General features: G+C 37.1%; 52 protein-coding genes, 1 tRNA gene, 1 other RNA gene and 2 pseudogenes (2 of these 56 only partly in view). 27 read left to right on the plus strand and 29 right to left on the minus strand.

Annotated elements, in window-relative coordinates; translation table 11 throughout:
• From ileS to A5482_RS07975, 11 genes and pseudogenes are all read left to right on the plus strand, one after another.
• A protein-coding gene (ileS, locus tag A5482_RS07925) for an isoleucine--tRNA ligase (protein ID WP_069791861.1) crosses the window boundary here: on the plus strand, positions 1-1150 show its 3' end. It extends 1784 nt beyond the left edge of the window; 1150 of the gene's 2934 nt are visible here — the last part of the coding sequence; its start codon lies beyond the left edge, outside the window; it ends in the stop codon at positions 1148-1150.
• A 340-nt stretch (positions 1151-1490) separates the two neighbouring features.
• Complete coding sequence (gene rfbA, locus A5482_RS07930) at positions 1491-2375, plus strand: glucose-1-phosphate thymidylyltransferase RfbA (protein ID WP_069791860.1); 885 nt, start codon at positions 1491-1493, stop codon at positions 2373-2375.
• Between the two features lie 16 nt (positions 2376-2391).
• Positions 2392-3786, plus strand: a complete 1395-nt coding sequence (gene rfbD, locus A5482_RS07935) for a dTDP-4-dehydrorhamnose reductase (protein ID WP_071891763.1) — start codon at positions 2392-2394, stop codon at positions 3784-3786.
• A 3-nt stretch (positions 3787-3789) separates the two neighbouring features.
• Positions 3790-4839: a dTDP-glucose 4,6-dehydratase gene (gene rfbB, locus A5482_RS07940; RefSeq protein ID WP_069791859.1), complete on the plus strand. Its 1050-nt coding sequence runs from the start codon at positions 3790-3792 to the stop codon at positions 4837-4839.
• 196 nt (positions 4840-5035) lie between these two features.
• Positions 5036-5497, plus strand: a complete 462-nt coding sequence (locus tag A5482_RS07945) for a DUF29 domain-containing protein (protein WP_069791858.1) — start codon at positions 5036-5038, stop codon at positions 5495-5497.
• 211 nt (positions 5498-5708) lie between these two features.
• Positions 5709-5993, plus strand: a complete 285-nt coding sequence (locus tag A5482_RS07950; RefSeq protein ID WP_069791857.1) for a type II toxin-antitoxin system Phd/YefM family antitoxin — start codon at positions 5709-5711, stop codon at positions 5991-5993.
• Positions 5986-6156 (plus strand): hypothetical protein, encoded by a 171-nt coding sequence (locus A5482_RS07955; protein ID WP_201150105.1) that lies wholly within the window; start codon positions 5986-5988, stop codon positions 6154-6156. The genes A5482_RS07950 and A5482_RS07955 overlap by 8 nt, the downstream gene beginning before the upstream one ends.
• Before the next feature lie 535 nt (positions 6157-6691).
• Positions 6692-8488, plus strand: coding sequence for a group II intron reverse transcriptase/maturase (gene ltrA / locus A5482_RS07960; RefSeq protein WP_069791837.1), 1797 nt, complete (start codon positions 6692-6694; stop codon positions 8486-8488).
• A gap of 9 nt (positions 8489-8497) precedes the next feature.
• Positions 8498-8668 carry a type II toxin-antitoxin system YoeB family toxin gene (locus A5482_RS07965; RefSeq protein WP_083260486.1) on the plus strand — a complete coding sequence of 57 codons (171 nt, stop codon included), beginning with the start codon at positions 8498-8500 and terminating at the stop codon, positions 8666-8668.
• A gap of 98 nt (positions 8669-8766) precedes the next feature.
• Positions 8767-8865 (plus strand): annotated as a pseudogene (locus tag A5482_RS07970) (DUF29 domain-containing protein); the annotation flags it as partial.
• A gap of 33 nt (positions 8866-8898) precedes the next feature.
• Positions 8899-9081, plus strand: coding sequence for a transposase family protein (locus tag A5482_RS07975; RefSeq protein WP_242412016.1), 183 nt, complete (start codon positions 8899-8901; stop codon positions 9079-9081).
• Between the two features lie 220 nt (positions 9082-9301).
• Here the strand turns inward: A5482_RS07975 and A5482_RS07980 are convergent, their stop codons facing one another.
• Both A5482_RS07980 and A5482_RS07985 read right to left on the minus strand, forming a co-directional pair.
• Complete coding sequence (locus A5482_RS07980) at positions 9302-9859, minus strand: Uma2 family endonuclease (protein ID WP_069791675.1); 558 nt, start codon at positions 9857-9859, stop codon at positions 9302-9304.
• Between the two features lie 66 nt (positions 9860-9925).
• A pseudogene (locus A5482_RS07985) lies at positions 9926-11095 on the minus strand (O-linked N-acetylglucosamine transferase, SPINDLY family protein); the annotation flags it as partial.
• Between the two features lie 138 nt (positions 11096-11233).
• Between A5482_RS07985 and A5482_RS07990 the strand changes: the two are divergent.
• Positions 11234-12580, plus strand: coding sequence for a class I SAM-dependent methyltransferase (locus A5482_RS07990; RefSeq protein WP_069791677.1), 1347 nt, complete (start codon positions 11234-11236; stop codon positions 12578-12580).
• A gap of 77 nt (positions 12581-12657) precedes the next feature.
• On the opposite strand, the gene A5482_RS07995 is transcribed toward A5482_RS07990, so the two are convergent.
• The 9 genes from A5482_RS07995 to nagA all read right to left on the minus strand — a co-directional run bounded on the left by A5482_RS07995 (position 12658) and on the right by nagA (position 19823).
• Positions 12658-13428 (minus strand): hypothetical protein, encoded by a 771-nt coding sequence (locus tag A5482_RS07995; protein WP_069791678.1) that lies wholly within the window; start codon positions 13426-13428, stop codon positions 12658-12660.
• Between the two features lie 35 nt (positions 13429-13463).
• Positions 13464-13982 (minus strand): type IV pilin protein, encoded by a 519-nt coding sequence (locus A5482_RS08000; RefSeq protein WP_069791679.1) that lies wholly within the window; start codon positions 13980-13982, stop codon positions 13464-13466.
• Positions 13983-14133: 151 nt separating this feature from the next.
• The gene (locus tag A5482_RS08005; RefSeq protein WP_069791680.1) at positions 14134-14688 is read right to left on the minus strand and encodes a type IV pilin-like G/H family protein; all 555 of its coding nucleotides are present in this window, start codon (positions 14686-14688) and stop codon (positions 14134-14136) included.
• A 192-nt stretch (positions 14689-14880) separates the two neighbouring features.
• Positions 14881-15468, minus strand: a complete 588-nt coding sequence (locus A5482_RS08010; RefSeq protein ID WP_069791681.1) for a type IV pilin protein — start codon at positions 15466-15468, stop codon at positions 14881-14883.
• Positions 15469-15710: 242 nt separating this feature from the next.
• The gene (locus A5482_RS08015) at positions 15711-16805 is read right to left on the minus strand and encodes an ISAs1 family transposase (RefSeq protein ID WP_069791932.1); all 1095 of its coding nucleotides are present in this window, start codon (positions 16803-16805) and stop codon (positions 15711-15713) included.
• Positions 16806-17072: 267 nt separating this feature from the next.
• Positions 17073-17504: a type II toxin-antitoxin system VapC family toxin gene (locus A5482_RS08020; RefSeq protein ID WP_069789813.1), complete on the minus strand. Its 432-nt coding sequence runs from the start codon at positions 17502-17504 to the stop codon at positions 17073-17075.
• On the minus strand, positions 17501-17731 hold the full coding sequence (locus tag A5482_RS08025; protein ID WP_069789812.1) for a hypothetical protein: 231 nt from the start codon (positions 17729-17731) through the stop codon (positions 17501-17503). Before A5482_RS08025 ends, A5482_RS08020 begins: the two co-directional genes overlap by 4 nt.
• 320 nt (positions 17732-18051) lie before the next feature.
• Entirely contained in the window at positions 18052-18603 is a 552-nt protein-coding gene (locus tag A5482_RS08030) for a hypothetical protein (RefSeq protein ID WP_069789811.1), read from the minus strand.
• Between the two features lie 53 nt (positions 18604-18656).
• Entirely contained in the window at positions 18657-19823 is a 1167-nt protein-coding gene (gene nagA, locus A5482_RS08035) for an N-acetylglucosamine-6-phosphate deacetylase (protein ID WP_069789810.1), read from the minus strand.
• Between the two features lie 174 nt (positions 19824-19997).
• Between nagA and A5482_RS08040 the strand changes: the two genes are divergently transcribed.
• Positions 19998-20498 (plus strand): bifunctional nuclease family protein, encoded by a 501-nt coding sequence (locus A5482_RS08040; protein WP_069789809.1) that lies wholly within the window; start codon positions 19998-20000, stop codon positions 20496-20498.
• Positions 20499-20604: 106 nt separating this feature from the next.
• Here A5482_RS08040 and dapF read toward each other — a convergent pair whose 3' ends face one another.
• A complete protein-coding gene (gene dapF / locus A5482_RS08045; RefSeq protein WP_083260378.1) occupies positions 20605-21438 on the minus strand; it encodes a diaminopimelate epimerase in 834 nt (277 codons plus the stop codon).
• A 32-nt stretch (positions 21439-21470) separates the two neighbouring features.
• Between dapF and A5482_RS08050 the strand changes: the two genes are divergently transcribed.
• A complete protein-coding gene (locus A5482_RS08050; RefSeq protein ID WP_069789808.1) occupies positions 21471-21680 on the plus strand; it encodes an Hfq-related RNA-binding protein in 210 nt (69 codons plus the stop codon).
• A gap of 190 nt (positions 21681-21870) precedes the next feature.
• Positions 21871-22947: a magnesium-protoporphyrin IX monomethyl ester (oxidative) cyclase gene (gene acsF, locus A5482_RS08055; RefSeq protein WP_069789807.1), complete on the plus strand. Its 1077-nt coding sequence runs from the start codon at positions 21871-21873 to the stop codon at positions 22945-22947.
• Positions 22948-23008: 61 nt separating this feature from the next.
• Here acsF and A5482_RS08060 read toward each other — a convergent pair whose 3' ends face one another.
• The 6 genes from A5482_RS08060 to recQ form a co-directional block, all read right to left on the minus strand.
• Entirely contained in the window at positions 23009-23650 is a 642-nt protein-coding gene (locus tag A5482_RS08060) for a response regulator transcription factor (protein ID WP_069789806.1), read from the minus strand.
• 117 nt (positions 23651-23767) lie between these two features.
• Complete coding sequence (locus A5482_RS08065; protein WP_069789805.1) at positions 23768-25246, minus strand: DNA phosphorothioation system restriction enzyme; 1479 nt, start codon at positions 25244-25246, stop codon at positions 23768-23770.
• 158 nt (positions 25247-25404) lie between these two features.
• The gene (locus A5482_RS08070; protein ID WP_069789804.1) at positions 25405-26184 is read right to left on the minus strand and encodes a pentapeptide repeat-containing protein; all 780 of its coding nucleotides are present in this window, start codon (positions 26182-26184) and stop codon (positions 25405-25407) included.
• A gap of 121 nt (positions 26185-26305) precedes the next feature.
• Positions 26306-30220 carry a tetratricopeptide repeat protein gene (locus A5482_RS08075; RefSeq protein WP_069789819.1) on the minus strand — a complete coding sequence of 1305 codons (3915 nt, stop codon included), beginning with the start codon at positions 30218-30220 and terminating at the stop codon, positions 26306-26308.
• A gap of 154 nt (positions 30221-30374) precedes the next feature.
• Positions 30375-31991, minus strand: a complete 1617-nt coding sequence (locus A5482_RS08080) for a serine/threonine-protein kinase (protein ID WP_069789803.1) — start codon at positions 31989-31991, stop codon at positions 30375-30377.
• A 211-nt stretch (positions 31992-32202) separates the two neighbouring features.
• Positions 32203-34323: a DNA helicase RecQ gene (recQ, locus tag A5482_RS08085; protein WP_069789802.1), complete on the minus strand. Its 2121-nt coding sequence runs from the start codon at positions 34321-34323 to the stop codon at positions 32203-32205.
• A 215-nt stretch (positions 34324-34538) separates the two neighbouring features.
• On the opposite strand from recQ, the gene A5482_RS08090 reads away from it, so the two are divergent.
• The 4 genes from A5482_RS08090 to A5482_RS08105 all read left to right on the plus strand — a co-directional run bounded on the left by A5482_RS08090 (position 34539) and on the right by A5482_RS08105 (position 38957).
• Positions 34539-35477, plus strand: a complete 939-nt coding sequence (locus tag A5482_RS08090) for a DNA polymerase III subunit delta' (RefSeq protein WP_069789801.1) — start codon at positions 34539-34541, stop codon at positions 35475-35477.
• A gap of 314 nt (positions 35478-35791) precedes the next feature.
• A complete protein-coding gene (locus A5482_RS08095) occupies positions 35792-36553 on the plus strand; it encodes a PEP-CTERM/exosortase system-associated acyltransferase (RefSeq protein WP_069789800.1) in 762 nt (253 codons plus the stop codon).
• A gap of 21 nt (positions 36554-36574) precedes the next feature.
• Entirely contained in the window at positions 36575-37369 is a 795-nt protein-coding gene (locus A5482_RS08100; RefSeq protein WP_069789799.1) for a PEP-CTERM/exosortase system-associated acyltransferase, read from the plus strand.
• The gene (locus tag A5482_RS08105) at positions 37362-38957 is read left to right on the plus strand and encodes an FAD-binding oxidoreductase (protein ID WP_069789818.1); all 1596 of its coding nucleotides are present in this window, start codon (positions 37362-37364) and stop codon (positions 38955-38957) included. Before A5482_RS08100 ends, A5482_RS08105 begins: the two co-directional genes overlap by 8 nt.
• Before the next feature lie 44 nt (positions 38958-39001).
• Here the strand turns inward: A5482_RS08105 and A5482_RS08110 are convergent, their stop codons facing one another.
• The gene (locus tag A5482_RS08110; RefSeq protein WP_141712646.1) at positions 39002-39859 is read right to left on the minus strand and encodes a hypothetical protein; all 858 of its coding nucleotides are present in this window, start codon (positions 39857-39859) and stop codon (positions 39002-39004) included.
• Between the two features lie 983 nt (positions 39860-40842).
• Here A5482_RS08110 and devC point away from each other — a divergent pair.
• On the plus strand, positions 40843-41991 hold the full coding sequence (devC, locus tag A5482_RS08115; RefSeq protein WP_071891677.1) for an ABC transporter permease DevC: 1149 nt from the start codon (positions 40843-40845) through the stop codon (positions 41989-41991).
• Between the two features lie 39 nt (positions 41992-42030).
• Here devC and A5482_RS08120 read toward each other — a convergent pair whose 3' ends face one another.
• The 4 genes from A5482_RS08120 to uvrC form a co-directional block, all read right to left on the minus strand.
• Positions 42031-42363 carry a DUF5615 family PIN-like protein gene (locus tag A5482_RS08120; protein ID WP_069789797.1) on the minus strand — a complete coding sequence of 111 codons (333 nt, stop codon included), beginning with the start codon at positions 42361-42363 and terminating at the stop codon, positions 42031-42033.
• The gene (locus A5482_RS08125) at positions 42363-42584 is read right to left on the minus strand and encodes a DUF433 domain-containing protein (RefSeq protein WP_069789816.1); all 222 of its coding nucleotides are present in this window, start codon (positions 42582-42584) and stop codon (positions 42363-42365) included. The genes A5482_RS08120 and A5482_RS08125 overlap by 1 nt, the downstream gene beginning before the upstream one ends.
• 143 nt (positions 42585-42727) lie before the next feature.
• A tRNA-Glu gene (locus A5482_RS08130) sits at positions 42728-42800 on the minus strand.
• Positions 42801-42959: 159 nt separating this feature from the next.
• Positions 42960-44777: an excinuclease ABC subunit UvrC gene (gene uvrC / locus A5482_RS08135; protein ID WP_069789796.1), complete on the minus strand. Its 1818-nt coding sequence runs from the start codon at positions 44775-44777 to the stop codon at positions 42960-42962.
• A 63-nt stretch (positions 44778-44840) separates the two neighbouring features.
• Between uvrC and A5482_RS08140 the strand changes: the two genes are divergently transcribed.
• From A5482_RS08140 to A5482_RS08160, 5 genes are all read left to right on the plus strand, one after another.
• Positions 44841-45065 (plus strand): hypothetical protein, encoded by a 225-nt coding sequence (locus A5482_RS08140; protein ID WP_069789795.1) that lies wholly within the window; start codon positions 44841-44843, stop codon positions 45063-45065.
• Between the two features lie 4 nt (positions 45066-45069).
• A complete protein-coding gene (locus A5482_RS08145) occupies positions 45070-45456 on the plus strand; it encodes a type II toxin-antitoxin system HicB family antitoxin (RefSeq protein ID WP_069789794.1) in 387 nt (128 codons plus the stop codon).
• A gap of 98 nt (positions 45457-45554) precedes the next feature.
• Positions 45555-46094 (plus strand): bifunctional adenosylcobinamide kinase/adenosylcobinamide-phosphate guanylyltransferase, encoded by a 540-nt coding sequence (cobU, locus tag A5482_RS08150; RefSeq protein WP_069789793.1) that lies wholly within the window; start codon positions 45555-45557, stop codon positions 46092-46094.
• An 83-nt stretch (positions 46095-46177) separates the two neighbouring features.
• Positions 46178-46360, plus strand: a non-coding RNA gene (ssrS, locus tag A5482_RS08155) — 6S RNA.
• Between the two features lie 237 nt (positions 46361-46597).
• A complete protein-coding gene (locus A5482_RS08160; RefSeq protein WP_069789792.1) occupies positions 46598-46963 on the plus strand; it encodes a DUF1823 family protein in 366 nt (121 codons plus the stop codon).
• Between the two features lie 74 nt (positions 46964-47037).
• Here the strand turns inward: A5482_RS08160 and aspS are convergent, their stop codons facing one another.
• The 5 genes from aspS to A5482_RS08185 all read right to left on the minus strand — a co-directional run bounded on the left by aspS (position 47038) and on the right by A5482_RS08185 (position 52182).
• A complete protein-coding gene (gene aspS / locus A5482_RS08165; protein ID WP_069789791.1) occupies positions 47038-48834 on the minus strand; it encodes an aspartate--tRNA ligase in 1797 nt (598 codons plus the stop codon).
• 258 nt (positions 48835-49092) lie between these two features.
• A complete protein-coding gene (locus A5482_RS08170; protein WP_069789790.1) occupies positions 49093-49488 on the minus strand; it encodes a pre-16S rRNA-processing nuclease YqgF in 396 nt (131 codons plus the stop codon).
• Between the two features lie 88 nt (positions 49489-49576).
• Positions 49577-49801: an indolepyruvate ferredoxin oxidoreductase subunit alpha gene (locus A5482_RS08175; RefSeq protein ID WP_069789789.1), complete on the minus strand. Its 225-nt coding sequence runs from the start codon at positions 49799-49801 to the stop codon at positions 49577-49579.
• A 176-nt stretch (positions 49802-49977) separates the two neighbouring features.
• Complete coding sequence (locus A5482_RS08180) at positions 49978-50499, minus strand: adenine phosphoribosyltransferase (protein ID WP_069789788.1); 522 nt, start codon at positions 50497-50499, stop codon at positions 49978-49980.
• A 171-nt stretch (positions 50500-50670) separates the two neighbouring features.
• Entirely contained in the window at positions 50671-52182 is a 1512-nt protein-coding gene (locus tag A5482_RS08185) for a phosphomannomutase/phosphoglucomutase (protein ID WP_069789787.1), read from the minus strand.
• Positions 52183-52282: 100 nt separating this feature from the next.
• On the opposite strand from A5482_RS08185, the gene A5482_RS08190 reads away from it, so the two are divergent.
• Positions 52283-53071 (plus strand): E3 ubiquitin ligase family protein, encoded by a 789-nt coding sequence (locus A5482_RS08190; RefSeq protein ID WP_069789786.1) that lies wholly within the window; start codon positions 52283-52285, stop codon positions 53069-53071.
• Positions 53072-53361: 290 nt separating this feature from the next.
• On the opposite strand, the gene A5482_RS08195 is transcribed toward A5482_RS08190, so the two are convergent.
• The gene (locus A5482_RS08195; RefSeq protein WP_069789785.1) at positions 53362-55821 is read right to left on the minus strand and encodes an ATP-binding cassette domain-containing protein; all 2460 of its coding nucleotides are present in this window, start codon (positions 55819-55821) and stop codon (positions 53362-53364) included.
• Between the two features lie 275 nt (positions 55822-56096).
• On the opposite strand from A5482_RS08195, the gene ppc reads away from it, so the two are divergent.
• Positions 56097-57671: the 5' portion of a phosphoenolpyruvate carboxylase gene (ppc, locus tag A5482_RS08200; RefSeq protein ID WP_201150037.1), read on the plus strand. The gene runs 1497 nt beyond the window's last position; only the first 1575 of its 3072 coding nucleotides appear in the window; the start codon lies at positions 56097-56099; the stop codon falls past the right edge of the window.

Here is a 57671-nt window from a genome sequence, read left to right on the forward strand (position 1 = left end):
AACTAGTGTGGCGGTAAATGGTCATGCGCCTTATGAGACTGTGTTAACTCATGGTTTTGTGTTGGATGAGAAGGGCATGAAGATGAGTAAGTCTATCGGTAATGTGGTTGATCCTAATTTAATCATCAATGGGGGTAAAAATCAAAAGCAACAACCTCCTTACGGTGCTGATGTGTTGAGGCTTTGGGTATCTTCTACGGACTATTCTGGGGATGTGCGCATTGGGGATAGTATCATCAAGCAGTTGGCGGATGTTTATCGTAAGATTCGTAATACGGCTCGATTCTTAATCGGTAGTTTACATGATTTTGATCCTGCTAAAAATGCGGTGAGTTATGCTGATTTACCTGAGTTGGACAAGTACATTTTGCATGAAACCCATCAGGTTTTTACGGAAATTACTGAGGCTTACGAGAGTTTCCAATTTTTTAAGTTCTTTCAAAAGGTACAAAATTTCTGTGTAGTTGATCTTTCTAATTTTTATCTAGATGTAGCAAAAGATAGACTTTATATTTCTGATCCTAATTCTGCCCGTCGTCGCAGTTGTCAAACTGTTATGGCTATTATACTGGAAAATCTGGTAAGGGCGATCGCTCCTGTACTCTGTCATATGGCAGAGGATATTTGGCAGAATCTCCCCTATGAAAAGTCTTGTAATTCCGTGTTTGAGGCTGGTTGGGTCAATCTAAAACCTGAATGGGTGCAAAGCCCCGAATTTGCCCAAAAATGGCAGGAATTACGCCATATTCGCACGGGGGTTAACAAGATTTTAGATGATGCCCGTAACCAAAAGCTCATCGGTGCTTCTTTGGAGGCGAAGGTGTTGGTATATGACACCACTGGTAAGTTAGCCGACACTTTGGCGAGTCTAAATCCTGATGATGCGCTTAATGATGGTAACAGGGTGGATGAGTTGCGTTATCTCTTGTTAGTGTCTCAGGTGGAGTTAGTGGAAGATGAGTCTGCGTTGGATGAGAGTGAATATCGAGGGGAAATCACTTTAACCGATACTACTCTTAAGGTAGCAGTAGTTAATGCAGAGGGGCGTAAGTGCGATCGTTGTTGGAATTATTCTAATGCGGTAGGCAGTTTTGTGGATGAACCCCTAATTTGCGATCGGTGTAAGGAAGCCCTAGCTGGTAATTTTTAACTATATAAAGGGTGGGAAATTCTCACCCTTTTATTTTAATTTTACTGTTCACTTCTCCGTGAGTTGAATTGATAACTTCTCTTCTTTAGATAGGATTAAGCAAACCCTGCTACTTTGTGATCTGAGCTTTTAAGATATTTAATCTTTACAAAATTGTACCGTAAGGGCGATCGCAAAAAAATTATTACACATGATTTACCCACTTTTCCCATTCATAAAACAATAAAAAAGTTGATTGCTCCTAACCCCCCTAAGCCTTGATATACCTTAACCCCACAAAATACTGAAGAGGAAAGTCTTAGTATTGGTTAACATAACAATAAATTTATGATATGACGATATGAAAGGAATCATTCTAGCTGGTGGCTCTGGTACTAGGCTTTACCCTTTAACCATGGTAACAAGTAAGCAATTGTTGCCAGTATATGACAAACCCATGATTTATTATCCTTTATCAATATTGATGTTGGGTAAAATTAAGGATATATTAATTATTTCTACCCCCAGAGATTTACCCAATTTTCAAAAACTCTTAGGGGATGGTAGTCAATTTGGAATAAATCTATCCTATGCACCACAACCTTCTCCTGACGGTTTAGCACAGGCTTTTATCATCGCCAAAGATTTTATTGGAAAAGATAATGTGGCCATGATTTTGGGGGACAATATTTATTATGGTAATGGGCTGACAAAAATTTTGAAAAAAGCAAAAAGGAACCTAGAAAATGGAGAAGCAACTATTTTTGGATATTATGTCAATGATCCAGAACGTTTTGGGGTAGTAGAATTTGATCAAAATTTTAAAGTTATATCTATAGAGGAAAAACCAAAAAATCCTAAATCAAACTACTGCGTTACAGGACTTTATTTTTATGATGATAGAGTAGTAGATTTTGCCCAGCAAATTAAGCCTTCCCCCAGAGGAGAGCTAGAAATCACAGACCTAAATAATATGTATCTTGAGCTACAAAGTTTAAATGTAGAATTATTAGGAAGAGGATATGCTTGGTTTGACACTGGTACGATGGATAGTTTAGTGGAAGCAACAAATTTTGTCGAAACCATTGAAAAAAGACAAAGTATCAAAATATCTGCCCCCGAAGAAATTGGCTATTATTATGGTTGGATTGACCAAAATACTCTATTAAAATCAGCGATAAAGTATGGTAAATCTCCTTATGGTCAACATTTACAGAAGGTAGCAGAAGGTCAAATTATCTATTAGCGAGGAGTGAGCAACTGTGCAAATTAGTAAAACAGCTATTGATGGGGTTTTAATTTTAGAACCTAAGTTATTCTCGGACAATCGAGGATGGTTTATGGAAACCTATGTTGATAAACGATTACGAGAAAAAGGAATTAATATCAACTTTGTTCAGGATAATCATTCTTTATCTTTACAAAAAGGAATTTTAAGGGGTTTACATTTTCAAGTTGAACCTAAAGCACAAACAAAATTGGTTAGATGTACTAGGGGAAGTATCCTTGATGTGGCCGTTGATTTGCGCAAGGGTTCACCTACTTTTAAAAAATGGGTATCGGTGGAGTTGTCGGCGGAAAATAAAAAACAATTACTCATTCCCAAAGGATTTGCCCATGGTTTTCTTACTTTAACCGATGATGCTGAAGTTCAATACAAGGTTGATGAATATTATAGTCCTGAGTGCGATCGCACCTTAAATTTTGATGATCCAGCCTTAAGTATCAATTGGGGCATTGAACACCCCATCATGTCAGAAAAAGACTTAGTAGCCCCCTTACTAAAAGATAGTGATGTTAACTTTCAAATCAAAGCATTAGTAACAGGGGGAAATGGACAACTAGGATACGATGTCAGTAAACAATTATCCCAAATAGGAATCAAGGTAATTACTACCACCAAAGATAATTTAGACATTACCAACGAAAAACGCACAAGACAATTTATCATCGAAACTAAGCCCGATATTATCATCCACTGTGCCGCCTACACCGCCGTTGACAAAGCCGAAGAAGAGCAAGATATATGTTACTCGGTTAACGTAGAAGGAACAAAATATATAGCTCAAAGCGCACAGGAAATAAACGCTAAATTAGTTTATATCAGCACCGATTATGTCTTTGACGGCTCAGGAAATACCCCCCATGCCATAACAGATTTCATAAATCCTGTTAACTATTATGGTCAAACCAAGGCAGAGGGAGAGGAAATTGTAAAAAATTACATTCAAAAACATTTTATCATTAGAACCTCTTGGGTATATGGAATTAACGGACATAATTTTGTTAAAACCATGATGCACTTAGGGGAATCAAAAAAGAAAATACAAGTAGTTGACGATCAAATTGGCTCTCCAACCTATACCAAAGATTTAGCTATATTTATCAGTGACTTAATTCAAACGGAAAACTATGGCACTTACCATGGAGTTAATGAAGGTTATTGTAGTTGGTATCAATTCGCCCAAGAAATTTTCGCTCAACTGGCACAAGATATGGAGATAATACCCATATCATCCAAAGGATATATAACCAAAGCCCAAAGACCAAAAAATTCTCGTTTATCTACCGTCGCGACAGGAAACATTGGGCTGGAAAAATTACCCCATTGGAAAAATGCCCTCAAAAGATATTTACAAGAAATTAAACAAAAATAAACCATGAAAAAAATATTAGTCACTGGCGGTGCAGGATTTATCGGTAGTAATTTTGTCAGGGAAATGCTGAATCTTCACCCCGACTATCAAATTATTAATCTTGATTTATTAACCTATGCAGGGAATTTAGCAAATTTAAAAACCATTGAAAATCATCCTCATTATACTTTTATAAAAGGTGATATTAGGAGTAGAGAAACCGTAGAGAAAATTTTTCAAGTCTATTCCATTGATACTGTCATCAATTTTGCGGCTGAATCCCATGTTGATAGGAGTATTATTGACCCAGATATTTTTTTAACCACTAATATCATAGGTACACAGGTTTTATTGGATGTGGCGAAAAGGTATTGGAAAATTAATCCTGATGATAAATACTGTGGAAAATATCGAGATGAAGTAAAGTTTTTACAAGTGTCAACAGATGAGGTTTATGGAGCTCTGGGTAAGACAGGAATGTTTACCGAAACTATGGCTTTGCTTCCTAATAGCCCTTATTCGGCTTCTAAAGCTAGTGCAGATTTAATTGTTCGGGCTTACCATGAAACTTTTGCGATGCCTGTTAATATTACTCGTTGTAGTAATAATTATGGAGCTTATCAATTTCCTGAAAAGTTAATTCCTTTGACTATTAATAATTGTCTAAAAAATAAACCGATTCCTGTGTATGGGGATGGTATGCAGGTTAGGGATTGGCTTCATGTGAAGGATCATTGTTCTGCTATTGATACAGTATTACATAAGGGAAAAGTAGGAGAAATATATAATATTGGGGGCAATAATGAAAAGGCAAATTTGGATATTATTCGTTTAATTATTGATAGTTTAAATAAGAATGAAGATTTAATTCAATTTGTAAAAGATAGACCTGGACACGATCGCCGTTATGCCATTGATAATAGTAAAATAACTTCTCAATTAGGTTGGAAGCCTCATTATACTTTTGAGCAGGGTATCGAGGAAACCGTTGATTGGTATGTTCATAATCTTGACTGGGTAGAAAATATCGTTAGCGGTGATTATGCTAAGTATTATGATTCTATGTATTCTTGATAATTGTCGATCTCGCAGAGATCTGCTTCGCAGTAAGCAAAGTGCCACCTGATCAAGAAGTGAAGTTGCGCGATCATGAAGTGGTAGGCTACGCCTGATCACAAAGTGGAGCTGCGCGATCGCACAGCGCCCATTAATGAAAGCTCGATGAAAATAATTTATAATTATAGCCAGTCAAAAATCTGAGGTAATCGTAATGGTGGCTCAAGTAACTAAAAATCAAACAAATTTATACGATACTGATTATAATCTCTGGGTATTAGAAACTGTCAAAAAGTTAGAAAATAGAGATTTAGATTCTCTTGATTGGGAGAATTTAATTGAAGAGGTATTAGATTTGAGTAAAAGGGATAAAAGAAAAATTACAAGTTTATTAATGAAATTGATTGAACACTTGTTAATTTTACAATATTGGGAATGTGAAACAGAAAGAAATCGAGGTCATTGGGAAAGAGAAATATTGAATTTTAGACTGCAAATCATCGAAGAATTAGAAGATAGCCCTAGTTTAAATAATCATTTAAACAGTAAATTTCTTGACTGTTATCAAAAAGGTCGTAAATTGGCTTCTAAACATTCTCAACTCCCCCTCAATATTTTCCCGGAAAAACCGATCGCACTTATTGAACAAATTTTAGATGAAAATTGGCTTCCTTAAAATACGATTAGGGGAAGACTACCACTTTGCCTACTGCAAGGCAGATCTCTGCGAGATCGCACTTTAGATGAAGGTAGAGGATAAAAGGCGATCACGAAGTGGCAGGCTACGCCTGATCGCAATGTAGTAGAGATTTTACCGAATAACCTACGAAAATAAAAATAATGATATGATGTACGTAATTGTGTACATAAAAAGTTGAGGATTAATTATGTTTAGCTACGAAATAACATCCCCCACAGAAGCCAGAAATGGGTTATTTAAACTTTTAGATAAAGTAGTGGAAGATCATCAAGTTTTTATTATCAATCGTCGTCAAGGGGAAAATGTCGCCTTAATTGCTGAGTCTGACTTGCGTAGCTTAGTAGAAACCGTTTATTTATTCAGGAATCCTGCTAATTCTCGTCATTTATTCGGTGCGTTAGAAGAATCCATTACAGGTAAAATTAAACCTCAATCGGTGGAAGAATTGAAAGGGGAATTAGGAATTGAGTAAAAAAAAGAAACAAAACTCTATTTCAGGAGATATACAACCAAGTTTTCCCCACGTTCCGGGTTTTAGTAGTCCGTTTAAAAGTGATTTACCAAAAAGTCGGCGTAAAGCCCCTGGCTTTAGACATGGGGGTGCGACTCGTTCTAGTCAAAGTTTAGGTAAATAACCGAAACGTAAGCTAGGCAAGGTTTACATTATGTACCTTGACAACTTTATACTCATGGAGATGTAAGTTCTCCCCTCTAGTTGATGGAGTGAAAGCATAGTCCACAGCGACCTGGTGTTTGGTAAACCACACGCTGAAGCTGGATTAAAAGATGGTAACTCGAAGCCTAAACGGGAATCCCATCGAGCAAAAAGACCATGACTACGCAAGTAATCTTCGTTTGAACCGTCGTGAATGAAAATTAGCCAAATAAGGCTGACAGGCTAGACTAAAAAGTGTTACCTAATGCACCAGCAGGCTCCCCATCCTGAACTGGAATCAACAGCAAAGAGTCGGTGGATAGAAGAAGTCTAAAGTCTGTAAATATGAGTATAAGGAACGAGGAAACCCTCATTATCTCTCCTTCGGGAGTAGTAACCAGCGCAAGGTAATGAGGAGTAGGATTCGCTAAGAAGCAAATGCCCAACTGTAATGGTAGGGATAGGCTGACGTAGCGACTTTGATAACCAATGAATAGTCTCAAGTAGCTTAAATTATGACAACGTGTAACACGATTGATAAAACTGAAAATTGGAACTCTATCGACTGGCGAAAAGTAGAGAGAGAGGTTTTCCGTTTGCAAAAAAGAATATTCAAAGCAAGTCAAAATGGTAATGTTAAGTTAGTCCGCAAATTGCAAAAGTTGTTAACCAACTCTTATTATGCGAAACTCTTAGGCATCAGAAAGATAACTCAAGACAATTCAGGCAAAAAGACTGCTGGAGTGGATGGAATCAAATCCTTAACACCAAAGCAACGTCTGGAGATGGTCAATAACCTGAAGCTGAAAGGTAAATCAAAACCTACTCGTAGGGTATGGATACCTAAAGCCAATGGAGAACAAAGACCTCTTGGGATTCCGTGTATGGCAGAGAGAGTTAAACAAGGGTTAGTTAAACTAGCACTTGAACCGCAATGGGAAGCCAAATTTGAACCAAATAGTTATGGTTTCAGACCAGCAAAATCGGCACACGATGCAATAGAGGCGATATTTCTATCTATTAGAAACCAGCCGAAATTTGTATTGGACGCTGACATAGCAAAATGTTTTGACCAAATAAATCATGATGAATTACTGAATAGAATCCAAACCCACCCACTATTAAGACGTGAAATAAAAGCATGGCTGAAAAGTGGAGTTTTGGACGAAGGATTTTTACTACCAGCTAACAAAGGCACACCACAGGGAGGTGTAATTTCCCCATTGTTAGCAAACATAGCCTTGCACGGTATGGAAGAAGAAGTGAAAACCTACGCCAGAACATGGAAAGGAATCAAAGAGAAGAATGCGAGAAGTATATCTCTAATAAGATATGCCGATGACTTCGTAATCCTACACAAAGATGAAGAGGTTATTCTCAAATGTAAGGAAATCATTGAAAATTGGTTAAAACCACTGGATTTAGAATTAAAACCAAGCAAAACCCGCATCTCCCACACATATTGCGAGTATGAAGGAAACACGGGATTTGACTTCCTCGGATTTAATATCCGTCAATACGAAGTAGGTAAAACTCACACTGGAAAAAACGGTCAGAGTCTCCCTCTTGGATTCAAAACCATCATAAAACCATCAAAAGATAAAATCAAAAAGCACATCCAAAAGATTGGAGATGTCATTAGGAAACATAAAGCATCACCACAAGTAGCGCTAATCAAAGAGCTTAATCCCATCATTAGAGGTTGGGCAAACTATTATCGCTCGGTATGTAGTAAGGAAACTTATGACAAATGTGACCACCTTATGTATAAACAGTTAAAAAGATGGGCTGAAAGAAGACACCCGAATAAGTCCAAGTCATGGGTAGCTAATAGATATTGGCACACTTATGGCAATAAAAACTGGGTGTTTTCGACCAGAGATGGAGATGGATTCAAACTTCTAAATCATAGCGAGATTGAAATCAAACGCCATGTCAAAGTCAAAGGTGACAAATCACCCTACGATGGAGACTGGATTTATTGGACAACAAGAGTAGGCAAACACCCAGAGGTCTCGACTAGAGTGACTAACTTACTTAATAAGCAAAAAGGTATATGTACAGTATGCGGACTTAATTTTAAAGATGGAGACAAACTAGAAGTTGACCATATTACTCCCAAAGCCCTTGGCGGAAAGGATGAATATAAAAACCTACAGTTACTTCATAAACATTGCCATGATAAAAAGACAACCAGAGATGGAAGTCTGAGTTGTGTCCATGACAAGGAGGTTATTAGAGAGGAGCGGAGTGAAGGGAAACTTTCACGCTCCGTTCTGAAGACGAGTCAGAATGGTGACATTCTGGCTTAGTTTAACAGTATGTCAAAATGGTGGTTTAAAAATGACAAGAAAAAGGCTGAAAAAATATTAGATTTAGTTACTGAAGTGATAAAAAACCCTTTTCAAGGCATCGGCAAACCAGAACCTTTAAAATATATAGAAGGTAATATAAGGCACAGCTACGCTGGACGCATATTATATACAGTCTAGGGGCGATCGCACTCTAATCCCCCACAAGACTGATCGCACTTTCCCCTCCTGAAAAGAATCTATAATGTGGATCTAGGCCAAAAATAAAGTAAAAAGATATGGTAGCTCAATTAAAAACTGAAGCTCAAAATTTGTACGATATTGACTATAATCTCTGGGTATTGGAAACTGTCAAAAAGTTGGAAAATAGAGATTTACCTCAAAAAAAACCGAGAGGGGGAGAGTTGACGGTGGAACAAAAAGAGGAAAATAGAGAATTATCAAGGGAAAGAGTCGGATGTGAAAACGCTTTTGCCGGGGTAAAAAGATACTATGCTGTATCATCAGTTTATAGAAATAGAATGCCAGAATTTGATGACAAACTAATGGTAACAGCTTGTGGATTATGGAATTTATATTTGGAAGTAGCATAAAATAAAATCAGGAATAAGAAAAATCCCATTAACTTTATTTAATATTCAATATTAAAGCTATCTCCTACTATTTCGCAACAACTCTAATACTCTAATTGAAGTTAAGTAACTGTGATTTTTAATGTTGATCAATTATTATTGATAACATCTAAATAAAAGATTTCTAAGGCCTGAGATGAAAATGGGCTTCCCTAACAAAGTTCGCGCTCTAATGAAGTAACTAAAACAAAATGCGATCAAGCCTTATGGTGATAGGTTCTGGTTGACTCAAGGTTAAAGAATCTTCAGAAGAGAGTTTTGTTATATTCTGATAATAGTTTTTCTGGGGATTTTGATATATTTCTAATAAGTTTTGATTGAGATCCACTAACCACACTTCTCGAACTTTATTTTCTGCATAGATAGGTATTTTAAAGGTGCGATCGTAGTCTATACTGCTATCAGCCACTTCGATTAATAAGAAAATATCTTCAACGGTAGGATGGTCATTTGCGTAAAAATCTTTGCGGGGTTTCAATAAAACAATATCAGGCTGTGGCTCAGAATTATTATTAAGTTTAATCGGATCTTGTACCCCTATAATAACTTTTGAACCTAACTTTTCTGCAAATAAATAATTAATTTTTTTGACACAAGAAGCGTGTTTAAATCCTACTGGTGATATTTCAAAAATTTCCCCATTAATTAACTCAATTAGATAATCTTCTTTCAACACGCCTGATGTAATTATTTGATGATATTCTTCGATAGCAAATTTTTTACGAGGTAAATTTAACATATTTCTTTTAGATTGATTTCAATCCCGCCATGGAAATAATGATATCAAGAATAAGCTAAGAGGCATTTAACTTGCATTTTCTCTCAAATATATTTCCCACATTTGTTGATAGGCTTTTTCCATTTCCCTCGTAAACTGTTTGGCATCCCAGAGAGGAGATGTTTTTTTAGATTGTCTTAGTTTCCAGCTTACTTCTTGGCGTAGGTTTTCATCTGTGCCAAGTTTTATACCCCATTCGATATACTCTTCATCACTCCGGGCAATGCCTTCGGTAATACCAGCATTCATCATAAAGGTATAGCTATTACGGGCGGCGAATTGTTCCCCTACTCTTGTTACTAAAGGAATTTCCATCCATAAGGTTTCAAGGGTTGTGGTTGCACCATTATAGGGATAAGTGTCTAGGACTATATCTGCGATCGCCAAATTAGCCCGATAGACTGCTTCGGTGGGGGTTCGATCTAAAAATTTCAGGCGGTTAATATCAACTCCCTCGGCTTGTGCGATTGTGATAAATAATTCTTTAAGAATTTCTTGATCTCCATTACCTTTAATAAGAAAATAACTATTTTCCACCGCTTTAATTATTTTCATCTGGGCATGAATTATATCTGGATGACGTTTGAGAGCGTTTTGAGTATTGAAATAAACGATCGCACCTTGGGGGATTCCTAAATCGTCTCTGCTGATGGATGGGGTAGCGACTTCAAAACCATCAACGGAGACATAACTATGGGGTAAACGCAAAATTTTTTCTTGATAATATTCTTGGGCATTATCGGGTAAAACATAAGAGTCAGCGATAAAATAATCGATAGCTGGGATACCATTGGCATCCATTCCTAACCAACTGACTTGAATGGGGGCTGGTTTAAGTGCCATTACCATGGACGTCATATTATGGGTAAAGCTATCTAAGTCAACTAATATATTAATTTCGTCTTTTTCGATTTGGGTAATTAAGTCATTGAGAACATTAGTAGAATTATGGGCATAATCCACCACCTCTCTAAAAAATTTCTTGGTAATTTCATCCTCTACTTGGTTACACACAAAATAAGCATAGGTGGTAAATTTTTCTTTGTCATGGTGGCGCATTAACCAGCGACTCAATAAACCCACAGAGTGCGATCGCATCGTATGCCCAATATAACCGATCTTTAATTTTCGAGATAAATTATTATTTGGTGAAGGGAAATGAACAGGACAACTATAATGATTTGGGGTTAGCATATCCTAAACTATTAAGACCCAACTAAACTTATTCTGATGAAATAAGTTTACATAATTTATATCGAAGAATAACAAATAAATAATGGTCTGAACTCTACTATAATCATTGTTAAATAAACTAATATATTAAACATAATTATAATGGATTTAAGTTCTTCTGAATTAAGTAATCTTAACGATAAAATACGTCAACAGTATGATTTTTTACCCTATCCTGAGTCGGATATAGAATATTCTCCCAAAGATAAGCTACCCAGTTTATTTATCCATAGTCTTGCTATTCCTTATTATCTACGTTATCAAAAAGTGATTGATACTAAGGGCAAAATTATTCTTGATGCTGGTTGTGGTAGTGGTTTACAGTCCTTAACCCTTGCATTAGCTAATCCGGGGGCGAAGATAGTGGGGGTTGACATATCATCAAAATCCATTGATTTATCCCGTCAACGGTTAGTCCATCATGGCATTAACAATGCTGAATTTCATACCCTTTCTTTAGATGATATTGAATCCTTAGGTTATCAATATGACTATATCAATTGTGATGAAGTATTATATCTATTACCTAACCCCAAAGAAACTCTTAAACTTTTTGAAAAAATTCTCAAACCACAGGGAATTATTAGAGCAAATTTACATAGTTCTTATCAAAGAAATGGTTTTTTTAGAAGTCAAGAAGCCTTTAGACAATTAGGTTTATTTGATGAAGTTTCTACAGATACTGCTATTGAGGTGGTAGTGGAAACTTTGGATAGTTTAAAAGATGCAGTAAAGTTAAAAGAGTTGTGGAGAGAGTTTGAAAAAAGGGTTAAACCGAATGAAAAACATAAGCAAGGATGGATTTTAGTTAATTATTTATTACAAGGAGATAAGGGTTATACCGTTGAGGAATTGTTTGATTTTCTGGACTATGCTGACTTAGATTTTCTTTCCATGGTGAATTGGCGCCAATGGGATTTGGGTGCTTTATTTAAAGATCCTGATGAGTTGCCGATGTTTTGGCAATGGGGATTAGAAGAAGCAACGGAACAGCAAAAGTTACAATTATTTGAGCTTTTCCATCCCATCCATCGGTTGATTGATTTTTGGGCAGTGAAAAAGGATGATACTATTATTCCCGATAGTCCTTTAAGTTGGTCTGATGAACAATGGTTATCGGCAAGGGTACATCTTAATCCTGTTTTGGCAACGGAGAAGGTGAAAAATGATCTACTGGAGGTAATCAGAAATAGAGGTAATTTTGAAATTAGTACCTATATTCCTTTACCTACCCTTGTGCCGATTATGGTTGATGATATGATGGGGGCTTGTTTGTTGCCCCTGTGGGAATCTGCACAATCTTTTGGGGCTTTAGTGGAAAGATGGTTGATGATTCAACCAAGAAATCCCGAGACTTTGGAGTTAAAGACTGACCATGAGGTGATGGGGGAAGTTCAGGAGTTATTGAGTAAGTTAGAAACTTTTACTTATGTGATGTTGGAGTTGTAAATGCTCCTAAATCCCCGAGTGTAGGGACTTCCTTTTTTTACTCCTCCAGAATTGGGAGTAGGGGGGAAATGGGGAATTTAATCTTCTTCGGGAAATTCTACTTGTAAGTTACCTTCTGGGGTGAGGGTGACGGTGCCCCCAAGGGCGGTAATTTGTTCGATGGCTAATTGTTGGGTTTCTTCATTTAAACCATTACCCAAAATAAACATCCAGGCGGCGACTCTGGCTCTTTTACTATCGGGGTTTTGCTCCAGAAATTGCACCGTTTCGAGGTTACGGGCGGCAACTGCTTCTTTGTCGGGGGAGTCGGTTTGTAATGCCCATTGGGCAGCGGTTTGATAGGATTTTTTGGCAGCGGTAATGTCTCCGAGGAAGAGCATTTCATCTACTCCTTTGTAACTCCAGATGTAGGGGGTTAGGGGATCTAGGGTGGGGGAAATTTGCTCAAGGGCTTGATCTAGCAGTCGGATGGTAATTTTGGGGCTGACGGCATAGAGGGTGTTGGCGGTGGAGAGGGAAAGGAGGGCGCGAACAAAACGAGGATCGTTGTTAACGATGATTTCAAAATATTTGGGTAGGAGGGGATAACCTGTGACTTGTCGGGCGGGGTTATCTCCGAAATATTGGATATATTGCAAGTAGTTCCAATTTGCTTTGAGGTTATCGAAACCGAAACTGGGGGCTTTGGTTTGTATGTCGAGGACAAGTCTGTTGAGTTGATTTTGTTGTTGATAATACTCCTCGTCAAGTTCTATGTCTGCTTCTAGTTGTCCTTTTTGTAGGGTGAGGATTCCTATCACAGAAATTATTAAACTTGTAATGGTGAAAAAAGTATTGACCCTAGGCATAACTATTTAAGGTAATTCCACAATTATATTGATAATTATCTTATTTTAACGCCATTGTTGGTGCAAGGCTCATCGGCTGTATCTCCTACTTGTACTTGTTCGCCGATGAGAGCGGCTTGACAGGTTGTCCGATCATAGGCACCGTTGGCGAAATAAACCCCTATGGCGTAGTTTTTGACTTGATCTTGGGGTCCATTAGTGGGGATGGCTTGAATTTTAACGTGATTTGTGGTTCCTGTGATGTTGTCTAGGTTGTAATATTTAACGTCAATGGGTCCTGTGTCGGCTTCAATGGCAGCTAAATTAAGGGCAAAATGACCTTTTAGGTAGTGGAAGGATTGTTGGCTACGGGCGAGGGTGCCAAGGTTGATTAAGACTTCTGCTTCTTTGGCTTTGCCTGTTTGGGAGAAAAAGGTTGGCACTGCAACTATGATTAAAATACTAAGGAAGATAATAACGACAATTAATTCTATGAGGGTAAAGCCTTGGGTTTGATTTTTATGGTAAAGGTGTCTTTTAACCCTCCACATGAAGATCATTTGTTGTTTGTTCATGGCGGAAAAGATTGATCATAGGAGTTAGTTATGGTTTGGCTTTTGCTATACTCCCCTAACTCGCCCTTAATAGGAGAATTTGCTTTCCTTAATAAGAAAACGGGATCCCTAACCCCCCTTAATAAGGGGGGAATAAAGAAAAAAGAAGGAGTTATCTGACGGCGGTTTGGTCGGTGTCACAAGAAGTGGGGTCGGTGGTAGGTGTTCCTGCGGTGCCACTGTTGTCGGCTTGGCAGAGTATTTGACTATATTGGCTGGAGGTAGGGTCAAAACCAATGGCACCGCTAAAGTCTCGAGTACCTTGGAATGCTCCGCCATCAGGATTGCCACTGGTATCAATGCTGAGGGCGGAGGAAGTAGAGAGGGTGCCGGTTCCATCTGCTACGGCATATACATAATAGGTGGACTCGGGGAGTGTAATATCTAACAGATTAGATGATTGTAATTGGGTGTTATCTAGGGCGGGGGTAAATACTCCATTTTGGAAATGATAGCTTTGTTGACCCCTGGTGATAGTACCGATGGCGTTTTTGGCTTCAGTTTCCCTTGCTTTGCCTACTTGCCCGAGGAGATTGGGGAGGGCAACAGCGGCGAGGATACCAATGATGATGATGACCACCAGCAGTTCGATGAGGGTAAAACCTTGGTTTTTGTGTTTCGTTTTATATTTTGTGAGAAGAAACAGGAGGAAGTTTTTGGTCGTCATGGTTCTATGGATAATCTTGGAAGTTGTTGGTTTGTCTTCTAAATCTGTTTATAATAGCGGAAATATAATTATTAAAAAAAGGATTGTGGATAGATCGTTTATAAATAGTAATCCCCCATGGTTTTGATGATAAGTTATCACTAACACCTATGGGGGGAATATGAATCGAGTTAATAAAAAATTAATTCGTGACTATTGAACTTCGGTGTCACCATCGGCACAGCCGGTCCCATCAGTTGCTCCAACATCAGGTATCCCCGCTGCCATGGTGGTTGCTGCTGCGGTACCTGTAATATCGGCTTGACAGATAATTTGACCGTATGCACCAGCTCCATCAAATTCGATACCACCCACATAGTCTCTGGTCCCTTGAGCGGCACCGTTATCTGGTGTCTCGTCTGGATCGATACCAACTGCATCGATGGAAGCGAAATCTGTTGAGCCTCCAGCTGTTACTGTAAAGGTATAGTACTTACTTCCTGGAACAATAACACCAAGGGCGTTTTGCTCTTGTAAAGCATCATTGTCAAGATCTACGCTGAAAGAGCCTTTCTCGAAGTGGTAGGCTTGTTGAGAGCGGTTTACGGTACCAACACCGTTTTTACCTTCGGTTTCTCTAGCTTTACCAACTTGACCTAAGAGGTTGGGGAGGGCGACGGCGGCTAGTACACCGATGATGATTACTACTACTAAGAGTTCGATGAGGGTGAAGCCTTCTTCTCCTTTTGCTTTTTTCTTGGCGACGTAGTTTAAATATTTTAAGGTTACTTCTGGTTTCATGGTTGTTTCTCCTGTGAGAGTTATTTTTAAAAGTTTTTCTTTTTCTGTTAGTTATAAGTTACCCACTTTTGATCGTGGATCGATCATGTTGGGGGAATTTTTTTTCTTTTTTCTTGTTCCCCCTTTACCAAGGGGGGCTAGGGGGGATCTCTTTGCGTTTTGATTCCCCTAGAGGTTTTTTTGTGGGGGCTGAGGTGTTGGGTTGGATCCCCCTAAATCCCCCTTAATAAGGCAGGGGTGATTCATTCTAAGAGAAAAAAAAGAGACTCAAGTCTGGAGTAGAGCCATCTCTGGGCTTTTGTCACCGAAGGAAAATCAAGTAAGCGTAAAAGATTTAACGCTATAGTTTTGAGAATAGAGATATTAATAACGGCATTAAGGTTTTTGATAGGAGATTGATCCTCTTTTAAAATTACATCCTTAATCCAGTGTAAATTATTTTCAATACTCCAATGTTCTCTAATTTTTTGAGCAAAAACCATAGCATCTTTTTTGAGACTACTCATATAATAGAGTGTTTGTTGATATGGTTTTGAACCTCGAAATCCCTCTCGTTGAACTTCAATAACGGATTTAATACTGATCCAACGAGGGTCAATGTTTTCTGGTGGATTATATACAGATATTTTTCTTGTAATATGACGACCATGACTAAAATCAGTATCATAAAAACTACTACGAGAACATTGATATTTAACGACATCATCAATGGATTGATATAGTTTTTTCTGGTTCTTTTTTACAGTGATTAAATAATCATTATCAGATTCAATAATTTTGCGAGTAGTCTCTTTTTGACAGTGTAAAGCATCGAGAGTAAATACAGCGTTGGTAACAGTGCTATTAGTTATCAAATCTTGACTATAGGGAATTTCAGATCCTTTTTTATTCTGAAATGTTCTTAAACCATAAACCCTTTTATTTTGGTGATTAAATAAAGAGATAAATACAATGAAATCTTGTTGATTTCCATACTTATCTGTGACAGTATTTCTTAAACTTTTACCATCGATAGAAAAATATTCTTGCTCTTGTTGTACTGAAATTAATTCTTGAGACCATTGATTAAAAAGAGATTCTAATAAATGATGGTCAAAACTAGAAATAACCCTTCTAATAGTAGAGTAAGAAGGAAGGTTATTACTTTTTATCTTCAGCATTTTAGATAGTGCTTTTTCATTATATTGACAAAAATCTCCTATGGCTCTGTAGCCGATAAACCCAGAGATTGTTCCTAGTATAAAAACTGTTAAAATTACCCATAATTGATGTCTTTTCCCTTTTGGGTTACGATAATCCTCGATTTGTTGAAGTTTTTCTACTAGACTTTTAAGCATTATTGAATGTAAAACAATTAGGTGAGCATTTTCTAATTTACTAGAAAACATTCACCCTTTCTTTTATTTTACTCCCTACTTTGAATCACCCCTGCCTTACAAAGGGGGGCTAGGGGGGATCTCCTTACGCTTTATTTTATAGCTGATTTGATTTTTGTGGGGCTGAGGCGCTGGGTTTGATCCCCCTAAATCCCCCTTAATAAGGGGGACTTTGTTATTTGAGATGGTGCGGTGAGGGGTACGGGCGTGAGGTGCGATCGGGAATTTCTATTTTAACCAAGGATTAAAAATACATATTTCTGGAAAACACAATTTAAAATCATCAACATTGCGAGTCACGATGGTAAGTTGATGATATATTGCAGTAGAAGCGATTAGACTGTCAATGATAGGTAGTTTTTTACCTTTTGCTTCAGATTCTCCGCAGGTTATTGCCCAGATTTCTAAAATATTTTTGTCTAAAGGCAATATTCTATCAGTAAATCTTTTTTCAAGAATAATAAGCCAATTATTTAATTTTTGATAACGGTTAGGATTTGATATTTTTAATTTGCTAATTCCTTTGCGTAATTCAGCAATGGTAATTATAGTTACAAATAATTGGTCTTCGTCTTGATTATCTAACCAGTCAATGACCTTGGGATTGGGTTTTTTTTTGACATATTCTGAGAGGGTGCAGGTATCTAAAAGATATTTCATAGATTAACTTCTCTGCCCCTGTCCTCATCTCTTTCAAAAATAGATTCTTCATCGTTTAATTCAGGCATTAGAAGGGAGGATGAGAGTTTAGACTGGGGATTACTATGAGAGTCTTCGGTAAGGATAATTACTCTAACTTTGTGATGATTTGTTAATTCTTGAAGATAATGAGGAGGGATTCTGACGATATCTTGTTCCAAATTTGTCTGGAATTCATAGGCTTTCATAATAGTAGTTTTTTGCTTACTTCAATAATATATTTTAGCTAATATTGGGGTGGTTAGGGTTAGTATTTCTTTTGCTTGTTCCGCCCTTACAAAGCAGGGTTGGATCCCCCTAAATCCCCCTTGATAAGGGGGACTTTGCTGTTTGGAGTGTTTTGGTGGGTGTAGGGGCGTGAGGTGCGATCGCAAAGTGGCAGACTAGACCAAAATCAAAATAAAGGTATCAAAGTAATAATATTAAGTTTGTTTGAAGGGAAGGGCCAATAGTAAATCCGTTTTTCTATTAAACCTTGGTGAAAATAAATGGATAGTACTTATTCTAATTATTTTGAATAAATATTTCTCCACTCAAAAAAAGGGTTATTTATACTACAATGAACATTTGCCCATACAGTTTGGAATTGTCTGTGGACACATCTTGTTTCAACCTTTCTAAATCCACTATTATTAAAGTTAATAGGGTTAACATTAACGTTATTAATACTCCTAGTTTCAACGGTTCTGGAAGGATAATAACCATTATTTTGATTAATATTATTATTTCTCCAATAGTTACTATTTCTTCTTAGATTACCATTGAAAAAATCAATACGATCATTGCTACTAGGAACAATAATAATTATAGTTTCTGGTCTTCTATTCGGATAACTATATCTTGAGGTTGGATGTTGAGAGTTTAAACCCCTATTAGGACGATGATTTTGGGCTATTACTAAGTTTTTGTCCTGATGACTAGAATCCAAAATGGTGGATGAATTTATGGGCTTATGAGAAAGAGATGGATTTAATTCTTGTCCATACATTGGTTTGACAATACTAAGGTTAAATATTGTTCCTATCCCTATCAATAGACCTAAAGATTTGATAATTTTCATGGTCTTTTTTTTATGATTTTATCTATTTTTATCATAGCGTTTTTATTGTTTTCCTAAACTTCGTCAAACTTGGTGGAAATTCTCTCCCAAGTCAATGATTTTTTGTCTTGATTATGGTGCCATCTTATCAAATTGGCTTTCTGTCCTACTTCTAGGGTGGGCATTCTCATCGCCCGACGGGGGGCATCGGTGACAAGGGCGATCACCTTTTCAACAGGACAAATGTTCCATCGTATTAAATTTTGAGCTCCTACGAATAGGGGGAGGGTAGTACCCGATAAAGTACCATCTGGCAGGGTAGCAGTGCCGTTTTTTACCTCGATGGTGCGCTCATCCCAAGGATAAGTACCATCGTCCAAGCCTATGGGGGCAAGGGCATCACTAACTAAAAATATTCCTGAATCATAGTCACTGGCTCGTAAAATGACTTTTAACATGGTGGGTGTGACGTGCTTTCCGTCCGCAATTAAGCCACAATAAACACCAGTACGGGCGATCGCCTCTCCTAACATACCTGGTTCTCGATGGTGTAAACTAGGCATAGCATTAAAAGCATGGGTAACCATGGATGCCCCTTGATCAAAACCTCTTTTTGCGTCCTCTGCCGTCGCCATGGAATGACCAAAACTAACTATTACCCCCAAATCAGTTAAATAAGGTATTACATCCCCTTTGGTGTCTAATTCTGGGGCAAGGGTAATAATTTTGATGATGTTTTCGTAATTATAAAAAACTTTCTTTATATTGTCTAAATTTAATGGTAATAAATGTTCTTGAGGATGGGCGCCTTTTTTTTGTACATTTAAAAATGGTCCTTCTAAATGAACCCCTAAAATTTCTGCTTCATTATCTTGATTATTAGATTCTTTAAATGTCTTAATTACTTCTAAGGATTGGCGAATTTTGTCTATAGAAGTCGTCACAATAGTGGGCATAAATTGATCTACTCCCACTGACCATAAATAAGCACATATTTGATGCAGTTTTTCTATATCTGGTAATGCTAAATCAGGAAAAGCTAATCCTAAACCCCCATTTATTTGTAAATCTACTCCCCCCAAAGAAAGGTAATCTCCCTCTAAGTCAATGGAGGTTATAATAGTTTTGTCTGTTTCATCCTTCGTATTACTATCACATATATGGGTAATAATATTATTATTAATGGTGATATTTTTCAGGTCTTTATATTCCGTTAGACGACAATTAATTAAGCGAATCATAGTTGTTTTATTTTCCAAGAAAATTATCTATTAAAACTAATTATAAAAGTTAATTTCAATCCTTTAAATAAAGCCCTCATGGGGTTATTAAATCAAAAAACTGTGATAAGATAATAACAACCTCATGCTCGGAGGTAATGGTAAAAAGCCCATATTATAGTGAGATAGTATATAATGATTGAAATGAAAGTAGCGGCGATCGCCCTTGATGCAGTAAGTCGTAGCCCCATCGTACTACTAAAAGACGCTACCGAGCGCCGTGCTTTGCCTATCTACATCGGACAGGATCAAGCTAGGTCAATCATTGCAGCCCTAGAACAACAACCAACCCCTCGCCCTCTTACCCATGATTTGATGTTAAATATCTTTCATGTGTGGAATGTCAAACTAGACCGAGTGGTTATCAATGCCCTAGAGGATAACACTTTTTATGCTCTACTATGTACAAAAATGGGCAAGAAAGAAAAAAATATCGATTGTCGTCCTAGTGATGCCATTGCCATTGCGGTGAGGGAAGGTTGCCCCATCTGGGTAATGGAAGAAGTAGTGTTAGATGCTTCTATTCCTGTAGATAGGGAAGCCGATGAGCAGGAAATGGAGGCTTTTCGAGAATTTGTGGCAGAATTAAGCCCCGAGGAGTTGATTCGCCGCGCCCGAAAAACCCTAGAGGATTAATGGATAATTGAGAATGGAGAACTGATAATAAATATTAATTGTTAATGCCATTCCCCTGTAATTAATTCTCTACTTTAACAGAAGCATTTTTTTCAACAATCTATCGTTACAAATTGCCTGAAAATGCCTTAACCGCAGGCCCTGTCATATAAATATGGTTATCTTCTTGATTCCATTCGATTTCTAAACATCCTCCTGGTAATTCTACGGTACAAATGCGATCGCATTTACCATTTAAAACTCCCGCTACCACCGTGGCACAAGCCCCTGTACCACAGGCGAGGGTAATTCCTGCACCCCTTTCCCAAACCCTCATTTTGAGGTAATCAGGGCGTACTACTTCGATAAATTCCGTATTGGTTTTCTGAGGAAAAACTTCGTGAGTTTCAAATAAAGGCCCAATTTTTTCTAACTCAACGTCTGCCACTTTATCTACAAATACAAGACAGTGGGGATTTCCCATACTCACACAGGATACTTGATATTCTTTGTCTGCTACGGTTAAGGATTCGCTAACAACCTTTTCTCCCCCTTGGTTTAAAGTGGTGGGGATTTTGGCCGGGTTTAATTCAGGCTCACCCATATCTACCCGAATCATGCCCTCACCCTTGATGGTAGGGGTAATGGTACCGGCTAAAGTGTGGATGGGGTATTGTTTTCCTACTTCCTCCTTGCCTTCTAATTCCGTCACAAACTGGGCAAAACAACGAATCCCGTTACCGCACATCTCAGGCTCAGAACCATCGGAGTTAAAGATTATCATGGTATAATCACAATGGTTTTGGGGGGGTAATACAAAAATGACTCCATCGGCGCCGATACCAAAATGGCGATCGCACATTTGTACTGCTTCTTGGGGGGTAACGAGGGGTTGATCAGATTGACGATTATCGATCAAAATAAAGTCATTACCTAATCCGTGATATTTGCTAAACTGCATAATTATTTTTTCGCTCAAGTAGATAAAAAAAGATGCCTACATTTAATACTGGTCTTCCTAGTGTACGTCAAATTCAAGTCTTTATAAAGGATAAAATTAATGTTCAAATTGGACTGACTACCAATCAAAGCACCGAGGGCAAAATTCTTTGGCAAGATGAAAACTGTATTTGTATATTGGAAGATGGTACCGAAAAAACTCTCATTTGGTTAAGTGCGATCGCCTATATCAAACAAGTTTAGTTTAATGGTAAAAATATAAATTATTACCAACAAAAATTAATAAACGTCAAGAGTAACCATAGAAAAATTAATATTTTTGTAACAACTATTAATAAACTTAACGAAAATATATAGTCCTAGGTCTGTTAAACTGAGGAAGGAATTAAAATATTACATATAAATTCAAGAATACTGTCTCAATCAAAAAATTATGGTAACAACAGTTCAAAAACCAGAATTTGACGAGCTACGCCCTGGAATAAAAACCCCAGCTAAAGAAACAATCTTAACCCCTCGTTTTTACACCACAGATTTTGACGAGATGGCTAAGATGGACATCAGCGTTAATGAAGACGAGTTAAGAGCTATCATAGCCGAGTTTAAACAAGACTATAACCGTCATCACTTTGTGCGTAATGCTGACTTTGAGCAATCATGGGAGCATATTGATGGCGAAACCCGTCGTTTATTTGTAGAATTTTTAGAGCGCTCTTGTACTGCGGAATTCTCTGGATTTTTACTATACAAAGAGTTAGGCAGACGTTTAAAACATACCAATCCTCTCTTGGCAGAAGGTTTTAACTTAATGTCTCGTGACGAAGCCCGTCATGCTGGTTTCTTAAACAAAGCCTTAACTGATTTTAATTTATCCCTCGATTTAGGATTTTTAACCAAGAGTCGTAAATATACTTTCTTCAAACCTAAGTTTATTTTCTACGCTACCTATCTATCCGAAAAAATCGGTTACTGGCGTTATATTACTATTTATCGTCACCTAGAACAAAATCCTGAAAGCCGCATCTATCCCATCTTCAAATTCTTTGAAAATTGGTGTCAAGATGAAAACCGCCATGGAGATTTCTTTGATGCAGTTTTAAAGGCTAAACCTGAGTTTCTTAATGACTGGAAAGCGAAGCTATGGTGTCGTTTCTTCTTGCTATCTGTATTTGCCACCATGTATCTCAATGATTTACATCGCTCTGGTTTTTATGCTTCCATTGGCTTGGATGCTAGGGAGTATGACAAAACTGTTATCGAGAAAACCAACGAGACTGCGGGTAGAGTTTTCCCCATCACTCTTGATGTTAAAAATCCCAAGTTTTATGGCAAGTTAGAAAAATGCTTTAGCAATTGTGAAAAACTAAGGGCGATTGATAATTCTAACGCCATTGCACCTATCAAGGTTTTACGCAAAATACCTTTATTTGCTTCTAATGCCGCTCAGTTTATTGGTTTATACTTCATTAAGCCTATTGAAGCTGACACTTTACAAGGTTGTGTACGTTAATCTTTATTAACTAACTAAAATTTTTCCCCTGTCTATGGATGGGGGATTTTTTTTTGGGTTTTTAAAAGTGAGTAAGGTTATTTTTAAAGGCGAAGGAAACTAATTCGGTACGATTTTGAGAGTCTGTTTTTTTGAGGAGATTAGCGACATATTTTTCGATGGTTTTGGGGCTAAGATATAGTTGTTGAGCGATTTGTATATTAGAATGTCCTTCAATAATCAAGGCTAAAACTTCTTTTTCTCGGTGGGTGAGATGAAGAGAGAAGAAATTGTTATTATTATCTATAGATGAGTTGTTATGCTCGGTAAATAGTCTTTCTGATTGGATAACTTGCGATCGCTCCAGGAGATGTTTTACAATGGCAATTAATTCCATAGGCTCAAAAGGCTTGGCTAAATACACATCACACCCCGCCTGATAACCATTAATTTTTGCTTCCATGGTGTGCTGATGAGTAAGGAAAATAACGGGTAGTAAACGAAAAGGAGGAAGTTTGCGTAATTCTTGCACCAACTGATAACCATCCTTATGGGGCATCTTGATGTCTGAGATTAATAAGTGAGGATGGTATTTCATGGCCAAGGATAAAGCCTTCTCTCCATCATTAGCTAAAATTACCGAGTAACCTTGTAACTCAAGGCAATCTTTGATTAAATGCTGAATAGTTGAGTCATCATCGGAGACTAAAATTTGTAAGGACATAGTTGATAGGTGGTTGGAGTAGCAAGTGACATTGATTTTTTTCTCGCCAAGGTGCAAAGAAGAAAAGAAGTGAAAAAGAAGGGGCTGTTAAGAATTGCTTTTGATTAAAGGTTATTTTCAATATACATCAAAGTGATTTTGAAGGTGGAATAGTTTTTCTTTGGCATAGTCGGCGTTATTGGCTAGGTTGGCAAATTCAATAAATCTTTTGATTTCTTTTTTGAGGAGGCTTTTTTCTATGTCCCATGTTTCTCTATCTAGGATTGGGGGAATAACTATCATGTCGAATATATTGGCTTCTTTTTTACTGTGATGGGGGCGCAACACCCTACCTCTTCTTTGGATAAATTGTCGGGGGTTACTACTACTGGCGAGGATGACTGCATTTTTGATGCTGGGTATATCGATACCTTCGTCTAGGCAACGGATGGAGACTATCCCTTGTAATTCTTTGTTTTCCAGTTGTTGTTTAATGGTTTCTCTTTCGGTGAGGGGAGTATTGGCACTATAGATATTTACTCGGTAGCCTATTTCTTTACCTAAAATGCGGGTAACAATTTCTAGTTGTCTCTCGGTTTTTCCTTCATATTCTACTTTTCCATCACCACAATAAAAAATGGTGCTATGGGTGTTTATTCTTTCCTTCATTAATTCTTTGAGGGCGGTTAATTTATTTTTTGCGGTACCAATTAAGCGCGATCGTCTCACTAATAAAGCTGTAAGATGACGGTTATGGGGCGAATTATCCCTCGACAATTCCCAACCAATTTTTTTTGTGAGTTGGGTATATCTTTTTGCTTCAAATTCTGTTAACTCTACAAAGATAGGATAGTAATTGTAGCTAACAAGGGCTTTTTTCTTGATGGCATCACCAAGGGTAAATTCTGGTTGTAATACTTTCCCAAAGTAACTAATTAGGGCATCGGTGCCATGTTCATCATAGTACCTTTCGGGGGTAGCAGAAAGGGCTAGTCTTAAACCAATGGTTTTGGGCAAAAGGCTTTGTAATTTCGTACTACCTAAATTATGGGCTTCGTCTCCAATGATTAAAGTTTTTTCGGGAAAAAAGGGCAACTGGGTTTGAAATCCTTGACTAATAAAAGTAGAATTTGTAGTGATAATGGTTAAAAAGTTTATCTTTGAACTATTAATATTATATAGTTTTGTTGATAGTTCGCTATGCCAATTATTAATACTATTAAAAGCAAGAAAAGGAATTAAATTAAATTTTTCAGCTTCTTTTGCCCATTGTAATACTAAGTGACGAAATGGACATATTACGAGTAAAATTTGTAAACCTATTTGCTGATAAAGTTCTGTGACAACGGCAAGGGCTGTGATGGTTTTACCGCTACCTGTGGCCATTTTCAATGTACCTCTACCCTGATTGTTTAACCAATTAATAACCGCCTGTTTTTGATAGTCTCTTAGGTTTAACTCGTGAGGAATTTTGGGTATTCCTGTATTTTCGATTTTTGCTTGATAGATATAAGACTTTTCAGCTAATTTATATCTATTTTGTTGTTGATAGTTTTCCGCAAGTTTTTGCCAATTAATATGACCCAAGGATTGATTGGCTAAACCTGAAAAACTCATTTTTCTTGATTATTTTAGGTAGATTATCAGTGTATTTAAGTTCGGAAAATTTGTTATTAATTAATGTGTTAATAAACAAAGATATTTACTCCCAATATCGGAGCGAACTTAGTATTAATATAGCATTATTCATAACTCGAGAGACATATTAATTGAACCTAAAATCCAAAAAATCTAAATACAAATGGTAATATACCACCCACCGCCTGAACAAATCTAGGACTACCCTGATTTTGCCCTAGGGGTTGACGGGGATTTTCTATTTTGGCTTGACTTAACTCCACAAACTGACTGGCAAGAGTTAACCCTTCTTCGTTATTTTCTTTGGTATAAATGGTTTTAGCCTTAGTAAAGTCTTCTAGGGCTATATCCATACGGTCATAACGAGCCCTAATAATTCCTCTGGCTAGATATGCCGATGCCATGTTTGGATCTAGTTCGATAGCTGTATTATAATGGTTTAGGGCTTGGGGATAGTTTCCCTGACGGTCTTCTGCTAAAGCCCAACTAAAAAATTGCTCTGCGGAAAAGGCATCATTTGATATTCCGACGATACCATCTATCTGGGCATTATTTAAGTCAGTATTTTCAAAGGTTGCACCGATAACCCTTGCATTTCTTAAGTCGGTTTGATTTAAAATTGCACCTGTGAGGTTTACCCCTGCTAGGTTAGCACCATGGAGAGAAGCCCCTGTGAGGTTAGCATAACTCAAGTTTGCCCCTGTCAAATTGGCACGGCTGAGGTTTGCCCCCACGAGGTTTGCCCCCACGAGGTTTGCCCCAGAAAGGTTTGCCATGACTAAACCTGCTTGGCTTAAATCACATTCTTGACATTGTTTTGTACGCAGTAGTTGACTAAGATGGGCGATATTTTCTGCTTTCACTGGAAAGGGGAAAATACTGAGAATTAGGGTTAGGAAAATAACAGATTTTTTCATGGCTAGAGGGGTTTTTGAGGGGGAATTGTTGTTGAGTAAAGGAATAAAGAATAGGGATAAATTACAGTTATTTATTATGCAAGGGGGACATTATCAGATTTTTGTCATGGGAATAAAACTATTATAGTTTTTGTCTAAGTTGATTGGCTTCTTGGGTGTAGTTGCCTTTTTCATAGTATTTGATGGCAGTTTGGATGTCGTCCATTTTTAAACAGGCTAGGGCTGCTTTTTGCCAATTATTTAGAAATGTCCATAGTTGGGCGGCTTCTTCCCATTTCTCTTGATGTTCACACACTTGGGCTAGTTTTTCCCAATTAGAGAGTTTTCGCCAACATTCTTCGGCATTTTCCCAGTCTTGGATTTTTTCATAATAGGTTACGGCTTTTTCTAAGTTGTCGGCTTTTACCCAAGCATCGGCGGCTTGTTTCCATTTCTTTTGTTGTTCACAAACTCGGGCTAATTGTTCCCATTTCCATGATTTTTGCCAACATTGGGCGGCATTTTCCCAGTCTCCTAATTTTTCGTAACATAGAGCGGCTTTTTCTGGGTTATCATTTTTGAGATAGGCATCGGCGGCCTGTTGCCATTTTTGTTGTTGCTCACATACTTCGGCTAATTTTTCGTAATTATTGGCTTGAAACCAGTATTTTTCAGCCCTTTCCCAGTCTTGGCATTTTTCGTAACAGAGGGCAGCTTGTTCAATTTGATTTGATTTTAACCAATCGTGGGCGGCCATTTCCCATGTGCCTTGTTGTTTGACGGCAGCTTCGATTTTAGTGTCGTTACCGAGGATTCGCCAACATTCTTCGGCTTCTCGCCAGTGATTTCCCATTTCATAGACGAGGGCGGCTTTTTGTATTTCTTCTGCTTTTTCCCATGCTTTTCCTGCGGATTTCCATTGGGCTAATTCTTGCCAGATTTCTCCTGCTAATGCCCATTTTTCTTGTTTTTCTAGGGTAATGGCGATCGCACTTTCATCTTCTAATATACGCCAACATTTTTCGGCCAGATGCCAGTAGTTTCCTTGTTCATAGCATAACGCAGCTTTTTCCATTTCCCCTGCTTTTTCCCATGCTTTTCCTGCGGATTCCCATGCCCCTAAATTTTCCCAACTTTCGGCAGCTTCTTCCCATTTCTGTTGTTTTTCGATGCAGAGGATACTTTTACTCCAATTATTGGCTTTTAACCATGATTTTTGGGCTTTACCCCATTCTTCTAATTTTTCATAACAGAGGGCTTGTAATTCGTAAGGGCTGGTTTTTTCCCACATCAAGGCCGCTTCTGACCATTTTTTTTGTTGTTGAAGTGCGATCGCCACATAGCCCCAACACTGTAAATCTCGCCATAAACCCTCCGCCAAAGCCCACTCACTCGCATTTTGATAACAAAAAGCAGCCCTTTGTAACCCTCCTTGTTTTTGCCAAACCTCCGCCGCCGATGCCCACTGCCCCTGAGTTTCGTAAGACAAAGCCAAATTTTCCCATTTTTCCAACTCTAACCAACATTTTTGAGCCTCAGACCATTTTTGTGCCTTTTGCCAACAATCCGCCGCCCGTTGAATATCTCCCTGTTTCTGCCAACAATTTCCCGCCTTTTCCCACTGCCCCAAATTCTCCCAAATAAGGGCAACCTTATCCAACCTTTCCAACCTCGTCCACATTTTTACAGCAGATTGAAATTGATTTTTTTCCTGATAATATTTATCCGCCAACCCATAATAACTTTCCGCCTGAGATAACAAATTTTTCTCTCTACACTTATCCCCTGCCAACTCCCAATCATCATTCGCCTCAAAACAACGTAACTTTCCAGCAAAATCATTGGCCTTTTCATAACAAAAATTAGCCAAATCAAAATCTCTTTTCTGCTCAAAATATAACCCCCTTTGACTCCAACTTTCTGGCTTAGTAGTAGCCCATTTCGCCTCCCACAACTTGCTATCAACCTCATTCCAACAACGAATAGCCTCATCAAAAATAAGTAACTTATTCCAAATATCCCCTGCCCTACCCCAATTTCCCTTTACCTCTTCTAGTAAAGCCTCAATTTTTGCCGCCCCTAAAATATCATTAGCTTGAAAATAAATTTGACTACAAATTTTATAAGATTTATAAGAACCTATTTGTAAATAATTTTCGATGGTCTTATTAATATAATCTTCCTCATATTCCGAGAAAAAAGGCTCTAATTCTGTAGGGTAGCCCAACTCAATAATATTATTCAATTCACTGTGATTCCAAAAAGCTACATCACTTTTATCATAAAAATATAGTTGTTTTTTCGCACCATTGAGAGCAATAAATAAATCTTGATAAAATTCCTTATCTTCCAACAAATCTTGAGGAGATAAATTTTCCTTACCCTCAAAAAAATTCCATACTAAAACCCCATCAAACTGCAAATTATTAATTTCATTTACCATCAAAACTCTTTCGCTATCTTGAGGAAATAAACGAGTCAAATTTTCCTTTTCTGCCAAAGTTTTTACTACCACGGCATTTGCCGCCCCCAATCGATTACCCTGAGATAATATTTCTTCCTCTACACCTGAAACAACTAAAGGTTTAAAATTATTTATTAACCAAGAAGAATTACTCTGAAAACTAACATCTTCATCCATTTGATTATTTACAACTAATGCCATAATAAAATTAAGAAGATTATTTATTTTATCGCTAGTGCAAAAATTACAATCTATATACTTAGGCTCAAGGGCTGGACGAATTGTTTTCCATTGGGGGGATTTTAAATATTCTTCAATGGCAATTTTTTTGACTCTACCCCAATTAAAGCTACCTCTAATTAAAGAGGAATAATCTTCTCCTGTCATAAATAATTGAGGAATGTAGTCTTGTTTATTATCTATTTTTAACAATGCAAATATAAGTTGAATTTCGATTTCACTTAATTCTTGTACATCGTCCACATAAATTGCATTATATTCCCCTAAATAGTTGTCAGGCAATTTTTTTAAAATATATTGTACTAAATCAATTTGATCCCAATAATTGTTATTTTCTAACCATTGTTGATAGTTATTAGCATATTTGTAAATATAATTAAAATTACTATTTGGGGGAAATAAACTCTGATTTTTAAGGGCTAAATAATCATTATAACTAATTAAACCTTGACTATTCTTTAATGATTTGCTAGAACCTTTTATTAATTGATGTATTTCTTTCCAAAGTAAATTAATGTCAATGGATTCAATGGTTTGCTCTTTACAAAAATATTCTTTAAATTTGTATTCTGTAATTTGTCTTTGGGCTAAAAACTGATTTTTACTTTTTAATTCTTTCTCGGAGGCAAGTGTTTTGGTAAAAGAATGATAATCTTTTATTTGTAATTGCTTAGAAGAGTGGGTGGTTAGGTTTTTAACAAAGTTTGTTAATTTTTTTTGTTCGTTTTGGGTGCTAGTAAGATAAATAATCTTACATTCAGCATCATGTTGATAGTCATTAGTTTTTTGTAGGGCATGGTATAAGGAAAGAGTTGTTTTTCCTGTCCCTTTATTTCCTGATAAAAAAATAGGTAAACTATGATTGTTTTCTATAAATTCTTTTTGTTGTTTTGATAAGATTACGGGATTAAACTTGGATGTATCAAGTTTTAAATCATCTAAATAAAAGTCATCTATGGCTGAGGTTGTATTAGCTATTAAAGAATTACTCAAATTGAAAGTGAAATCGATGGTATCGATAATATTTTCTTCTAGTTTTTGGTTTATTTCTGAGGTAACTTTAATAGTTTTGTGATGATAGGAATAATTTTCTAAATTAATGGTTTGTGAAGATAAAAAGCCGATTAATTTAATATTTTTTGCAGAAGGTAAGAATACACCAATAAGAGAATAATTTGCGGTTAAATCAATTTTTATAATAACTTTTTGCTCATGGGTAACATGGGAAGATACGTCGTCTGGGGAGATATTTGCGGTGATGGTTTCTCTAATTTTATTTAATAAATAATTATTTTCTTGAGCATTTAATTTATTTAGTTGACTCCAAAAAGAAAAAGAGAAAGTTATATCCATGGCAAAAGTACCCACTATACGACTTGATATATATTAAGTTTAAAGGATTTGTTCTCAAAATACTTGTTAATTTTTTTATAGATTCCTTTCTTGCTATATATTCATCAAAATTTTTCTTGATAATGAATTTTAACCATAAAAATATTTGAGGTTATTATCTTGGTTTTGTAACTTGTAAAAATTGAGAAGAGGAAATTTGAGGCACTCCATCCATGGTAGTTACAGTATAGTTTCTTTGCTCTCTTTGAGTTGTACCATCAGGATAATAATAGGTGTTATAACCCACAAGGGTTATGGATTGGGAGGATTGAGACGTTATCCTTAAATCTTCCACTGTTACCCTATCAAATTCTTCAAAAAAACTCTCTCTAAATTGACTTTGCATGGATGGAGAATAAAGGGCGATCGCACTTTCAAACTGTTTTGCAGACAAATAGGAGTACAATGATTGTAAAGTCTGTTTTGCTTCTTGTTCAGATAGTACAGGAGTAGTATCTGGCGGAGGAGTTTCTTCTATGGGGGGATTAGGATTAATTTCTTCAGGAGGATTAATTTCCGCAGGGGGAGATTCTATTTCATCAATTTCTTCTTCTTCAGGAATTTCCTCCGTAATAGGATTGATGGGGGTGTTTTCTTCCTCCCTTGGATTTGTATCTGTATTTTTCCTTTCCATATCCATAGGCGAATCTTTTTCCTCCTCAACTTCTTCCTCTGTCTCCTCGACGACGACTTGATTATCCTGCCTAGGTTGGGCAAGAAAAAAACCTCCCATTAAAGCCAAAAAAACTACCATACTAAACATCACAACCATCAGAAAATTGCTAGAAGAAGAATCCGATAAATTATCATCCTCAACTCGAGGAGTTATCACCTGAGTTTTAAGTAACGTATCAGAAGGAGAAGATAACTGGGTTGGGGCAATGATAGGGGATGCCATAGCCATCGACAGGGAAGAAACTTCCCCCATAACAGTCAACACATCCTGATACATTTCCTCTGCATTACCATAACGACTAGGAATATCGATTTTAGTTGCTTTTTCCAAAATTTCTCGAAAACCAGACTCCAAATTAGGGATATAATCCTGCCATTGTAACTCCCCCGTTAGGGTATCAGAAGTAAACTCCATGGGTGATTTCCCCGTCAAACAGTAAATTATGGTTAACCCAAGAGCGAATAAATCGGAACTAAAAACCGTACGCCCTAAACCCTGCTCAGGTGCCATAAAGCCTCTTGTACCAACGATTACAGAGCTTACAATAGAGCCATCAGCGGTGGTAAAACTGCCCATTTTTTCCTTCACTGCCCCAAAATCAATTAACACGGGCAGGTTATCTTTTTCTCTGATGATGATATTTTCTGGTTTGATGTCTCGATGAATAATATTTTGACTATGAATATATTTCAATACTTCTAAAAAAGAAAGTAAAATCTCTTTACACTTATCAGGAGAAATAACACCTATTTGATTAAGGCTTTTTCCTTGTATATATTCTTGTACTAGATAATATCTATCTTCATGGTGAAAGTAAGCATAAAGGGTAGGGATTTGTTTAGAATTTTCTCCTAATTCTTCTAAGGTAGAGGCTTCTTTTAAAAATAGTTTTTCGATTAATTCAGACCTATTTTTGTCATGAATTGGCTTAAGGGATTTTACCACTACTCTTTTTTGAGTAGGGCTATGTAAATCTTTGGCTAGATAAGTCTCACCAAAACCCCCTGTGCCTAGATGATTTATGATTTCGTATCTATTTAATAATATATTTTCCATATTCAACAATTATAATTGATCAATTTAAATAACTAGGAGATGAGCTTAAATATGAGTAATCAGCCATTTAATATGATTATTATTTATTACTCTATTTTTTATAAAAAATTAATATAAGTCATAACCTATCTAAACCCATTTTTAAAAAAGGGAGAAAAATACCTTTAAAAACCATAATATTGATTGAAGTTTCATTATCCACTCTCAATTCTCAATTATTAATTCTCTTAAACCATGCCCTAACCAATTTAATCTCATCATAAGTATATTCATCAGGTAAATGTTCTTTAATTTCTTTTAACTTCTGATTACCTACTTTCTTGAGAATATCTAGGATAACCTTTTGTTTCTCCGTTTTAACAAAATTATCAATGGTGACAGGTTGATTCAATTCTATTAATTCACTGAGATGGGAGACAATGCTAGTAACAGATAAACCCCTTTCTTTGGCGATGTCAGCAATACTTAACCCTTGTTGATATAGTTGTAGGGTTTTCATTTGGGTATTGGTAGGCAGTTGGAAAGGTAATTGTTTTTGCTGGATAAATGTTCTAATTTCTGAGATAAATATATCGCCATACTTATTTAGTTTATAGTCGTTTACCCCCGAAAGTTGGGCAAATTTTGCGGTGGTGTCGGGTTGCATTTGTGCCATTACTTTGAGGGTTGAATCGTGAAAAACGACATAGGGGGCAATATTTTCTAAGTCTGCCAATTTTTTACGCAATGTCTTGAGTTGATTGAGCAAAATTTCTACTTCCACGGCTTGGGAGTTTAAATCTCTGGATGCTTTTTTTTCGGCTTTGCCTTTAACGGCAACATATACTTTTGTTTCTCCTTTTAATATTTTCTTACTCTGATCGTTTATTTTAAGGATATTATATCCATCGCTAGTTTGTCTGACTAACCCTTGATAAACGAGGGAGGTGGCAAGATTTTTCCATTCATCGGTGGTATGATCTTTTCCTATACCGTAAGTGGATAATAAATGGTGTCCATATTCATAAATTCTTTTATCCCTTGAACCTCGTAAAACGTCTATGATATGTTTAGTTCCAAACCGTTGATTAGTACGATAAACACAGGATAAAAATTTTTGGGCTTCGATAGTCCAATCTTCTATAGGTTTTGGATTTAGGCAGTTATCACAGTTACCACAATTACCTTTAAATTTTTCGCCAAAATAACTTAGTTGAGGGATGCGCCGACAATAGTTTGTGTCTGCATATTCGATTACTTTGGCTAGTTGGGCATAGGCAATTTTTTGCTCTTGGGGGTTAGTTTTTTGTCTGATAAAGTAGTTTATTTTTTGTTTATCACCACGGCTATATAAGAGAATACAACTGGCTTTTTCGCCGTCTCTCCCTGCCCTGCCTGATTCTTGATAGTAGCTTTCTATGTTGCGGGGTAAGTCGTAATGCACTACTAAACGGACATCGGGTTTGTTGATACCCATACCAAAGGCAACAGTAGCTACCATGATGCGGACATCGTCTCGGATAAAGCGGGTTTGATATTGCGATCGCACTTTATCACTTAATCCAGCATGGTAAGGAAGGGCAGAAACCCCATCCCTGGCGAGTCTTTCGGCGATTTCTTCGGTGCTTTTACGACTGATACAATAAACTATACCAGAACCTTGGTGAGAACGGATAAGATGGAGTAGTTGACTATAGGCACGGGTTTCTTTTGGTTGCACTTCGTAGTAAAGGTTTTGACGGTTAAAACTGAAGCGATGAATTTGAGGATTACGCAGGTTTAGCTGTTGAATTATATCCCGTTGTACCCTAACTGTGGCGGTAGCGGTAAGGGCAATAATTGGCACTCGGGGAAATTGACTACGCAGGTATCTCATTTGACGATATTCTTGGCGAAAATCATGACCCCATTCCGAGATACAATGGGCTTCGTCCATGGCAAAGGCGGAGATACCAATTTTTTGAACTACTGTCTCTAAAAAGGGTTGAAATGTATCGCTAACAAGTCTTTCGGGGGCTAGGTAAAGGAGTTTGATTTTTCCTGCTAAAATGTCCCTTTGACGGATTCTCGTTTCTTCATAATTGAGGGTGCTGTTGATATAGGTTGCCCCGATGCCGTTGTCTTGTAGGGCTGTAACTTGGTCTTGCATCAGGGATATGAGGGGGGATATGACGATGGTTAAACCCTGCTTCAAGAGGGCAGGAAGCTGAAAACAGAGCGATTTTCCGCCCCCTGTGGGCATGATAACTAAAAGGTCTTTATGGGCGATCGCATCTTGGACTATTTTCTCTTGCCCTGGGCGAAAACTGTCATAACCGAAGTATTTTTTTAGAGACTCTGTGAGTGAAGACATTTGGATAGGGAATAGGGAATGGGCAATGGTTAATATTTTATAATCATTTGCAAAATTACCCTCTCACTTTAAATTAATTAAGTAGGTTGGCGAAATTAATTATAGCTTTTATTTTATTAAGACTCTTATGAACAAGGGGTTGAAACCCCTTGCCTAAATCGATTTAATTATGCCCACTTACTTATCAATTATCAACTATTAATTCTCAATTATTTATGAAGCCCCTTGCAAAATTAATTGGACAACCGTTAGCTGTAGAATTGTTAGAAAGGGCGATCGCCATTAATCGTATTGCCCCCGCTTACTTGTTTGTAGGGGCGAAGGGAGTGGGTAAAGGATATGGGGCGAGGTGTTTTGCCGAAATGTTGATGATTCGCCCCGAGGATGACTATGCTGCCATGGTGCAAAAAATACAGGCAGGAAACCATCCCGATTTCCTTTGGGTACAACCCACATACACCGAAAAAGGTGAACTGATTACGGTTTCACAAGCTCAGGAGCAGGGTTTAAAAAGAAAAAATGCTCCGCAAATCAGAATTGAGCAAATTAGGGCGATCAGTGAGTTTTTAGGTCGTCCTCCCCTCAAGGCGCCTCGCTCGGTGGTGGTAATCGAGGATGCGGAATTGATGGCAGAATCGGCAGGGAATGCTTTATTAAAAACCCTTGAGGAGCCTGGTAGAGCTACTATTATCTTAATAGCCCCCAGTGTGGATGCCATTCTTTCTACCCTTGTATCCCGTTGTCAGATGATTCCTTTTTCTCGTCTGGGTGAGGATGATTTGGCTTATGTATTGCAGAGGCAAAATGCGGCGGATGTGTTGGAATATCCTCAGTTGATAACGTTGGCTCAAGGCTCTCCAGGGAAGGCTATGGGCGATCGCACTAAGCTGTTAGAAATACCATCAGATTTACTTTCTAGGTTATCACAATTACCCCTAGGGGCGATCGAGGGTTTTCATCTCGCCAAGGAAATTAGTGAAAGTTTAGAATTAGACACTCAGCTATGGTTAGCGGACTATCTACAATGTCTTTACTGGGATAAACAACGGAATAAAGAAATAGTAGAAGGGTTAGAAAAGGTTAAAAGGGCGCTAAAAAGTTATGTCCAACCTCGTCTAGTGTGGGATTGTTTCTATTTACATTCTATTATCTAATGGACTCAGTGCGATCGTTCAAAATTTATCATGGTGCATAAAATGCACATGTGAAGTGGTATGTCATTACAAATTTATTGAATGAAAAACTGTCCTAAAATTCAAAAACTTAATGCAACTTTTCATATAAAACAATTTTTTATTGTTATCTTTGAGTGAAAAATTATTTCTTCTAGTCTTTATCTATTTTTATTAAGTATTATCACTTATTTTTATTCAAAATTAATATTTATTACTCAGAAAAAAAAATAAAAATACTTACTTAGTACGGAAAAAAAGATATAATCAAAAATGTTAATCACCTAAAATAAATTATGGACGGCATTGGCTTAGGAGAACATTTTTTTAAGTATTTTGATATATTTGTAGCAAATACCCAAGAATTAAGAGAAGAAGTATTCAGAATTAGGTATCAAGTATATTGTCAAGAACTTGGCTATGAACCCGTAGAAAATTTTCCTGATTTTATGGAAAAAGATTCTTACGATAATCGCTCTATTCATTGTATTTTGCAACATAAATCAACGGGAATTTATGCAGGATGTGTACGTCTGGTTTTATCTAATACCAATGATATAGATCATCGTTTTCCTTTTGAAAGTATTTGTCATAACCATACCTTTGATTTTGAAAATATATCGAGGACAAATGTTGCTGAGATTTCTCGACTAGCAGTAATCTCCCAATTTAGAAAAAGATCAGGGGAACAAAATACCCCCAGTGGTTTAATTGTTTTTGAAAATAGAAGTAAAGAAGAGATTAGAGAGCAAAGACGACGTTCTTCCGTAATCGCTTTAGGACTTTACTTAGCCGCCACAAGCCTTGGCATGGACTTGGGGCTTAGTCATGCTGTCACCTTAATGGAACCTCGACTGGCTAGGCATTTACGCATGAGTGGCTTAATTGCTCGTCCCATTGGTACTGTTGTTGACTTTCATGGTAAAAGAGGTCCATACACCCTGGAAAGACAAGAAGTTTTGAATGGCTTCAGTGAAAATACGGAGATTTATTGTTTATTTAAAAAAATACAAGCTACTATAAAAGACAATATCTGTTATCAGTTTTGTTCAGCTTAACAATAAATCCGTAAACTTAGTATGAGTCTAAATATAAAAGCTATAAAGCCAAATCAACCTCTATTATTAGATCATAGATTCATATATAGTTCTCAACAATTTGATATTTGCATTGCAAATACACCACGTCTGAGAGAAGAAGTGTTCCGTATTCGTTATCAAGTTTACTGCCAAGAATTAAACTATGAACCCCTAAGTAAATTTCCTGATAAATTAGAACAAGATGCTTATGACTCCTGTTCTATCCATTTATTACTTAGGTATAAACCTAAAAACATTTACATTGGTTGTGTGCGCTTGGTACTGTCTTCAGATGGTTTTCAGCAACGATTTCCCTTTGAACACATTTGTGATGAACACTTTCTTGACTTTAACTATATTCCTAGATCTTATTTTGGAGAAGTTTCCCGTTTAGCCGTACTTAGTCATTTTCGCCATTGGGATCAAAAACAAAAAATCTATTCTGGTGATTTTAATCAGTATGAAGATAAATTTACTAGACGTAGTCTATCAATTATTCCTCTCACACTTTATTTAGCTGTGACTAGTATTGTTTCTGATTTGAATTTGCAATATGCCATTAGTCTTATGGAGCCAAGATTATCTCGTCAGTTAAAATTGTATGGCTTGAACTCTTATTTTTGTGGAGAAATTATGGAGTTTAAAGGAAAAAGAAGACTTTTTCTATTAAATACTTCCGAAGCAATTAATAACATTAGCAAAGATATTTATCTTTATAATTTATTTCAAAGAATACAAGCTAATATAAAAATGGATGATTGCACTAATATTTTAAATGGAGAATTTTATGGATAAAAAACAAGCGATCGCCTCTTGGACAAGCATTTTAAGTGAAGAAAATATTATCACGACCGACACAGTTTTAGAAAAAAAAGAAACCGCCACATATTTAACTGACAATAAAATTTGTGCTGTATTACGCCCTAGTAATAGTCAAGAAATAAAAAAATGTTTACACATAGCAAATGAGCATAAAATTCCTATTTATCCTGTTAGCACTGGCAAAAATTGGGGCTATGGATCAAAAGTACCTACGGGAGATGGTTGTGCCTTAATGGAATTGAAAAAGATGAACAAAATCATCGACTTTAACGAGGAGTTAGGTTATGTAACCATTGAACCTGGAGTTACTCAAAAACAACTATACGAATTTTTACAGGAAAAAAAATCTAATCTTTGGCTAGACTGCAACGCTTCTTCCGTGGAAAGTAGTCTCATTGGGAATACCATGGAACGGGGATTTGGGCATACTCCCTACGGTGATCATTTTGCCCAAGTTTGTGGCATGGAAGTGGTACTACCTACGGGGGAAATTATTCATACGGGATTTGGGAAGTTTGAGAACGCCACAGCAGCCCCTGTATATCGTTGGGGATTAGGTCCTTATTTAGATGGACTTTTTACCCAGTCTAACTTTGGTATTGTTACGCAGATGACTTTTTGGTTAATGCCTGCCCCAGAGTATTTTGAGGCGTTTTTCTTTAGTGTAGAAAGGGATGATCAACTAGCTGATTTAATAGATGCTTTACGTCCTCTCCGACTAGATGGCACCATCAAAAGTGCGGTGCATATCGGCAACAATTACAAGGTTTTGTGTGCTTTGCGACAATATCCTTGGGAGGAAGCCAAGGGCGTTACTCCTTTACCTGATGAAGTGTTAAATCAGTTTGCCAAGGATTGGGATTTTGGGGCGTGGAATGGTTCGGGGGGGATTTATGGAACGAAAAAACAAGTTGCCGAAGCGAAAAGATTAATTAATAATGCCCTGAAAGGAAAAGTTCGCCGAATCCAGTTTTTGGATGATCGCACCATAAAAATTGCCGATGGCATTGCCAAACCCTTCCAAAAAATAACAGGCTCCCATTTACCAGAATTACTAGAGTTGATGCACCCTGTGTATGGCCTAATGAAAGGTGTGCCTACCAGTACCCAGTTAGCTAGTACCTATTGGCGCAAAAGAACACCTATCCCAGAAAATCCGGATCCTGATAGGGATGGTTGCGGTTTAATCTGGTGCGCCCCTGTAGCTCCCTTGTTAGGAAAGCACGGGGCAAAAATTAACCAGATAGTAAGAGAAACTCTACTTAAATACGGGTTCGAGCCTCAGCAGTCCATCACCTTGTTAACGGAAAGGGTACTCGATTGTGTCATTTCCATTGGTTATGATCGGGACATACAAGGAGAGGATCAACGAGCTTTGGAATGTTATGACGAGTTGATGGATAAACTCACCAGTAGCGGTTATTACCCCTATCGTTTGGGCATCCATTCCATGAAAACCATGGCGAAAGGGGAAGATAGTTACAATCAACTGCTTCGACAGTTAAAGAGTACCCTAGATCCTAATAACATTCTTTCTCCGGGGCGTTATTCTCCAGAATAGATGATCGCTTTGCCCTCCTTTGTCAGGAGGGTTTTTGTTTTCTGTTAGTTTAAAACTTTCTCTTTTCTTTTTTTCAATGCTACTACGGAGCCGAGAAGACCAAAGACCATCAAACCACCAACGGCAGAGGGTTCAGGAACGGTAGCAGCATTAGCATTAGCTTGCCAATTTGAAATGAATAAACCGCCACCAGCAGCATTTCTTATGTTGTCTCTTATTGTATTTGGACTACTGTTGTTGAATATAAGTGTACTTGTAAAAGTACCAGCACTCTGACTGCCATCAGCTGCGTTATTAAATATACCGCTAAAACCAAGAGTAATTACTGTTGATGGGGTGTTTTGGTTTCCATCTGGCGTACTATATTGTGGTAAAGCTATAGACTCTAGGTCGAAACTGTACAACAAATCATTATGTACTCCAGGACTTGTTTGGTCAAATATTTGTAAGAAGGCCGGTACAGAAAAGCCTTCAAAACCAGGAGTTCCTTGTGCCTTTTGAGCAAAGTTGGTTGCAGTAGTTGAATCAATATCCCTAATTAAACCAATTGCGTTAAGAAATGGATTAAAATCACTACCAGTGGGTACAAAAGATATTTGAGTCGCAGAGCCAAAACCAGAAGGAGAGGAAGATGCTGGACTAAAAGTAAAACCAGTTAATGGGTTTAAGATACTAGTGTTGGGATCAGGAGCCTCAACCCCTATATATGGTAGGCTAACACCAGCACCCCCAGAAAAACCAGAGACTCCACCAATTTCGGTTATTCCCGTGACATTTGTTAATGGTCCAACGGACACTTCTCCCACTAATGCGGCTGCTTGAACAGCGTTAGCAGATAAAAACGCACCACCGATGGCTAAAGAACCTACCGCCAAATACTTTCCTAAATTATTGTTCATCATTATCTTTTATGTCCTTGTATGTATATTTAAAAAATTCGTTTTACCCTTTCAGTAATCGCTTAAGTGATAAATTTAATTAGTACTTACTTCTTACCTGCGTGTACTTAAGTGGATTTATGTACAAATCTAACAGGTAGAAAACAAAATGTCAACTCGGTTTTGTAAAGATGAGATAAAGTTTTGAAGGATTTATGAGGCTAACATAAAGTTTATTAAAAATAACAAAATCATTATTTAACAATACTTAACAATAATATTGATTATTGTAATTGTATTTAAAGTCAAATAGTAGTGTATTTAACTAAATTAGCTAATATTAGACGTTTTACAAACAAAAATCAATTAAATTGCGACTTAAGTAAAGTTTTTTAGGATTTATTGCCATATAGCTTTCTTTTTCTATCTTTTTTTTGGTAGTAACCGAGGGGAACATCTTAACTAGCTTGTTACTAGTATTTAGTTCTGTTATTGAAATAGTAATTAGTATGAGAATCTTAATTTTTTATTAAGTATATTTTCGTGCATCATGTTTACTAACTGATGTTAAGCAAAAATATAATTAGTTTAAGATGGTAAAAACGTTGGATGTTCATATTGTGTTTGTACACGTGCTGGGTAAGGGGCTAAGAGTTGGGCAAGGAAGGGGCTAGGAGTTGGGCAAGGGGCTTAAGCCCCTTGTTTACAGATAAAACTTCACTTATAAATGAGTGCGTAACGTCAGTTACTAAGATCAAACCTTCTATCAATCCTCCACGAATGGAAAAAAAGTCAAATATTCCTACGTATCTACCCATAGATCCTGAAGCGAGCGATCGCGCACAGGGATTTTATCGAAATATTCCAAGGTTACGGGTGGACAATAGATAATGATGATATATCATAAGTATCAACCATTAATTATCAATTCGTAGGTAGTCTAAGGTGCAATCTAACGATAAATAATTATGACCGACATCTTTTGAAAAAAATAAGAGTGTGAAATAGTGAAAACTCCCCTAGCGTGGTTACAACTAAGCCATGAAAGAATGCGATTGCTGATTGCCTTGGCGGGTATTGGCTTTGCAGATATATTGATGTTCATGCAATTAGGTTTTCGAGGGGCTTTATTAGACAGTGCTACTCTTATCCATGAAAAAATAGAAGCAGATTTGGTACTTATTAGCCCCCAATCCGAAGCCATACACTTAATGAAACCTTTTTCCCGTCGAGGTTTATATCAGACACTGCAACTAGAGGAAGTAGAATTTGTTTCACCGATTTATATTAGCTTGGGTGATTGGAAAAACCCTGAAACTGGGCAAGTGAGAACAATTATGGCCATGGGCTTTAATCCTTCCCATTCTATTTTAGATTTACCCTTGGTCAATGAAAATTTAGATCAAATCAAGTTGGCGGATACTTTTCTATTTGATGTGGCTTCTCGTCCAGAGTTTGGCCGGGTTAGGGATTTATATGAGACTCAAGGGGAGGTAAAAACGGAGATAAATAATCGTAATATTAAGGTACATGGGTTATTTTCCCTTGGCCCATCCTTCGCAGTAGATGGTACGGTGATTACCAGTGATACTAATATTTTACGGGCTTTTCCCGAGCGCCGAAGCGGTAATATTGAGATTGGTTTAATTGAGTTAAAGGAAAATGCAGATCCTTTGGCGGTAAAAAGTAAGTTAGATTCATTTTTGGGGGCTGATGTTCGGGTACTCACCCACGAGGAATTTATGGATTTTGAGCAGGGTTATTGGTCTAATAGTACTCCCATCGGTTTTATTTTTCTCTTGGGGGCGGGTATGGGTTTTGTAGTGGGTACGGTGATAGTCTATCAAATCCTATATGCGGATGTGTCGGATCATTTGCCTGAATATGCCACCCTTAAAGCCATGGGTTATGGGGATAATTATTTTTTGGTGTTGGTGTTTCAGGAGGCTATAATTTTAGCGATTTTAGGTTTTATTCCTGGTTTTCTAATCTCTTCTAGTTTGTATAGTTTAACTCGAGCAGCCACGGCTTTACCTTTGGCTATGAAGGTTTATCGGCTGACGACGGTTTTGATTTTAACTATTATTATGTGTTTTATTTCAGGGGCGATCGCCGTTAGAAAATTAAAAGATGCTGATCCTGCTGATATATTTTAGTCATGATAAGGATGTGAAGTGTGTCTAAGTGCGATCGTCTCAAAACAAAGAGATAATGCCAATTTCCCTATCTTGATAAAAAGCAAAAATAGCCTCGTAGTTATTTCTTAATAAGGATTTTATGGTGTTGGTTGAACAGTTTCCCGAACGAATCCAAATAACTTTAGGTGGAAAACCTTTTAAGACTAACAATTCATTAAAATCGGAATCCTTCGTAACAATAATATAGTCTTGTTTTTTTGCAGTTTCCCAGACAATCAAGTCGGATTGTTGATCTAATCCCATTAAATAGAGATGGTTAGAATTAGGATAAATATCCGCTAAAATGCTCACTAAACGTGGTGATAAATTATGATCAAAAAGTAATTTCACTAGCTAACAAAAACTGTTTGATGTTCACGATCCGCAGCATAACTTAAACAAGCCAAAATATCCTCTTTAGTTAAATAGGGAAAATCTTCTAATATTTCTTCATAAGTCATTCCTGATGCAAGATAGGATAGAACATCATACACAGTAATTCTCATTCCCCTAACACAAGGCTTTCCGCTTCTTTTTCCTGATTCTATGGTGATAATATCTTTATATGACATAACATTTTTTTGACTCATCAATCTTTTCATTATATTTTATCTCAAGAGTGATTAGGCATAGTCGACTACTTTGCGATCGCCTTTAATTTTGCCCAAAAGCAAAATAGGAACCAACTCACTGAGTTAGTTCCCGTTTTTCTACATACCCCCAAGGGAATTCGAATCCCTGTCGCCTCCGTGAAAGGGAGGTGTCCTAGGCCTCTAGACGATGGGGGCTTAGGTTTTACATTTAACTTAAGTTTTTTTAAACTCTCGCTTAACGCACATATATTAATATAACGAATCTATTTTGTAGTGTCAAGGAAATAGGCAATTTTTTTTACTTTCTTTTAAAATTCTCTGGAACCATTGATATACGACTCATTACCCATCCCCCTAGCTAGGATGAAAGTAATCATAAATATTTTGAGCTAAACTAGCCCCGATACCATCCACCCCTTGAATCTGTTTTACACTGGCTTCTCTGATGTAATCCACCGAGTGAAAATGGGCGAGAAGACGTTTTTGGCGTTCAAATCCTAAACCTGAGATTTGGTCAAGTTGCGATCGCCTCGAAGCCTTTAATCGTTGTTGTCGGTGGAATGTAACAGCGAAACGGTGAGCCTCATCCCTTAACCTTCTCAATAATTGTACCCCCGCTTGTTCCGCATCCGTGGGTAAAGGCTGGGATTGTTGGGGTAAAAATATCTCCTCCCTTTTTTTCGCCAAACTAATTACCTTCACCTTGCCCGTTAAATTTAATTCCTCCAACACCTTGCACACCGCCGAGAGTTGCCCTTTTCCACCATCTATCATAATTAAATCAGGATGGGGGTCATTGCCCGAAAAACGTCTTCTAGTTACCTCCTGTAACGATAAAAAGTCATCAGAATGCCCGATGGTAATGGTAGGGTTTTTTATTTTGTAATGGCGATAATATTGTTTCGCTGGTTGTCCATCAATGAATACCACCCTAGAAGCCACGGCATTGGAACCCTGAAGGTGTGATATATCATACCCTTCAATGTGCTTTGGAAGGTGATTTAAACCAAGAATTTGGGCTAAATCCTCCATGGCTTCAAGATTTACAAGGGCTGACTTTTGGGTTTTTTCTAGCTCAATATGGGCATTTTTTTCCACCATGGTGATTAATTCGGCTTTGATTTGTCTTTGGGGATGGGTAATGGTGATTTTTTTCCCTGTTTTTTCCCCTAACCATTCCATCAATATTTCCGCATCTTCGAGGGGATGTTGCACCAAAATTTCTGAGGGAATTTCCAAGGGTTCAATTTGTTGGTAATGTTGTTCTAATACCCTTTGTAAGATTTCCCCTGCTTCGGTTTCCTTGCCACTATCGGTGTAAAAGCCTAATCTACCCACCAAACGCCCTGCCCTAATTTGGAATAATTGAATACAGGTATGTTGTTCATCTTGGGCAAGGGCGATCGCATCTTGGGATATGGTATCGTTAGGTAAAGCTACTTTTTGAGTGGCAAATAACTGCTCTAAACTCTTTATTTGATCTCGATATTTAGCCGCTTTTTCAAAATCAAGATTTTCCGCCGCCCTTTCCATCTGTAGGTTTAACTGACTGATTAGTTCATGGGTTCTTCCTTGGAAAATTAAAGCAATTTTTTGAATAGTTTGCTGATATTCTTGGGGAGAAATCAAATTTTGACATACTCCGGGGCATTTCCCCATATCATAGTTTAAACAGGGTCTATCCTTATGTAATGGCTTGGGGCGCTGTCTAAGGGCAAAATTCCCCTTAATTAAGTCGAGGGTATGCCGTAATCCCCTAGTATCAGTATAAGGTCCATAGTAGCGATCGCCCTTACTTTTGACCCTTCTTTTGCGGGTGATAAAAATGCGAGGATATTTTTCAGACCATGTGATACACACATAAGGATACTTCTTATCATCCTTGAGCAACACATTAAAATGGGGTTGGTGTTGCTTAATTAAATTCGCCTCAAGCGCCAATGCCTCAGCTTCGGTGTCGGTGACGATAAAATCAATATCCCGTATCTGAGACACCATCAAGGCTATACGGTTACTATGGCGTTGGGAAGGGGCAAAATAGGATGATACCCTTTTACGTAAATTTTTTGCCTTACCTATATATAATATCTCCCCAGTGCGATCGTGCATAAAATAAACCCCCGCATCCGAGGGCAAATCCTTCATTTTAGGCAACGGATAATGTGCAACCATGTTAAGAATTGATGATGGATAAAATTAAAATTTTCTCTTTACATATTTTAACAAAGACAGATAATGGGTAAAGCAGACAAAATTCTGGCAAAAATGAAAATCAATCCTCGTGATTGGCGTATTGAAAATGTCAAAATTGTTGCACAAAACTATGGTATAGAATGGAGACAGAAAGGAACTTCTCATGTGGTTTTTATCAGGAATGATGGTAAAACATTACCCATCCCTGCACATCGTCCAATCAAACCCATTTATATTAAGAAATTTATTGATTTTTTAGATAGTTAGTATTATGAATAATTTGTTTTCATACCCCTTTAAAATTAGACCTTTAAGCAAGGAAGAAGGTGGTGGGTATTTAATCTCTTTTCCTGATTTTAATGAATGTATCTCTGATGGAGAAACCCCTGAAGAAGCCATAAAAAATGGTTTTGATGCTTTACAAGAAACCATTGATGCTTTATATAATAAGGGTTTTTCCATTCCTGAGCCTTTCAGTGGAAGTAAAAGTAAAAATAAGATTGCTTCGGAAATATCAGAAAATTTATACCAACGTTTACAGAACTTACGCAGGCATCCTCAAAAACCTTTAGTCTTTGTTAAACGTCGATCGCTAAAACAATCAAAATTCTTTAAAATACGTAAATCTTTGTTTAGAAAAATTAGCACGAAAAAATAGTATGAGTATAAATAGTTTGATTAATTCACTATTAGAAGAAAGTTTAAATAAAAAAGAAGGCGAGACTATATTAATTCAAGATAAATTTTTATAGTAATATGACAAAAATTACTTTAGTAACAGGGGCAGCCAGTAGCGGAAAAAGTGAATGGGCAGAATCTCTCGCCAAAAAACAAGCCCAACAAGTTGTTTATATCGCCACCGCTCAAAAAATAGCATCCGATGCTGAATGGATGGAAAAAATTAAAATTCATCAGCAAAGAAGACCTAAATCATGGCAATGTTTAGAAGTACCTTTTGATTTACCAAAAGCTGTTGATAAATGCCATAGTAATCAATTAATTTTAATAGATTCTCTGGGAACTTGGGTAGCAAATTTTATCGAAAAAAATGACATTATTTGGGAACAACAAGTCGAGCAATTATTGGACAGTTTAATTAATAGTAATAATAAGATTATTTTAGTAGCAGAAGAAACGGGATGGGGAATAATTCCAGCCTACGAATTGGGTCGTTTATTTCGTAATCGTCTTGGTAGTTTAACCCGTCAAATAGGACAACGTGCTGATGAGGTTTTTTTAGTAGTAGCAGGTTATGCGGTGGATATTAGTAAAATTGGGGTGAGTCTCAATGATTAAATATCATAAAATATTTTTCACTAACCCCATGAATAATTGATTGAGGTTGAGATTCTGAAGATAATTGATTATCATGGTTAGAGAATTAGCTATTGTGTTGGTGACTGCTTATCAAGTTTTTTGATCTATAACTTGAAAAATTTGGATACTGATTGAGTTCTAGTTGCAGTAAACCGAGCATGTACTCGGAAACGAATACGGAAACATCGGCATCCCCCTGGTAACCCAGGTCATAAACTGAAGTAAAACGGCACGATGGTTAATTTTTTTACTCTCCAAAATTTACCCACTATTATTTCTACTTCTTTACAAAAAATATATATCATCGCATCATTTAATTATATATACGAATGAATAGCTTAAGAATATCGGTAAAGGAATAAATAAATTTCAGAATATGAAAAATATATTTGTACTGTCTTTTAAAGGCGATCGCCCTTACTCCATGGCTGTATAATTGATGTACAAAATACTAAACTTGTGGGCAAAAAAATTAATCCGATATGTTACCAGCATTAACAAAAGAAACTATCTGGGATATTTTAAACAAAAAAATAGACGATCGCACCTGTAACCAATTAATATGGCATTATCTAGGTTATAAATATGACGAAGAAACCGACACATGGGATAACTCAGAAGTAGAAGAATCTTGGCGCACCGAATACCCTCAACCCCCAGACTTTATCGCCAATCGCCCCCCCAATGTAAAATTAACTCGCTCAATTCCCAAAGAAAATAAACAACTCCTCAAAGAAGACTTAGGATTTCAAGGTTACAAAATAGGGGAATTTAGCCCCCTCGAAACCCGTCGCGCCACCATGGCGAATTGGTTATTAAATTACATGAAAAATAATGATTTAGGCTAAACAATTAACGATTTAAGGTAAGACAAGGGGTTTAAACCCCTTGTTGATAGTATTAGGAATACAAGAGCTATTGCCTATTCTCCTTTTGAAGATTTAGGCTTATAAGTAGAAGCAACGTGCAACTCTTTCAACTGCTTATTATCCACCATGGAAGGTGCTTCGGTTAACAAACAACTAGCCTGTTGAGTTTTGGGGAAAGCGATAACATCCCTAATAGAATCCTCTTTTGCCAATAACATTACCAGACGATCTAAACCATAGGCAATACCACCATGGGGAGGAGTGCCATATTCAAAGGCTTCGAGGAGGAAGCCAAATTTTTCGCGGGCTTCTTCTATGGATAAACCAATGGTTTTAAATACTTTTTCTTGTACTTCCCTTTGATAAATCCTCAAACTACCTCCGCCAATTTCGATACCGTTTAAGACTAAATCATAAGCCAAAGCCCTAGCAGTGGCTAAGTCTTCTAAATCTTCAGGGTTGGGGGCGGTAAAGGGATGGTGAAGGGCTTCATAACGATTTTCGTCGCCATTCCATTCAAACATGGGAAATTCGGTAATCCAGACGAGGTTCATTTTCTCCTCATCAATTAAGCCTAATTGCTCTCCTATAACTAAGCGTAAACGATCTAAGGATTTATTTACTGTGGGAATATCCCCTGCCCCAAAGAGGAGAAGATGCCCTGGTTTTGCCCCTGTGCGAGTCAACAATTCTTGTTTTTGTTCGTCACTGAGGTTATCTTTTATGGCACCAATGGTGTCGATTTCGCCGTTATCTCGGACTCTAATATAGGCGATACCTTTTGCCCCTGCGATGGTGGCTTCGGTGAATAAGTCTCCCCCCGGTTTAATTCTGACGTTAGAAATTTTGTCGTTGCCTTCGGGGATGGGTAACACTTTGACGATACCGCCGTTTTTGATAGCGCCTGAAAATACTTTGAATCCTGAATCTTTCATGATGTCGGATACATCTACTAATTCTAAGCCAAAACGGGTATCAGGGCGATCGCACCCATACTTATCCATGGATTCTGCGTAGGTTAGACGGGGGAATGGGCGCGGTAAATCGATATTTTTGACAGTTTTGAAGATATGACAAATTAAAGCCTCGTTAAGCTCAATTATTTCATTTTCACCCATGAAACTCATTTCCATATCAAGCTGAGTAAATTCGGGCTGTCTATCGGCTCTCAAATCCTCGTCACGGAAACAACGGGCAATTTGATAATAACGGTCAAATCCCGATACCATCAACAACTGCTTAAACAACTGAGGAGACTGAGGTAGTGCATACCATTGTCCTTCATTTACCCGAGAAGGCACCAGATAATCCCTCGCCCCTTCGGGGGTGGATTTAGTTAGCACGGGGGTTTCAATTTCCATAAAGTTTTCTTGGTCTTCGAGGAATCGGCGCATGGCTTTAACCACCTGATGACGGAGGGTTAAGTTGTTGGTCATGCGATGTCTTCTCAAGTCCAAATAACGGTATTTGAGCCTTAAATCTTCCCTCAGATTTTCTTCTTCCATGGATACTTGGAAGGGTAGTTGTTTACTAACGGCGTTTAATATCTCGATTTCCGTGGCATAGATTTCAATTTCCCCTGTGGGTAGTTTGGGGTTAAGGGATTCTGGGGGACGTTGGCTGACGGTGCCAGTGATTCTGACTACATATTCGTTACGCAAGTCATCAGCATTTTGGTATGATTGGGGAGTACGCTGAGGATCACTGACTATTTGCACAACCCCAGTGCGATCGCGCAGATCGACAAATATAACCCCTCCGTGATCCCGACGACGATCAACCCAACCGCATACAGTGATGGTTTTGTCAATATGTTCTCGGCGTACTTCGCCACAATAATTAGTTCTCATAGTTTATTTTTTTATATCAATTTCAATATAGGAATTAGGGTTAAAGTAATAGATTTATAAGAATTAGGTAGTTCTAAATTTTTTGCCAAAATTTTAATGTATGTCCCCCCGTTATTAAGGGGGTTTAGGGGGGATCACATTCTTATCACTTAAATAGAATTAATATGGTTAGTTATTCATTCTTTATGCTCAATTACCCTGACAAACCTATCATCATACTAAAATTTCGCCTTTAATGATAGGAAAAATCGGATTTTATTATACTTGCGTCTGCCAATATCTCTCAATCAATATTACTGCCACAATATCATCGATAGGCTCAGGAGGCACTCTTAAACTAAGGGGAATTAACTTTCCTAATCCTTGGGGTGGATTAAATACCCAATACCTTTCCCTCGCTTCTACCGAACTATTTTTTTCGTCCACTAAGTTAATTGATAAGTTTATGTTATCTGTTAAATCTGCTTTCCATTGTTTAGATGTGGTTTGATTTCCCATTACCAGTAGTGAAGGACTATATTTTACGATTAAATCTTGGATAAGGGCGATCGCCCTTGAAGAGTTTACCACAGATCTAAATAAGATTTCCTTATGTGTATTCATCACCGCCAAACCACACTTATCCCTACCTGGATCAAAACCAATAATCATCATAAAATTGAATAATAAGCTAGGAGTGAGCAAAACCTTCAGAGATGCTTCCCCCTTATTAAGGGGGTTAGGGGGATCAATTTTCCCTCAACTACGACATTTTCTGCAACTCAGGACGCTCTTCTGGTAATATAGCACCCTCTACAGGGCAAACTTGTACACAGATTCCACAATCAATACAGGTATCAAAATCAATCCAATACCAATCTGTGCCTTTGACATTTTTACTCTCTCCCTCGTGGATACAGGCAACAGGACAAGCCGAGACGCAATCAGCTACTCCTTCGCAAACGTCTGTCACAATGGTATGGGGCATTTTTGTTTCCTCAATTTTCCTTATTATTTCTTAACAATTATACCAAATTAGGTTTTAGGTTTCAGGTTGCAGGTTTTAGGTTTAATTTCTCTCCATTTATTCCTAAATCAAAGAATTGAGAGTCAGAAAATAAATCAAGAGATGTTTTTTGTTAAATTCTTTAACCCAATACCTAATTACTCGTATTCAACCAAGGTAACCATAGGTACATCAGGCAACAAACTACGGCCATTCAAGCCCTTCAACTCCACAATAAAACCAAAACTCACCACATCACAGCCAATGCGAGTTAATAAATCTGCCGTCGCCTTAGCCGTGCCCCCCGTGGCAATAACATCATCCACAACCATCACCTTCGCCCCTTGTTGCACCGCATCTTGATGGACTTCTAGGGTATCAGTGCCATATTCCAAATTGTACTCAATAGAATGCACCTGAGCGGGTAACTTGCCCTTTTTGCGCACAGGAATAAAACCTACCCCTAATTGATAAGCAAGGGCAGGGGCGAAAATAAAACCCCTAGATTCGATGCCCACAATATAATCTGGTTTATCATCAAGGTTATGACATTGGCTAGTTAATTCATCAATCACATGGGTTAACCCTTGAGAATCCCTTAAAAGAGTAGTAATATCACGAAACATAATACCTGGTTTGGGAAAATCGGGTATATCTCTAATCAGTGTCTTTAAATCCATTGATGTGTAAACCATAAATAATTTTTAACAAACAAAATTTTACCCTAAATCAATCACCTATTAGTAAAGTAATTTTGGTTAAGATAAACAAACTCCGCAAAATATATCTCCTTTGTGTCTAATAATTAATAAACAATTGCTATTTATAACTTTATTTAGGTTTGAAAATATCTATTTTTCTAAAGCTGAAAATAATTCCAAAAAAGTAAATAATCGAGTAGTAATCTTTTCTAATCCTCCTTCAACATCAGACTCAATATTAATAGGAATTACAGGATCATGGAGCGATAAACGTAATAAAAACCACCCTTTTTCCTGTTCAGATAAACAACTAATTCTAACACCTTCATAATTATTAGGAACAATTTGCCAGTCATCCTGTTTATTCGCAAAGTCTTTTAGTTTTTCAATTACATCATTACCATACTCTTTAAAATTATCTTCTTTTATCGTAAGCCTAATTTCTTCACTTTCTAAAGGTTCTTCCAAATTATTGATTAAGTTAGTTAACTGTTTATTTTCTAACTTCAATTTTGCTAAATCTATCAACAATTTAGCAATCAAATAAGCTCCATCATCCAAAAAATAATTTTCCTTTAAGGCAGCATGACCAGAAGTTTCTATGGCTAACCATGATTCTATACCCTCATTATTAAGTTTTACGGCTTCATTGATGACATTTTTATAACCCCGTTTAAAACGATGATGTTTACCTCCTAAATCTTGCTCAATAAATTTAGTCAAACCCTCAGAAGTAATAGAGTCAGTAATGATAGTTGATTGGGGATGCTCTTGTAAAATGATGGCAGAAATAAGGGCAATTAAACGATTACGATTTAACTCTTTTCCTGTACTATCAACGGCGGCACTTCTATCCACATCAGTATCAAAAATAATCCCAAAATCTGCTTTGTTTTTTATCACAGCTTCACAAATAGATGCCATTGCTTCTGGATTTTCTGGGTTAGGAATATGATTAGGGAATGTGCCATCAGGTTCTAAAAATTGACTTCCTGTAATGTCTGCCCCTAGGGGTTTTAATACTTTGTCGGCAAAAAAGCCTCCTGCCCCATTTCCCGCATCAACAATTATTTTTAAGTCTTTGAGGGGTTGTTCAAAATGTTCTGGATGATTGACGGATTCTCTTATTTTCTTGACAAATAAACTAGCATATTTAGCCATAAAGTCTTTATTAATTATGTCTCCTTTTTCTGGGGAATAATTAAAGCTATTTTCTTGGGCTATTTCTAAAATATCTGTAATATTTTGTTTTTCTAAGCCCCCTTGCTTTGTAAAAAATTTTAAGCCATTACGGTTGAAGGGAAGATGACTGGCGGTAAGCATTATGGCACCATCACAGTTAAAATCAGCTTCGATGGTACTCATAAACATGGCAGGGGTGGAAGCCATATCAAAATTATATACTGTTGCCCCTAATTCACTGATGGCATGGCAAATACTTTGAGATAAAGTTTCTCCTGATAAACGACTATCTCTACCGATGGAAATGATTAATTTAGCAGGAGATTTATTAAGGTTTTGATTTAGCCATTGAGTAAAACTTTTACCGAGAATTTGTACTATTTCGGGGGTTAAATTAACGTTTTCTCCTTCGACTCCTTCTAGGGCAACTCCTCTAATATCTGAGCCATTTTGTAGTTTTTTCCAGTTTTCTTTTAACATTGTAATTTTTTATTACGAAGGATATTTTTTTTAGTGTAGCGGTTAGTTTTTAAAATACAATTAGAATGATTTATTTTTAAGGTTATTTTTAGATTTTTCTATGGGTATCTTTGGTTTTATTTTAGTTGCGATCGCACTTATCTTATTTTTTGTCAAACAGGCACAAGCGAAAAACCATGGCAGTTTATTGTCTGCGAGGTTAACGGATATTGAAGAATTACAAACCACCTGTCAAGCTATTACCCAAGAGATTGGGGGTGGAAATTGGCGCGACTATGTGAAATTATGGGGAAAAATCTTTGTTGATGAGCCTTTGATTTCGGAAATGAAACAAGAACCTTGTGTTTATTATCGTATGCTAGTACAAAGGGAATATGAGGAAAAAGTGCGATCGCAAGATAGCGAAGGTAAAACCATAGAAAAAACCGTCCGCAAATCGGAAACCATCACCCAAAATCAGCGCTCTACTCCATTTATATTAGAAGATAAGACGGGTACAATCACCATTAATCCCCAAGGTGCAAAATTTGACACTATTAAAATTTTAGATGAATTTCGACCCGAACAACCAGCGGGGGGAATGCTTCAGTTTGGTAATTTTTCTTTTTTGATGAGAAGTGATAGTTATAATACCCACACTTTAGGTTACCGTTATCAAGAGTTTATTTTACCTATCAATCGAGAAGTATTAGTTTTAGGTAATGCTAGTGATGAAACGGGGGAATTAAGAATAACAAAACCTAGTAATAATGAACCTTTTTTAGTTTCTTTAAAGACAGAAGAAGAACTTAATTCAGACTATCAAAACAATCAAAATGCTCTTAAATATAGCATGATAGGCTGTTTATTTTTGGGAATTATCTTAATAATAATTGACTTTATTTCATAAATTTAAAAACCCAATTGATAAGAGTTAAAAAATAGATAAAAATGATATGGCAATTATCATGGTTACGGAGTACAAAATGATCCCCCTAAATCCCCCGCAAATTCGGGGGACTTGAAAATCATAAATGTATCTCATAGTTATAAAAAACGCTATATCATACCAAATCCTTATTAGATAATATACTTATTCGTCAATTTGAAATGGAGAGAATTTGCTTATTAATCTACAATTATAAACTGTTCCCCGTTCCCTATTCCCCGCCATAATTATTCATTATCAACTATCAATTATCAATTATATATATCCTTCCTTTTTTGCAAAATAAAAGTAATCGTAAAATAAACAATAGTGTGGACAATTAACACTAGCCAATTAGTGGCTAAATTATCCCAAGTGGACTCATAAACTAACGATTCTGGAATGCCCTGGGCGATCGCACTGCCATCCGGTAATATAATAGGCTCAGGTATCATACTATTAACATCCACCAATGTACCATAAGCACCCACAGACCAACGACTAATAGTTAACCAAGACAGATATTTCCCTGCATCCTCCATGGTAAATAACACCCCAGAGAAGATAATTTGAGGGATTAATAATAAGGGTAATAAACTGTTAGCTTGGGTGATATTTTTTACAGTAGCAGATACCATTAAGGCAAAATTTATACTAGCAAAAATAGTTAAAAAACTGGTAATAAATACTCCGATTGACCAATAAATTAACTCAGAACTAGGACTTTCAAAGCGTAATAAAACAGTTATAACAATTAACAAACTTTGTAAAAAAGTAACTAATTTTAATACTGATAGCTTAGAAAATAAATAAGCAAAAATATCGAGATTTACTAACCTTTCTCGGAAATAAATATCAGCCTCTTTTACTATCTCTTGAAGGGAACCTGATAAACCCACCCAAATATTAGCACAGGTAAACACAAATAAGACACTGAGGGCCGTAGATGCTAGTTTAGGATTATCTTCTGCACCTAATACCAAAGGTTCTATTTGAATAGCAAAACTAATTAAACTAATACCGATGGGGGCAGTTAAAAGAGAAATTGAAAGGTTAATTTTATCCCTAAAAATAATTTTGGCATATCTTTGAGTAAGGGTAATTGTCTGTTTTATTAAAGATGGTTTTGCTTTTTCGGGAGTAGATGAAGAAACAGATTTATTATTACCAACAGATGCACTGGTAAAGCCATGACCAGTATTTTGAGAAGAAGAAGAGTCTGTATTTTTTAGAGATAAATGATTGCTAACATTCTCTTGATAATGGGATGATTTTTTAAATTCTTGGGCTTTATTAATTACCGCATCAATGCTTTCTAAATCAATATAAATATCAGCAAAATTACCACTAGAAATATTAAAAAATTCCATGGCGGATTTAGGTTCGCCATAATAACAGAGATGCCCCCCTCTGCCCAAAAATACGAGGCGATCGCACATATTTATATTCGTAGTAGCATGGGTGACAAGGATAATGGTGCGCCCTTCATCGGCTAACTTGCGCAACAACTCCATCATTTTTTTATCCAATCCTGGATCAAGCCCTGAAGTTGGTTCATCAAGGAAAAATAATTTAGGATCTGCTAATAATTCTACCCCAATACTAACCCTTTTTAACTGACCGCCACTAAGATTTTTAACTAAAATATTTTTATAATCAACTAACTCTATTTGAGTCAAAGTTTTACTAACTATTTCCCGAACATTAATATCAGGGGGTAAACGTAATTTTGCCGCATATTCGAGGGCTTCTACCACTGTTAAATCCTTGTGAATAATATCCTGTTGCGGAACATAACCAATTTGATTACGATAGATATTAAAATTTTGCCGTAAGTCTTCCCCATTAATATATACAGCCCCATTTGTTGTGGGTTCAATACCTAAAAGAGTACGCATCAAAGTAGATTTTCCCGCACCACTTCCCCCCACCAAAGCGACAAATTGACCTGGTTCAATGGGTAAAGATATATCATTAATAATAGTGCGATCTTTTCTCGTTTCATCTTTAACTACTCGTATTAAATTAAAAGCATCTAAACGAATATTATCTCCTTGATCGGCAACAACTAATCGATGTCCTTGTAATACCAAACGATAAGGACCAATATTAATTAAGGAATCATGATCTAGAATACAAGAACCATTAACTTTATGTTCATTTACAAACACCCCATTAGCGCTATAGTCCGTTAAAACATACTGCCCTTGACTATTTTTGCTGATAACAGCGTGTTTACGAGATACCGTAGGGGCATTTAAGGGAAGGTCAGCATTTTCATCCCTACCAAGGATAATCGGTTTTTCTACTAGGGATACGGATTGGGTTTTGGGGGGGCTAAAACCACTATGCACCATGGAGGAATGATACTCTATGATGACCCAGTCTCGGGGATTTTGACCGATTTGGATGCGATCGCCATTATGTAATACATGACCCTCTGGGGGAATTAGTCTATTATTAATAAAAAGCCCATTAGAGCTACGCTTTTGCCGACTACCATCCAATAGACGATAACCATTATCATCCTCACGGATAAAAGTACCCTGACAACGGCTGACAATATTCCACTCATTAGGTACTACCAAATCAACCATAGCAGGATCACGACCCAAACGATGTTCAGGGGCAGACAATTCCATGGCAGACAGGGTAATTCCCTGATTATTTAGAGTAATATAAGGGTTAAGATTACGGTCAAGAACGGTATTAGGGCTAAAAGACTCACTCATGATTCTGAGAAAAGAGGTTATAAATCAAATAATAACAACGAAAATTCTCAAGAAAACCAGAAACTTTAATTAACTTTAAAGTTCGCTAAATTATTGATAAATTGAAAGATAGGTATAGCAATTTACAGCAAAATATTTCTAACAATGACCATAGATGGTGGAAAATAAGTAAAAATGTATCTGAAAAAACTTTATTTAAGGACTAATCACCGCTAAGATTGTAAAGTTGTCATGACAACTGGCCCATGAATCAACATCTAAGAGAAGCAAATATTATGACTTTTATCAAAACTAACCACAAAGAAGAAGAAGAACTAAGCATCTATTCTAATTCAGAACTGTTATTGCGTCACCGACTCAAGCTAGTGGAAAATTTGTGGGAGTTAGTTTTGACAAATGAGTGTGGACAACATTTAGTTGATTTATTAGATCAGCTAAAATCTGCTTGTTCCCCTGAAGGACAAACTTCAGAAACCCCCAAACAGTCTGTCAGTAAATGGATTGAGCAGTTAGAACTAGATGATGCCATCAAGTCTGTACGGGCTTTAGCTCTCTATTTCCAATTAATTAACATTGTAGAGCAACATTACGAACAGCGAAACCAAAAAATTATCCGTAGTACCACCACCGAAGACCAAGTAAATGGGAATAAAATAGACAGTGTCATTGATAAATTAATTGAGGGCGAAACCCAAAAGGTACTTGTTGATTCTGAAGGCAAAGATTATAGTTATTTTGCACAAAAGCCAAACCCTGCCAGTGGTGGTACTTTTCATTGGTTATTTCCCCATCTACAACAGTTGAATATGCCCCCTCAAAAAATTCAAGACTTGTTGGATGAGTTAGATATTCGTTTGGTATTTACTGCTCACCCCACAGAAATTGTGCGTCATACCATCCGCAAAAAGCAAAGACGCATTTCCCAAATTTTAGAGCGTTTGGATGGGGCGGAAGAATCCTGTCGTGCCATGGGTTTAACTAATTCCTATGAAGCAGAGCATTTTCGCTCTCGTTTGATGGATGAGATTCAACTATGGTGGCGCACCGATGAGTTACACCAGTTTAAGCCCACGGTTTTGGATGAGGTTGATTATGCCCTTCACTACTTCCAAGAGGTGTTATTTGATAGTTTGCCCCACCTTTCTAAGCGTTTACAACAGGCGTTACATAGCACTTTCCCTAAACTAAAAGCCCCTAGTCATAAGTTTTGTTATTTTGGTTCTTGGGTAGGGGGCGATCGCGACGGAAACCCATTTGTAACCCCAGAGGTTACATGGTCAACGGCTTGTTATCAACGTAACTTGGTCATTGATAAATATTTGGAATCCATAGTCAAGTTAAACGATGTTCTCAGTTTATCCCTCCATTGGTCTAATGTATTACCAGAATTATTAGATTCCCTAGAAACAGATCGCATCAAAATGCCTGATGTGTATGATAAATTATATGTCCGTTATCGCCAAGAACCCTATAGACTAAAACTCGCCTTTATCGAGAAAAAATTACAAAATACCAAAGCAAGAAACGAGGCTTTATCCAATCCCGAAACCCGTAAATCCATTAAACTAGCCACAAGGGATGATAACCTCTACCCCAATGCCAGTGATTTCTTAGACGACTTAAAACTTATCAAGCTCAACCTTGAGCAAACAGGGCTAAACTGTCAAGAATTAGACCATATCATTTTCCAAGTCGAAATCTATGGTTTCCACCTCGCCGAGTTGGATTTTCGTCAAGATTCCTCCCGCCATTCCGATGCCCTCAACGAAATTGCTCAATATTTAGGAATGTTGGATAAGCCCTACAATGAATTGAGCGAAGAAGAAAAAACCCAATGGCTAATCGGCGAA

Origin of the sequence: Cyanobacterium sp. IPPAS B-1200 (assembly GCF_001747005.2) — a bacterium.
Lineage (GTDB): Bacteria > Cyanobacteriota > Cyanobacteriia > Cyanobacteriales > Cyanobacteriaceae > Cyanobacterium.

Excerpts from the sequence above, each read along its gene's own strand:
- A5482_RS08175 (WP_069789789.1), bottom strand. The coding sequence starts at position 49,801 with ATGCCCCATACCATTGTGACAGACGTTTGCGAAGGAGTAGCTGATTGC.
- A5482_RS07950 (WP_069791857.1), top strand. The coding sequence starts at position 5,709 with ATGTTTAGCTACGAAATAACATCCCCCACAGAAGCCAGAAATGGGTTA.
- ltrA (WP_069791837.1), top strand. The coding sequence starts at position 6,692 with ATGACAACGTGTAACACGATTGATAAAACTGAAAATTGGAACTCTATC.
- dapF (WP_083260378.1), bottom strand. The coding sequence starts at position 21,438 with ATGCAGTTTAGCAAATATCACGGATTAGGTAATGACTTTATTTTGATC.
- A5482_RS07945 (WP_069791858.1), top strand. The coding sequence starts at position 5,036 with ATGGTGGCTCAAGTAACTAAAAATCAAACAAATTTATACGATACTGAT.
- A5482_RS08075 (WP_069789819.1), bottom strand. The coding sequence starts at position 30,220 with ATGGATATAACTTTCTCTTTTTCTTTTTGGAGTCAACTAAATAAATTA.
- A5482_RS08080 (WP_069789803.1), bottom strand. The coding sequence starts at position 31,991 with ATGGAAAATATATTATTAAATAGATACGAAATCATAAATCATCTAGGC.
- A5482_RS08090 (WP_069789801.1), top strand. The coding sequence starts at position 34,539 with ATGAAGCCCCTTGCAAAATTAATTGGACAACCGTTAGCTGTAGAATTG.
- A5482_RS08110 (WP_141712646.1), bottom strand. The coding sequence starts at position 39,859 with ATGATGAACAATAATTTAGGAAAGTATTTGGCGGTAGGTTCTTTAGCC.
- A5482_RS08140 (WP_069789795.1), top strand. The coding sequence starts at position 44,841 with ATGGGTAAAGCAGACAAAATTCTGGCAAAAATGAAAATCAATCCTCGT.
- A5482_RS08065 (WP_069789805.1), bottom strand. The coding sequence starts at position 25,246 with ATGAGTTTTTCAGGTTTAGCCAATCAATCCTTGGGTCATATTAATTGG.
- uvrC (WP_069789796.1), bottom strand. The coding sequence starts at position 44,777 with ATGGTTGCACATTATCCGTTGCCTAAAATGAAGGATTTGCCCTCGGAT.
- A5482_RS08000 (WP_069791679.1), bottom strand. The coding sequence starts at position 13,982 with ATGAACAAACAACAAATGATCTTCATGTGGAGGGTTAAAAGACACCTT.
- A5482_RS08020 (WP_069789813.1), bottom strand. The coding sequence starts at position 17,504 with ATGAAATATCTTTTAGATACCTGCACCCTCTCAGAATATGTCAAAAAA.
- A5482_RS07995 (WP_069791678.1), bottom strand. The coding sequence starts at position 13,428 with ATGCCTAGGGTCAATACTTTTTTCACCATTACAAGTTTAATAATTTCT.
- A5482_RS07980 (WP_069791675.1), bottom strand. The coding sequence starts at position 9,859 with ATGTTAAATTTACCTCGTAAAAAATTTGCTATCGAAGAATATCATCAA.
- A5482_RS08195 (WP_069789785.1), bottom strand. The coding sequence starts at position 55,821 with ATGAGTGAGTCTTTTAGCCCTAATACCGTTCTTGACCGTAATCTTAAC.
- A5482_RS08025 (WP_069789812.1), bottom strand. The coding sequence starts at position 17,731 with ATGAAAGCCTATGAATTCCAGACAAATTTGGAACAAGATATCGTCAGA.
- A5482_RS08185 (WP_069789787.1), bottom strand. The coding sequence starts at position 52,182 with ATGTTAAAAGAAAACTGGAAAAAACTACAAAATGGCTCAGATATTAGA.
- A5482_RS08145 (WP_069789794.1), top strand. The coding sequence starts at position 45,070 with ATGAATAATTTGTTTTCATACCCCTTTAAAATTAGACCTTTAAGCAAG.
- A5482_RS08050 (WP_069789808.1), top strand. The coding sequence starts at position 21,471 with ATGCCTACATTTAATACTGGTCTTCCTAGTGTACGTCAAATTCAAGTC.
- cobU (WP_069789793.1), top strand. The coding sequence starts at position 45,555 with ATGACAAAAATTACTTTAGTAACAGGGGCAGCCAGTAGCGGAAAAAGT.
- rfbA (WP_069791860.1), top strand. The coding sequence starts at position 1,491 with ATGAAAGGAATCATTCTAGCTGGTGGCTCTGGTACTAGGCTTTACCCT.
- A5482_RS08030 (WP_069789811.1), bottom strand. The coding sequence starts at position 18,603 with ATGAAAATTATCAAATCTTTAGGTCTATTGATAGGGATAGGAACAATA.
- A5482_RS08180 (WP_069789788.1), bottom strand. The coding sequence starts at position 50,499 with ATGGATTTAAAGACACTGATTAGAGATATACCCGATTTTCCCAAACCA.
- A5482_RS08060 (WP_069789806.1), bottom strand. The coding sequence starts at position 23,650 with ATGTCCTTACAAATTTTAGTCTCCGATGATGACTCAACTATTCAGCAT.
- A5482_RS08070 (WP_069789804.1), bottom strand. The coding sequence starts at position 26,184 with ATGAAAAAATCTGTTATTTTCCTAACCCTAATTCTCAGTATTTTCCCC.
- A5482_RS08170 (WP_069789790.1), bottom strand. The coding sequence starts at position 49,488 with ATGATGATTATTGGTTTTGATCCAGGTAGGGATAAGTGTGGTTTGGCG.
- A5482_RS08010 (WP_069791681.1), bottom strand. The coding sequence starts at position 15,468 with ATGAAACCAGAAGTAACCTTAAAATATTTAAACTACGTCGCCAAGAAA.
- A5482_RS08160 (WP_069789792.1), top strand. The coding sequence starts at position 46,598 with ATGTTACCAGCATTAACAAAAGAAACTATCTGGGATATTTTAAACAAA.
- A5482_RS08105 (WP_069789818.1), top strand. The coding sequence starts at position 37,362 with ATGGATAAAAAACAAGCGATCGCCTCTTGGACAAGCATTTTAAGTGAA.
- A5482_RS08095 (WP_069789800.1), top strand. The coding sequence starts at position 35,792 with ATGGACGGCATTGGCTTAGGAGAACATTTTTTTAAGTATTTTGATATA.
- A5482_RS08005 (WP_069791680.1), bottom strand. The coding sequence starts at position 14,688 with ATGACGACCAAAAACTTCCTCCTGTTTCTTCTCACAAAATATAAAACG.
- A5482_RS08125 (WP_069789816.1), bottom strand. The coding sequence starts at position 42,584 with ATGTCATATAAAGATATTATCACCATAGAATCAGGAAAAAGAAGCGGA.
- recQ (WP_069789802.1), bottom strand. The coding sequence starts at position 34,323 with ATGTCTTCACTCACAGAGTCTCTAAAAAAATACTTCGGTTATGACAGT.
- A5482_RS08040 (WP_069789809.1), top strand. The coding sequence starts at position 19,998 with ATGATTGAAATGAAAGTAGCGGCGATCGCCCTTGATGCAGTAAGTCGT.
- A5482_RS08100 (WP_069789799.1), top strand. The coding sequence starts at position 36,575 with ATGAGTCTAAATATAAAAGCTATAAAGCCAAATCAACCTCTATTATTA.
- A5482_RS07990 (WP_069791677.1), top strand. The coding sequence starts at position 11,234 with ATGGATTTAAGTTCTTCTGAATTAAGTAATCTTAACGATAAAATACGT.
- A5482_RS08015 (WP_069791932.1), bottom strand. The coding sequence starts at position 16,805 with ATGCTTAAAAGTCTAGTAGAAAAACTTCAACAAATCGAGGATTATCGT.
- rfbB (WP_069791859.1), top strand. The coding sequence starts at position 3,790 with ATGAAAAAAATATTAGTCACTGGCGGTGCAGGATTTATCGGTAGTAAT.
- nagA (WP_069789810.1), bottom strand. The coding sequence starts at position 19,823 with ATGATTCGCTTAATTAATTGTCGTCTAACGGAATATAAAGACCTGAAA.
- acsF (WP_069789807.1), top strand. The coding sequence starts at position 21,871 with ATGGTAACAACAGTTCAAAAACCAGAATTTGACGAGCTACGCCCTGGA.
- A5482_RS07965 (WP_083260486.1), top strand. The coding sequence starts at position 8,498 with ATGTCAAAATGGTGGTTTAAAAATGACAAGAAAAAGGCTGAAAAAATA.
- aspS (WP_069789791.1), bottom strand. The coding sequence starts at position 48,834 with ATGAGAACTAATTATTGTGGCGAAGTACGCCGAGAACATATTGACAAA.
- A5482_RS08190 (WP_069789786.1), top strand. The coding sequence starts at position 52,283 with ATGGGTATCTTTGGTTTTATTTTAGTTGCGATCGCACTTATCTTATTT.